This is a genomic window from Halococcus salifodinae DSM 8989 (assembly GCF_000336935.1).
In the GTDB taxonomy this organism is placed as follows: domain Archaea; phylum Halobacteriota; class Halobacteria; order Halobacteriales; family Halococcaceae; genus Halococcus; species Halococcus salifodinae.
In genome coordinates this window covers 1-53727 of the sequence record NZ_AOME01000053.1, presented here as the reverse complement: position 1 = coordinate 53727, position 53727 = coordinate 1, and the positions used below count along the sequence as shown (strand labels likewise).

Sequence of the window (53727 nt, the reverse complement as noted above, 5' to 3'; positions counted from 1 at the left end):
GCGCGCCGGGCCGTTCGAGGTCGGGCGGGCTCGCCATCTTCACCACGGCGGCGTCTCGCGCTTCGCAGACCCGTGGCATGTCGGGGTCGGCAAACCCGCAGACGTCGTTCACCATGTCGAATCCCGCATCGAGAGCGGCCGCGGCGACCTCGTGATAGCGGGTTTCGATCGAGAACACCGCGTCGTCGCGGGCGCGCTCGATCGTTTCGAGCGCGGTGTCGAGCCGGTCGCGTTCCTCATCGGCCGAAAGCACATCGAAGCGCTTGTTCGCGGATTCGAGGCCCACATCAATGATGTCCGCCCCTTCGGCGATGAGGTCGTCGACGTACTCGGCGGCCTGGTCGGGGTCGGCGAAGACGCTCGGATCGTAGGGTGACTCGTCGCTGACGTTGAGCACGCCCATGATCCGTGGCGGGTGATCGTCGCCGATCGGAAGGCCGGCGGCGTCGACGGTCATGTGGGTTGGACGGCTTCGTCGTACAAAGCCGGCCCGGTCTGTGGTTTTCGGAACGATGGATGTATTCCGTCGGCCGATGACCACCCGACGATGGAGTGGACGAACGACTGGATGCTCCGCGTTCGAATGGTCGTGGCCGTCGGGTCGCTCGCCGTCGTGGCAGCGGCGCTTGCCGGCGTGCTGTTCGTCGCGTTCTCGTGGCTGGCCGCCCTCGCCGCGCGGAACGGCTACCTTCCCGGTGGACTGACTGAGGTCGCCGGCGCGGGTGCGACGATCGTACTCGTCGTCGCCATCGTCGTCATCGAAGGGCGCTACGGCGACTCGCTCGTCCTCCGGGGCGTCGACGCGCGTGAGCCGTCCCCCGAGGAGTTCCCCGATCTCCACCGTCTCGTCAATCGCGTTGCCCGCCAGGCAGACCTCCCGGTTCCGACCGTACTGGTGGCCGAGACGACCGCGCCACGGGCCTTCACGACCGGTTACACCCGGGACGGGGCGACGCTCGTCGTCTCGACTGGGCTGCTCGACGTGCTCGACGGAGACGAGCTGTCGGCGGTCGTCGCTCACGAACTCGCCCACGTCAAGAACCGCGATGTCGCGGTGATGATGGCGATGGCGTTGCCGCTGGTCGTCGCACAGACGCTGATGGACTGGGCGAGCAGCGGCTGGGAGGACCCGAATCACGAGAGCAGCTCGGTCGGCGGCATCGTCGGAGCCGTCACCTTCGCCGTCGCGGGGCTGTTCTGGGTTGTCGGCCGGGTGATGTTCCGTCTGCTCTCGCGACACCGTGAACTCGCGGCCGACCGCGGCGCAGTCGCCATCGCCGGCTCGCCGGCCGCGCTCGCGAGCGCGCTGTCGACGCTCGACGAAGCGGCCACGGGAATCCCGACCACGGACGCCCGCGCGAGCGCAAGCATCGCCGCCTTCTCGATCGTTCCGCTCGAACCGGCCGAAGCCGAGTCCCGAGAGCCGATGATGCTCGGCCCGGAGGGCGATCGCGCGCCGTACCTCTACCGCGAAACACAGCCGCTCAGGGAGATCGCCGCACGAATCCTGCGAACCCACCCGGACACCGACGATCGGATCGCCCGGCTACAATCCCTCCAGCGGTCGTTGTAGCTGTCAGGCGGGTCCGCGACACGCGCGACTTTTAGGCGCGAGTCACTTTCTCGCGGTATGGGCAAGGTAAGTATCGGGCTGCGGGGCTGGCGGTTCGACGAGTCGGCGGTGTTCACCGACGACGGCGAGATCATGGCGATCGACGCGATGGACCCCGAGACCCGCCAGCGTGTGGCTCGGCTCCGAGAGGTGATCGGATCGCCGTGTCACGCCTGCTGGCTGCTTCATGGCGACGAGAACCTCGACGCGTGCAACGTGGCTGCGGCGGTCTACGGCGAACCCCTGAGCGAGGTCGTGGTCTGTGATGTCCACGAGCCCGACTTCCTCTACTGGTATCGTGAGGAGGGCGGCAGCGAGCGCCGCGGTGAACCCGAACTCCAGGACGCTTTCCACGAGTGGTTCCTCGACGGCGGCCGCGCGCCGGAGGACTACGCCGGCCTCGAACACGTCGACACCGATCCGACCGCGGTGCCACAGGTCTCGGGCACCACGTCGGCCGCCGAAGCCGAACGGGAGGCGAACACGGTCGACCTCGACAGTCTCGACATCGACTGATGGGCGAGGTAGTGGTCGCCGTCGTCGATCCCCAGACGCCAGGCAACGTCGGGACGATCGCGCGGGCGATGAAGAACTTCGGGTTCAGTGATCTGAAACTGGTCGATCCGCCCGAACTCGACCCCGACGGCGAGGCGTACGGCTTCGCCGGCCACGCACGCGAAGACGTCCTCCCGAATCACGACGTCGTGAGCTTCGAGTCGCTCGTCACCGATTTCTACACCATTGGCTTCACCGCAACCACGAACCGCGACGGGCGAAAACACGTCCGCTATCCGTTCAAAACCCCGGCCGAACTCCGCGACCATCTCGCCGGGGTCGAGAGCGACGTGGCGCTGGTGTTCGGCCGCGAGAGTACGGGATTATCGAACGAGGAGATCGTGCGGATCGACGAGGTGTGTTCGATCCCTGCGAGCCCCGAGTACCCGGTTCTCAATCTCGGCCAGGCCGCGACGGTCGCGCTCTACGAACTCCGTGATCTGCATCTCGACGGGAGCCAGCATCCCGGCAACCGACACGAACGCGCCGACGAGCGCGCGCTCGAAGGGCTCTACGACCAGTTCGACTCGTTCCTCGACGCGATCGACCACCCCGAGGAGAAGCACGCGAAGACCGGTCGCCTCATCCGGCGGTTGCTCGGTCGTGCTCATCCCACCGGCCGGGAGGTCACGACGTTTCGGGGTCTCTTCCGCCAGGCCGAAAGTCGGATCGAGCGCGCTCGAAACGAGGACTGAGGGCGTAGCGACTGTGGTGTGGCGGCGGTTGCGGCGGCGCTGTGGCCGCGATGCAAGTTGTAGTGCGGTTGCGGTGCGGGCCTGGTGGACCGAGGGCGAGGCCCGAACGAAGTGAGTGGCCGAGGGCTCGGGCGGTGCTGTGCGTTGGCGGCCGCGGATGATGTTTAGAAGTTCTACCGTGAGCGAGGCCGCAGGCCGAGCGAGCGGGTGTTTTTCATGAACGTTTTTGCAAGCCGAGCGGGACGGCTCCGCCGTCCCGCTGGCCGTGCGAACGGGCGGCTTCGCCGCCCGTGAGCAGACGGGGGTGGGCGACCGAGCGGAGCGAGGGAGCGCACCCCCCGCAGTAAAAAGGTTCAGCCGATGTACCGAAGGTTGTCGTCGGTGGCCTGCTGGCCGCCCTCCATCTGCTGGATCTTCTGGACGACCTCCTCCATCTCGTCGGCACGCTCTTCGAGCGAGTCGAACTCGACCTCGAAGCCGATGGCTGCTTCGAGGATTTCGAGCACGGCGCGTGCGCTCTTGGGATCGACGAGATAGCCGCTGGTCTCGCCCATCAGACAGGCTGCGTCGAGGTCACGGCGCGCACCGAGGCCGAGAAGTAGGCCGGAGACGCCGACGATGCCGCCGGCGGGCTGGTCCTCGCGAAACTCGACGCCCGCATCCTCGAGCTCGTCGATGACGCCGTCGTCGGTCGCGGCTCCGATGACGTCGTACTCGTCGATCAGTTCGCCCGTCGGAACGCCACCGAGCGCGAAGACCCGATCGACCCCGAGTTCGGTCGTCACGTCGAGAACGCGGTCGGTCAGGTGATAGTGGCCGGTGGATTCCTGGGGCTGGTGATCGCCGGTGAGCACGAGGAGGTCCTCGTTGCCCGCCTCCACTGCGTGGAGTTCGACGCAAGCGAGTTTCGCGCGGCCGTCCTCGACGTTGACCTGGGGTGGGAAGTGCTCGGAGTAGATCCGTCTAACCGGCTCGCTCTCGAACTCTTCGAGGAGATGTTCGGCCGCGAGCTTGCCGACGTGGCCGACACCCGGAAGCCCCTCGATCAACACCGGATCGGAGAGCGACGGCTCCGCGAGCGTTTCGACTTCGAATTCGTTCATGGGCTATTCGGACTCGCGGCGCTTAAGAGCACGTCGGTACTCACCGTGGGGGTCTTCGGGGTTGTAGGGGGCTGGCGCGCTGTTGACCGCCGGCCCGCCACACTCGGGGCAGGTCTCCGACAGCGTGTACACCGGGCGATCGTGGGTCGAGCGCCACGCCTCGCACACGAGAATAGCGGATTTCATGCGGTAGTGCGCCGCGTTACTCGTCGTCGCTGCGGCGTTCGCGGTGGAACTCCGCAGTGCCGCCGCGATCGGTGATGGCAGTCGACGCGCGTTCGGCGCTGGCTTCGAGCTGGCTCTCGGCGGTCTTGTAATCGGGAGCCTGCACCCGAATGCGGTACTCGGGTGCGCCGACGTAGGTCACCTCGAGCTCGACCTCCTCGGGCACACCGGAAGGCTCGCTTTGCTGGCCTTCCGAGCCCTCGTTCGTTCCGCTCACGAGGACCTCGCCGTTGCCTTCGGCCGCATCGAGTGCCTCCCGAACGAGATCGACGCCGGCGCTCTCGGCGCTGGTGAGATCGACGTAGCCGCTGACGGTCACGTACGGGACCGAGACGTTCTCGCGGGCGGTCTCGACGATCAAATCGATCTCCTCGTCGTCGAGATCGGTATCGTCGAGTGCCTCGGTCCCGTGGATGGCCGCCTCCTCGAAGCCCGCGTACAGCGAGCCGAACTCCGCGAGGAAGGCGTTCGCGACCGTGGCGTACTGCTCGTCGGCGATGTCCTCGCCGAACGCGATCGCCATCCAGTTGTCGGCCTTCCGTTCTGCCTTCCAGTCCTGGATCGTCTCCGAGCGCTGGTGGTCGTTGACGTCCTTGAGCGAGAGATCGATCTGCTGGGACGACTCGTCGACGTCCAAAACTTTCGCCACCACGGTCTGGTCGAGGCTCACGTGGTCGCGAACGTTCTTGATCCAGCCCGAGGCGACCTCCGAGACGTGGACGAGACCGCGTTTGTCCTCGTACTCCGAGAGGGTGACGAACACGCCGAAATCGGCGATCTCGTCGATCTTCCCGACGACCAGATCGCCCGGGTCGGGCCACCCGCTGTAGTTCATGTCCCAGTGTCCGCGAGCTCGCTGCCGGTGTCGCGGCGCTCGACGGTCTCGATCACCTCGCCTTCGAAGGTCGCGTCGCCGCCGGTCGATCGGGCGAGCGTCGTGCCACAGACAGCACACGCCACCGTGCTCGCGGCCTTGCCGAAGACGATCTGTTCGTTCTCACAGTCCGGACAGCGCACGGAGTAGAAGTTCCCCGCCATGATTACTCCTGGAACTCCACGCGGCCGGCGCGCCATCCCTCGCGGAGGTGGGCGGTGCCGCAGTCACTACACCGGTACTTGAGGTTGGTCTTCTTCGTGGGTTTGTCCCCACCAGGCACCTTCGAGAACTTCCCGGTGTTGCCGATGACCGCGGTGGCGCGCTCGCGCTGGCGGTCGGTCCACTTCATTCCAGTCTCGCGCCCGCTGCGGACCTTCTCGACCTCGTGTTCGTGGTGGGCGTTGCAGTGTGGGCAGTACGTGTTGAACCGACGTGGTATCTGCATGGTTACTGGATGGCGGTAGCGCATCGGAGGGTAAAACCCGTTCGGTGTCGCGGCGGGTCCGAAGCGCTTAGGTTCCCGTCGGGCAACCTCCCAGCATGAAGCGGCTCATCATCGAGGGCGACCCTGGCGTCCGGAAGGGCGGGATCATCGAGCACGACGGTGAGGAGCTGGTCTGTTTCGGCATCTCCCGTCAGGGCGAGTGGCACGGCCCCACCCAGGTTCAGCTGTGGTGTACGGTCGGCACCGAAGACGAGACCGAGGACTTCGAGCGCCGGAACTTCATCCCGATGCACCTCGACGTCGAAGCACTCGACGCCGACGACGTCACGGTCACACAGCGCAAAGGCGAACTCACTGTCTAAGCACCCACTTTTTTTACAGAGGGTCCTCCCTCGCGCCTGCGGGCGTCGTCAGAAATCGAAGATTTCTGACTGCCAATCAGAACGCTTCGCGTTCTGATGACGCTCGGTCGAACCCTCTCCAAAAACCTGTTCTCCAGAGCGAAGCGAAGGAGAGCTTGGAAGACGCGAAGCGTCTTCCGGTGGACTAAAAACACCCGCTCGCTCACTGCGTTCGCTCGCGGTAGGGCTACTGGCGCTTTCCGCGACCGCCCACACCGCAACCGCACCGCCGAAGCCCTCGGCGTGCGCTCACTCCGTTCGCTACTCACTCCCTTCGGTCGATCGCACCCCTCGCCCTTCATCCACCAGGAGAGCGTTGCTCTCCTGAGCCCTGACTCGCTTCGCTCGTCAGGACACCGGGGCCAGACAATTTACCAGCGTCCGCGCCGTACCCTGGACCGCTTATGAACGTACTCGTCGCTGGCGCGCACGGCAAGGTCGGCCAACACATCGTCGATGTCCTCGACCGAAGCGATCACGACGTCACGGCGATGGTCCGCACCGACTCCTACGCATCGGATATAGCGGAGTACGACGCCGAAACCGTCGTCGCGGACCTCACGGAGGACGTCTCCCACGCGGTCCAGGACCACGATGCGATCGTCTTCGCCGCGGGATCGAGCGGCGAGGACGTCGAAGGTGTCGACCGCGACGGCGCGATCCGGATGATCGAGGCGGCCGAGGAGCACGGCGTCGATCGGTTCGTGATGCTCAGCGCGATGAACGCCGACGATCCCGAATCGAGTCCCGACGCGCTCGAAGACTACCTGATCGCCAAGCAGGAAGCCGACGAACGGCTCCAGGCGAGCGAGCTGACGTACACGATCGTCAGGCCTGGCGCGCTGATCGACGAACCGGCCACCGGCGAAATCCGCGCGGCCGCAAAGCTCGGTCGGGGCGAGATCACTCGTGCGGATGTCGCCCGAACGCTGGTGGCGGCGCTCGACATCGAAGAGACGTACGGGAAGACCTTCGAGATTCTTGCCGGCGACGCGCCGATCGAGACGGCGCTCGAACACCCCACAGAGGAAGAATAGCGCGGTCTCGAACTCCCACCGGGATTCCCCCTATCAGCCGCCGAACTCTTCGTTCGTGATCCGGACCACGAGGGTGTCGTCGACCTCCGCGAGGTCGTACTCCGGGAGACCGTTCGTGCGGACGACGTACATCGGTTCGACGAGTTCGTCGTCGCTCACGCCGTAGATCTTACAGTTCTCCCCGGTCTCGTCGGGCGCGATCCGCTCGTCGCGCACCGCCGTCGCGAGATCGCGCGAGAGCCACTCCGTTTCGCTGATCGACGGTTCGAGCACGAGCGCGTCGCTCGCAAAGCGGACGAGATACCAGTTGAGATCGTTGAGCAGCGACACCGCCGCGCCGAGACTCACCGTATCGAGGGCGAGCGTGTTCGCGTAGGGTTCGTGCAGGTCGTACGTCGAGAGCGCCTCGCGGGCGGTCTCACGGGAGAGCAGTTCGTAGCGCACCGCCACGTCCGACGCGCCGACGATACAGACCTGGGTCACGCGAGAGCGCAGGCCCGGCCCGCCTAAAGCCGTTTCGTCGGCGGGTTCGCGGCGTGCCGGCCGTGCTCCGCCGATCGGGACGGCAGCCACACCCCGAATCACCGCTCGCCGAGGAATCGCTCGGCGGTGCGGCCGAACAGGTCGCGAAGCGTCGCCGTCGAGAGCTCCCGATCGAGCAACCCGGCGCGCTCGGCCGCGTAGGGGTAGGGAATGTTCGGATAGTCCGAGCCGTAGAAGATCGATTCGGAGAGTGTCTCGAACGCGTCGTCCTCGATCCCGACGGTAGAACCGACGTACTCGCTCGCTGCGGTAGAGGTGACGAACGACGTGTCGAGAAAGGCGTTCTCGTGATCGCGAGCGAGCGCGAGGAAGGCGTCGGTTTCGAACGCGCCCATATGCGCGCAGGCGGCGCGGACGTCGGGATAGGAGTCGAGGAACGTCTCGAACTGTTCGACCCCGACGTGTGGGCTATCCTCGAAGTGTGGGGCCGTCCCCGCGTGGAAGAGGATCGGGCGGTCGTACTTCGCGGCGAGTTCGAAGGCGGGATCGAGTCGCGGATCGGTAGGTCCACACTCCTGGACCGGACACTGGAACTTCAGCCCCCGCGCACCCGCCGCGAACGCCGCCTCGACCACGTCCGCCACGTCGTCGTCGCCGTGGACCGTCGCGAACGGCACCGCCATCTCCGACTCCGCCGCCCGCCCGAGCACCCACTCGTTGAGGTCGGCCGCCATGTCGGGCCGGTGGGCATACGGAAGTGCGAGATAGCGCTCGACGCCCGCGGCCGATAGCGCGGCCTCCATCGCCTCCTTGTCGGTCGGATGCACGAAGCTCCACCCCGCTTCTGCAGTGAGCGCGTCCCGGATCGCGCGCATGAGCCGGTCCGGCATGAGGTGGACGTGGCCGTCGATCGCCGGAGCGAACCGATCGTCGACCTCACTCTCCGATTCCATACCCTCGATCGGCCGCCGCTCGGGATGAACCCTCGGCCGGAATGATCGCTGCGACCACGAACTTCCGATCGATCTCCGGGAGCGCGAATGATGCCACGAGAGAACGGGAAGCCCCGCCCACGATCCGCTCGTCATCCGTCTATACTATTCTATAGTGACAGTAGTCTAGATATCTAGCCCGTTTTGTTACGTACCTTGGGCTCGTTGTGGTATCTACATGACCATCACAACGGACGTGGATCTGATCGAACAAAACGTATCGGCCATCTGTCGAGCGGTACTCGACGACGCGACGGAAACCGTTCTCGCGATGGGGTTCTCGGCCGACGGGGTCGAGGAACTCCTCGGCGTGCTCGGCGATCACGACGACCCACCGACCGTCCGGCTCCTCGTGACCGAATCGGTGCTCAAGACGGTCACGAGCGATTTCACCGTGGCAGGCACCGCAGCGGATCTCGTCACGGCGGACGTTCTCTCCCTTCGCACGACCGAGAGCCGGCTCGACGGACCGCTGTTGTGTACCGACGACGCGATCGTTTCGGTCGTCGCGGCCGACGGTCAAGCCGCCGGACTCATCACGCGCGACGAGGAGTTCGTCGCGACCGCGCGGAGCCAGTACACGGAGCGGTGGGAGGCAGCCGACACGTTCAGGCTCCGGACACCACCGCTCGACCGCGTCCGCGAGACGCTCGACGACGAGTTCGGCCCCGATCTCCGGGCTGACTTCGAACGGATGCGCACCACACTCGGTGAGGAACGCGGTACGAGCGATGTCGACGAAGTGGTGATCAGCCTGCTCGCCGCGGCGAGAAACGAACAGCTGCTCTACGACATCAGCACGTGGGGTGAGAACACCGGACTCGCCAGCCGGGCCACGTTCTCGCGCAAGAAGGCCACCCTCGAAGAGCACGGCCTGATCGACACCGAGAAGGTGCCGATCGACGTCGGACGGCCACGTCTGCGCCTCCTGCTCGGCGACGAACGCCTCCGCCAGGCCGACACCGACGAGCTCGTCGGCGTCGCCCAGAGCATGCTCTCGACGACCGGTTCGTAGTCCGCCTTTTCCTTCCCGAGCCGCTCCGATCGGGCGCACGAACCCCGAAGCCAGATGGCCGAACGCACCGCCACACCCGGAATCCGGTCGGTTCGAACCGGATCATTATACCTGCGGCGTGCCAAGCCGGGCTATGGCCAAATACTCGACCGGAGACGATTCAGGCGGCGGGGGGAGCTGTGAGCTCTGCGGCGCGACCGATTCGGACCTGACGACCGCGACCGTCGCGGGCGCAGAGCTCGATCTCTGTCCGAACTGTCTCGATCACGGCGAGACCGACGATCGCGGCGGATCGACACGCGATACCGGCTCCAGCGACGACCGCGACAGCGATCGCGACCGCCGGCAACGCGCGGCCCGGAACACGGCGAAGCTCGCCGATCGGAGCGGCGACTCCGCGCGATGGGAGCGCGAGGGGACCAACTACGACCGCGATCAGCTCCCCTATCTCGTCTCGGGATACGGCGAGCGCGTGGAGCAGGCCCGCGAAGATGCCGATCTGGATCGAGCGGAACTCGCCGACGATCTCGATGTCGCCACCGACGATCTCCAAGCAGTCGAGGAGGGCCGTGCGGCGCGGGCCGACGTCGGCGGGTCGCTCATCAGCGCGCTCGAAGACCGCCTCGACGTGACGCTCGTCGACGAGTGAGCCGGTAGCGGCGGAATCGACAAGCATCTTGTGTGGGGCGCTGGTAAGCAGCCACCACGGAGCGGGTAATTTTTGCCCCTCGCCGCCGTCCGGTGGGTATGAATCTCACCGACGAACAGCGCGCGATTCGGGATGTGGTTCGAGAGTTCGCCCGCGAGGAGATCAGGCCGGAAGCCGAGCGGGCCGACCGCGAGGAGGAGTTCCCAGAGGACGTCTGGGATGGGCTCGCCGACCTCGATATGACCGGGCTCACGGTGCCGGAGGAGTTCGGCGGCTTCGACGCCGACACCGTCACCTACAGTCTCGTGAACGAGGAGCTCGCGGGCGGGATGTTGGCGGTGGCGACCGCGCTCTCGGTCCACTGTCTCGCCACCTCTTGTATCGCGGAGTTCGGCGACGAAACCCAGCGCGAGCGGTGGCTGCCGGAGATGGTCGACGGCCGGCCCGTTGGCGCGTTCGCGCTTTCGGAACCCCACGCCGGCTCGAACCCCGCCGCGATGACGACCGAAGCCCGGCGCGAGGGCGACGAGTACGTCATCAACGGCACCAAGCAGTGGATCACCAACGGCGAGCGGTCGGGAGTGGTGATCCTGTTCGCGCGTACCGACCGCGACGACCGCGACTCGATCACCCAGTTCGTCGTCCCGAAAGATACTGATGGGCTCTCGGTCGGTCCCACGGAGGACAAGCTCGGGCTCCGCGCGAGCGACACCACCAGCCTCGAGTTCGACGACGTTCGGATCCCGGCGGAAAACCGACTGACTGAGGAAGGACGCGGCCTCTCGGCGGCGCTCTCGATTCTGACTGGCGGGCGGGTGGCGATCGCTTCTCAAGCTGTGGGCCTCGCCCAGCACGCTCTCGACGAGTCGCTGGCGTACGCCGACGAGCGCGAACAGTTCGGCAGCGCGATCGGCGAGATCCAGACGATCCAGCACAAACTCGCCGAGATGCGCACGAAGACCCAGGCCGCACGCCTCCTGACCCGTGACGCGGCGCGGCGGGCGAACGCGGGCGAGAACTACCGCGAGGCCGCGAGCATGGCGAAATACTTCGCTGGCGAGACCGCCGTCGAGGTGGCGAACGAGGCGATCCAGATCCACGGCGGCTACGGCTACACCACGGAGGGCGGCGTCGAGCGGCTCTACCGCGACGCCAAGATCACCACGATCTACGAGGGAACCTCCGAAATCCAGAAGAACGTGATCGCGCGCGAACTCCGCGACTGACCAGCCCCCGCGATCGAAGCCGACTTCTCTTGGCCCCCGTTTTTCAGGGTATGACTGTCACCATTCCCGACGACACCGAGGCCGTCGTCTACGACCTCGACGGGACGCTCGTGCGCCTCGCGGTCGACTGGGACGCGGCCGCGACGGACGCCGCCGCCGCGCTCGACGGCTGTGGCGTCGACACCGACGGGATGGACCTCTGGCGGATGCTCGAACGCGCCGACGAACTCGGCCATCGCGACGCGGTCGAGGAAGCGATCGCCGGCCACGAACGCGAAGGCGCACGTCGCTCGGAGCGGCTGGCGTTCGCCGACGAGCTGGTGACCGATCGCCCAGTGGGCGTCTGCTCGCTGAACTGTGAGGACGCCTGTCGGATCGCGCTCGATGTTCACGATCTCGCCGAGCACGTCGCGTGCGTCGTCGGTCGGGACACCGTCGCAACGTTCAAACCCGACCCCGAGTCGTTGCTCGCCGCGGTCGAACATCTCGATGCGACGCCCGAGCGGACGCTGTTTATCGGTGATTCCGAGGGCGACGCCGAAACTGCCGATCGGGCGGGAACGCGATTCTCGTACGTCGGCGACGGGCCGACGACCTACTGATCCGCTGGCTCCTCGGTCGTCCGGTGTGCGTAACCGTAGACCGCTACTGCGACGAGCACCCAGACCACCGCACCGACTCGGACCGCAAAAGAGAGGCGCGCGTTCCACGTGTCAAGCGGAGCGCCGAGCGAGAGGACGGCGACGATGGGCGCGCCCACCGCGATCGTGAGCACGAACGTGGTCTGCATGACCCAGCCGTAATCCACCCCCTCTGGATCGCTTGTCTCGACGAGCTCCGGCACGACTCGGGGTTGGCACGCGCAGCGATAAGCCTTTCTCGCCGGTTCGATGCATCGATGACGACGAACAGCGTGGATCGCTATCGTGGGGTGAGATCGAACGCGTCGGCGAGCAGCTCGTGTGATTCCAGGACGTTGTCGGGGTCGGCGATCTGGTTCTGGATCACGACCTCGTCGACACCGACCTGTGCCGTCATCTCGTTCAGTAGATCGCGGACCGTCGACGGACTCCCGGAAATCTGGCGGGGCCACTCGCCGGCTTCGATCGGGGTCGGTGTCGGCTCGGGCACCCTGCCGAGTTCCTCGATCGCCTCGTCGGCCGACCGGATCGGTGGCTTGTCGAGTTCGCCGCGCTGGAGGCGCTGTCGTGACGCCTCGGCGGTCGCGCGTCGCCGGGCCGCCTCCTCGTCGGTCTCGGCACAGGTGACGTTCACTGCGAGCGCTCCTTTCGGCTCCGCCGGTCCGGCCCCGTACGCGGAGGGTTCGAACCGGTCACGATAGGTCTCGAACGCCTGGACGGCTGGCCCGGGTCTGATGAACGACGCGAAACAGTACTGCAGCCCGAGCTCGCCCGCGATCGCGGCACTCGATGGGCTGGAGCCGAGCACCCATACGTCGGGAACGCTGTCGCGCGAGCGGGCAATCTTCAGGTCGTCGAACGGGTGGTCGTCGTCGAACCCGTCGTAGAGGTGGGCCGCGACCTCGTCGATCTTCTCGGCGTGGTCGTCGCTCCGGCACTGCTGGCTCCGATCTTCCTGGAGCGCGCGGTCGCTAACGGGGTTCCCCGTTGCCCGCCCGAGCCCCAGATCGATACGGTCGGGTGCGAGCGCATCGAGCACGCCGAACGATTCCGCCACCTTGTACGGGCTGTAGTGGTTGAGCAGCACCGTCCCGGAACCCACCCGGATCTCGTCGGTCTTCGCGGCGATGTGCGGGATGAGCACCTCGGGCGTGGTGCTCGCGAGTCGGTCGGTGAAGTCGTGGTGTTCGGCCACCCAGAAGCGCAAGTAGCCGAGTTTCTCGGCGTGCTGGGCGCGCTCGACGGTGTCTTCGAACGCCTCGGTTGCCGTGCCGTTCTCCGGGATCGGTGCGAGGTCGACGATCGAGAGGTCCATTCGTGGTGGTCACTCCGGTGTCGGACAGTCGGTTTCGTCACACGTTGCTGGAAGCGCGGCGACTGTGATCGACGGGCCGATCACAGGGCGTTCTCGACGCTCTCGTAGGTGTCGATCGTGACACCGTCGGCGGTGATCGTCGCGAGCGTGAGTCCGTTGCCGCTGGCGGTGTCGCGCTCGGTCGCGCTCTGGACGGCGCGGGCCGCGATGGTTTTGGCGTCCTCGACGCTCGTTCCCACGTCGTACTCCTGTTCGAGCACGCCGAGCGCGAACGGCGATCCCGATCCGCTCACGGCGTAGTCCTCCGCCATCACGCTCCCGCCGGGACCGATGCCGTAGACGTGGCTGCCGTCGTCGTCGACGCCGCCGAGCACCGGCTGAACGATCTGGAAGTTCCCGCTCCGCAGGAGGTTCGCGGTGAGGTTCGCGAGCGCTTCGAGGCTCATCCCCGTATCGCGACGAGTCTCGTAGAGGCGGACCTCCGCTTGCAGCGAGTTCACGAGCGACTGGGCCGCGCTCACGCTGCCCGAGATGGTGAGCGCCGCCGTCGGATGGACTTCGAGAACCTTCTGCGCGTCCTTGCTCGCCACCATGTTGCCGGCGCTCGCGCGCATGTCCGCAGCGAGAACGACGCCATCCTCGGTCGTCAGGCCGACGGTCGTCGTTCCCGTTTTGAGCTCCTCGCCGCCGGCTCCCTGTGACGAAACGTCGAACTCGGGGGCGGTGGCGTTCGCTTCGATATCGATTCCGCTCGTCGGATGAAGCTCGTCACTCATCGTCGTCCTCGAAATCGATCTCGTCGAGGTGTGCTTCGATCTCGCTATTGTCGAGCGTGCGGTACTGCTCCGTTTCGACGTCGATCGTCGAGATCACCACCTCGCTCGACTCGAACGCGTCTCGTTCCGACGCGAGCGCGTTGAGCGCGGTGTGGATGCCGCCGTCGAGGTCCGCATCCGGGCGGTAGTTCGTTTCGAGGCTGTCGAGGATCTCTTCGCGGTCGGCACCGACGGCGCTCGCCGCCCACTCGGTCGCGGTGCCGGACGGGTCGGTCTCGAAGAGTCGGGGCTGGCCGTCCTCGACGCCGGCGATGAGCAGCGCGACGCCGAACGGCCGCGCACCGCCGGTTTGGGTGTACTCCTGAATGTGATCGGTGACGGCCCCCGCGAGGGTCTCGACGCCGATCGGTTCGCCGTAGCGCAGGCGATCGACCTGTGCTTGCTGACGGGCGAAGTCGGTCAACTGTCTCGCGTCGGCGACGTGGCCCGCCGATCCGACGGCGACGTGATCGTCGACCTTGTGCAACTTCTCGATGCTCGACTGTTCCATCAGTGGCGATCGGACCCGTTGCTCGGCGACGAGCGCGACGCCGTCCTCGGTCCGGACGCCGAGGCTCGTACTCCCCCGCTCGACTGCCTCACGGGCGTACTCGACCTGGTACAGCCGGCCGTCCGGCGAAAAGATCGTGGTTCCGCGGTCGTAGGCTTGCTGCTGGTTTTGTCCTTGCATAACGTGATGGCGCTCCGCTCGAATTCACCAGAGGTTAGTGATTTTCGTATATAAATGCACCGGTAGAAGTGGTTCCGCCGACGCAGTCATCGACGACCGATGAAACGGCCGTTTAATGGTTTCTGAGACGCTGTCTGGATGGTTCGACTGTAGGCTCGCAACCAGCCACATAGCGGCTCGGCTACAGGCAAATACCGAGCGTGGTCCAACGGGTATCCGATCGGTCGTCGTAGCTGTGGGGGTGGAGTACACGACACTCGGCGATACGGGAATGACTGTGAGCAAGATCTGCCTTGGCTGTATGAGCTTCGGCGGGTCCGGGGGCGGCGAGGCGTTCGACTGGACCGTCGGCGAGGAGCAGGCGACCGAGGTCATCGACCGCGCGATCGAACTCGGGATCAACTTCTTCGACACGGCGAACGTCTACTCCGACGGGGAGTCCGAACGAATCCTCGGCAACGCCCTCGGCGAGTACGACCGCGACGAGCAGGTGGTCGCCACGAAGGTCTGGGGCCAGATGCGCGAGGACGACCCGAACTCGGGCGGGCTCTCGGGGAAGACGATCGATCAGGAACTCGAAAACAGCCTCGATAGGCTCGGGATGGACACGGTGGACCTCTATCAGATCCATCGGTGGGACCCCGAGACGCCGATCGAGGGGACTCTCGGGGCGCTCGACGATGCCGTTCGGCGGGGCAAAACCCGATATCTGGGCGCGAGTTCGATGTGGGCCCACCAGTTCGCGGACGCGCTCCACACGAGCGACCGCCTCGGCTTCGAGCGCTTCGCGACGATGCAGAACCACTACAACCTCGTCTACCGCGAGGAGGAGCGAGAGATGCTGCCGCTCTCCCGGAAGGAGAACGTCGGCGTGATTCCGTGGTCGCCGCTCGCGGGTGGCTATCTCGCCCGCCCGCACGAGGAAAGCGACGAGATGCGCGACATGACCGCGGATCGGTACGACACCCCGCAGAGTAGAGAAATCAACGAGCGCGTCCAGGAACTCGCCGACGAGCATGACGCCAGCATGAGCCAGATCGGTCTCGCGTGGCTGCTCCACAAGGATGGCGTGACCGCGCCGATCTACGGCACGTCGAGCGTCGAACATCTGGAAGACGCGGTCGAGGCGGTCGAACTCGATCTCTCGGATAGCGACGTCGAGTACCTCGAAGAGCCCTACGAGCCGATGGCCGTCCTCGGCCACGAGTAGCGGACCGCGTGGCGGCGCCCTCGATTGAGAAACTCCCCGAGAAACCCTGATTCCTACGGCTCGCGGTGTGGATTCGGAGTCGTTTACTCCCGTCGCGTGTGAGGATCGCTCATGCCGACGACTGTGCGGGAGTTCCGTTCGGGGACCGAGACGCCGCTCACGATGTTGACCGCTTACGACGCGCCGACGGCGGCGGCCTGCGAGGCTGCGGGCGTCGACGCGATCCTCGTCGGCGACAGCATGGGCAACGCCACCTTGGGGTACGACTCGACGCTGCCCGTCACCGTCGATGAGGTCGCGAGCCGGACCGGCGCGGTCGCGCGCGCCACCGACGAGCCGCTCGTGATCGCCGACATGCCCTTCCTCAGTTTCGGTGTCGACGAAGCAGAGAGCCTCAAAAACGCCGGTCGAATGTTGAAGGAGGAGGGCGCGCATGCGGTCAAGATCGAGAGCGGGTCGCATACTGTGGAACTGACCGAACGACTCGCCGATGTCGGGATTCCGGTGATGGCCCACCTCGGCCTCACCCCACAGAAGGTGAACCAACTGGGGTACAGCCGCCAGGGAACGTCTCAGGAGGCCGCGAACGAGATCGCCCGTCTCGCGCGCGAGCACGAGGACGCCGGTGCGTTCGCGCTCGTGCTCGAACACGTCCCGGCGAACCTCGCGGCGGGGATCACCGACGATCTCTCGATCCCCACCATCGGGATCGGTGCTGGCTCCGACTGCGATGGCCAGGTGCTCGTCGCCAACGACGTGCTCGGGCTCGGCGACCACCAGCCACCCTTCGCCGCAGCGTTCGGTGACGTCCGCGGCGAGATGGAGCGGGCGGTGTCGGGCTACGTCGAGGCCGTCGAAGACGGCGAGTTCCCGGCCGAGGAGCACAGCCACGTCGAGTCGGATCTCGACGACCTGTACTGAGGCGGCCAGCGGGGGCGGCCGCTGGGCGGTGCGGATGGCGGTCCTGGTGGATGAAGGGCAAACCCACGAACGCCGGAGCACGCTTCGCGCGTGGTTCGAGGGAGCGAAACTCCCTCGTCATCACGAAAGGCGCGAAGCGCCTTTCGAACGACTCCGAGCACCCGCTCGCCTTCGGCTCACGGGAACGGAGTAAGTGACTGAGGGCTTTGGTGGTGCTGTTGGAGTGCGGTGCAGTTCCTGGTGGATCGAGGGCGAGCGACTAAAAGGAGCGAGGGCTCGGGCGGTGCTGTGCGGTCGCGGTGGTCGACAGTAATTGTCCCGCGAGCGAACGTCGTGAGCGAGCGGGCCGAGGAACCCCCGAAGTTCTCGTGAGCGAAGCGAACGAGAGCACGGAAGAGCTTCGCTCTTCCGGAGGGGGTGACGAGGCTTTTGGTGGAGATTTTGCCAGCGAGGCCGCAGAGCGGCCGAGCGTAGCAAAAGGTCCTACATGTAGCCGAGGTCGCGCAGGCGCTCCATCAGGTCCTCTTTGTCCTGGGCGCGGCCCGCGCGCTCGGTCGTGCCTTCGAGGTCTTGCAGCCACGCGGGGTCCTCGTCGGCTTTCTCCGTACTCACTTCACTGCCGAGCGATCGGAAACCAGCGAAGTACTTCGGACTGATCGGGATATCCTCGTTGGTGATCCCTTCGGGCAGGTCGTCGGCGCTCTGGGGGACGTACCCCTCGTCGGGATACTCCGCGACGGTCTCGGGCACCGCGAAGTTCCAGAAGGCGTCCCAGACGTCGCGCTCGGCGAACTGGAGGATCGGCTGGATGCGGTCGTGGGGCGGGTAGATCTCGGGGTCGTGGCGTGGGCTGAAGAACGTCTCGTCGGCGCGGGCTTCCTGTTCGTCCCAGCGCACGCCCGAGATGACGCCGTCGACGCCGTACTCTTCGAGGGCGTCGTTGAGCGCCACGGTTTTCAGGAGGTGGTTGCCGACGTAGGTGTCGAGCAGGAAGTCGAAGGTGTCCTCCTCGTATTCGAGGATGTTCCGGACGTGGTGCTGGTTGTGCTCGGAGAGGTCCTCGATGGGGATGTCGTCACCGGGTTCGAGGCCGTGCTCGTCGACGTATTCGCCGACGTTCTCGTTGCGCGCGTAGCGCACCTCGAGGTCCCACTCGTCGGCCCACTTCTCGACGAAGTCGTGGATCTCGTCGAAGTGCTGGTAGTGGTCGATGAAGATCGCGGGCGGAACCTCCAGATCGAAGCGCTGGGCGACCTCCTTGATGAAATAGAGGGTGAGCGTCGAGTCCTTCCCGCCGGTCCACATCACTGCGGGGTTGTCGTACTGTTCGAGGCCGCGCTTGGTGACCTCGATCGCCTTTTCGAGCTTGTCCTCGATGCTCGGGTAATCCTCGGGGTCTTCGCCCTCGCCGTCGGTGTAGTCGACGTCGAGGTAGTCGGGGAACTCGTCGGACATTTCGTAATGAGATATAATTACCGGCGTAAAAGTCCTTGTGGCTTCGCTTCGGGCTGGTATGCGATCACACCACGATCGGCGGATCGGACGATTATCGCCCGCTCGTTCGGTGCTGGCCGTACTGGGTGCCGATGGCGAGGCAGAGCAGTCCGAAGACGACCATTGCGGGCAGGACCATCATCAACACGGTGCCGGTCGCCATCACGCCCGAGACGAGCAGGCCACCGACGCCGATCGCGATGAGGGCGACGAATGCGATGGCGGTCGTGGTCGAATCGAACTCCATGGTTGGCGTACGGCCCGGCGAAAATAATCGCTTTCGGAACCGGTACGGCCGAGGCTTACCAGGGAGCGAAGTCGGGATCGACCTTTCGGTCTTTCCTGTCGATCCCATCGATCGTTGCGACGTCCTCATCGTCGAGATCGACGCCGAGCGAGCCCCAGTTGTCCTCGATGTGGTCCTCGCCCGTGGCCTTCGGAATCGCGGTGACGCCCTTCTCGCGGAGCCACGCGAGGCTGATCTGGGCCGCGCTGGCGTCGTGTTTTGCGGCGATGTCGGTGAGTTCGTCGACCTCGAAGACGTCGCCGCGCGCGAGCGGCGAGTACGCCACGAGTTCGATGTCGTGGTCGTCGGCGTACGTGCGGAGCTCGTCCTGGGGAAGGAGGGGATGGCACTCGACCTGGTTCGCGAAGATCGGCCCGTCGAGTACCTCGCGTGCGGTGTCGAGATGCTCGGGCTCGAAGTTCGAGACGCCGATTCGGTCGATGTCGCCGCGGTCCTTCAGCTCGGCGAACGCCGGCAGGGTGTCCTCAGCGTCGTACTCCTCGGCCGGCCAGTGGGTGTAGAGGAGATCGACCGACTCGACGCCGAGTTTGTCGAGGCTCTCGGTCGTGGTGTGGATCACGTCGTCGTAGTTCAGGCTCGACTTCCAGACCTTCGTCGCGAGGAAGACGTCCTCGCGCGGGACGTCCGCCTGGTCGATCCCTTTGCCCACGGCCTCCTCGTTGCCGTACGCCTGGGCGGTGTCGATATGTCGATAGCCCATTTCCAGCGCCGTTCGGACGCTCTCGACGCACTGCTCGGGGTCTTCGTTCTGCCACGTGCCGAGGCCGAGCATCGGCATCTCGTTGGCGCGCGGGACGCTGTCGGGACTGCGTTGCTCTTGAGACATACACCGAGAGAAAGGACTGGCGACCGAAAAGCCGTTCGGGAACCGGCGAATCAGGCTGATTGGGAGTGGTTCACGAGTTGGTAGTGGTGGTAGTTGTGGGCCGGTTGCGGGGCGGGCCTGGCGGATGAAGGGCGAGCGACCGAACGGAGTGGGGGAGCGAGGGCTTCAGCGGTGCTGTGCGGTTGCAGTTGCGGTAGTCACAACGACTGTACCGCGAGCGACCGAAAGGAGTGAGCGGGTGTTTTTAGTCGAGGTTTTTGCAAGCCGAGCGGGACGGCTCCGCCGTCCCGCTGGCCGTGCGAACGGGCGCGAAGCGCCCGTGAGCAGACGGGGGTCGCCTGTGGCGACCCCCCGCAGTAAAAAAGTCGTTCAGAGGGAGCTCTTGATCTTCTCGAAGAACCCTTCGGCGACTTCGACTTCCTCGCCGCCGGCCTCGGCGAACGCTTCGAGCGCCTCGCGCTGCTCCTCGTTCATCTCCTCGGGCGTCACGACCTGGACCTTCACGAAGAGGTCGCCGTTGCCACGTCGGCGCAGCCGGGGCATCCCCTTGCCTTCGAGCCGGAACGTTTCTCCACTTTGAGTGGCGGATGGAATATCCATCTCGACCGACCCATCGAGCGTGGGCACCTCGACAGTGGTGCCGAAGGTGGCCTGCGGGAACGAGATCGCGGCGCGGTGGGCGAGATCGTCGCCGTCGCGGTCGAAGTCGGGATGTTTGCGAATGCTGATCTCGATCAGGAGGTCGCCGTTGGGTCCGCTGTTTTCGCCGGGCGCACCCTCGCGCTCCATCCGGAGGCTCTGGCCGTCCCGGATTCCGGGCGGGACCTCGACCGAGAGGGTCGCCTCGTTGCGGATCTGGCCGTCGCCGGTACACGTCGAACAGGTCTCGGAGTAGAGGGTCCCCTCACCCTCACACCGCCGACAGGTCTGGGTCTGCTGAACTCTTCCAAGAGGAGTCTGCTGGACCTGGGTGGTCTGGCCGCGACCCTCGCACTCCGGGCAGGTCTCGGCGTCGGCGCTGTCAGGGTGGCCCGAGCCACCACAGTCGGGACAGGTTTCGGGTCGCGCGACCGTGAACTGCTTTTCGACCCCTTCGTGGGCCTCTTCGAGTTCGATCGCGAGGTCGGTCCGGAGGTCGGGGCCCTGGCGCGGGCCGCTGCGTCCGCCGCCGCCGCCCGCACCGCCACCGAAGAACTGCTCGAAGATGTCGCCGAGACCGCCACCTCCGCCGCCCATGCCTCCCATCCCACCGGCACCGCCCATGCCACCCATGCCGCCCATGCCACCCATGCCGCCCATCCCTCCCATGCCGCCAGCGCCACCCGCACCGCCGCCGTCGAACCCGCCGCGTTTCTCGGCCTGCTCGAAGCGTTCGTGACCCATCTGATCGTAGGCCTGGCGCTTCTGGTCGTCGGTCAGCACCTCCTTTGCCTGCTTTGCCTGCTTGAACTTCTCGTCGGCGTTCGGGTCGTCGGAGACGTCGGGATGGTACTTGGCAGCTTTCTTCCGGTAGGCCTGCTGGATCTCGTCGTCGCTCGCGTCACGGGAGACGCCGAGCACCGAATAGAAGTCCTCGCTCATTGGGTTGGGAACGGGTAATGGATTGAGACACTTGAAAAGAACGGGTTCGGCCGGTGGCACGGACCGGACGGTCGAGCCACCCGAACAGCTATTGCAAGCCGTGTGTTTATAATCACTCAATGAGCACGATTTCCGAACTCTCGATCGGGGCGTCCGCGTTCGCGCTCGGCGAGACTCTCGAAGCGATCCCCGAGGCGACGTTCGACATCGAACGTGTCGTCGCCCACGAGACCGAGCGCGTCATGCCGTTCGTGTGGGCGACCGCCCCCGATCGTGACGCGCTCGAAGCTGCCTTCACCGACGATTCCAGCGTGGCCAACGTCGAGCGCCTCTCGGATCTCGACGACGAGTGGCTCTACCGGATGGAGTGGGTCTCCCAGGTCCAGTTCGTGGTCCACGCCATCACCGAGGAGGGCGCGACGATCCTGAACGCACAGTCGGAGGCCGGGCGCTGGCAGCTCCGTGTCCTGTTTCCCGACCGTGACGCGCTCTCGCGAAGCTACACCTTCTGCAAGGACCACGACCTCGACATCGACATCGAGACGATCTACGAGATGGACAACGAGCGCCACGGCCGGTTCGGGCTAACCGACGACCAGTCCGCGACGTTGACCGCGGCGTTCGAGCACGGGTTCTACGAGGTACCTCGAGGAATCTCGGTCGCTGATCTCGCCGACGAACTCGATATCTCCCACCAGGCGCTCTCCGAGCGGTTCCGCCGTGCGCACGGCACACTCATCGAGAACTCCCTCGTCATCGGTCGCGAGCGCGAGGACGAGTCGCGGGCTGTGCCCGAGATGTAGTCGTCGATCCGTTTCGTCACCACCGAGCCGCGCCGGCGATCGATAGCCCCGAGAGACGACCGTTTTTTATAATCCGACGGATAACGGAGGAGACAATGACAGCCGAACAGTACGACGTCGTGGTCGTCGGAGCCGGGACCGCCGGCGCGTTCGCCGCCGCGACCGCCGCACGAGAGGGGGTCTCGACCGTGATCGTCGAGCGCAAATCCGCGGACGATGTCGGCGACATCGCCTGCGGCGACGCGATCAAGGGGACCAGCACGTTCCCCGAAGTGATCGATCTCGACTATCTCCGCGAGGAGGCGTTCACCAACGACCACATCACGAAAGCCCGTTTCGAGAACCCACAGACCGACGAACACATCGACGTCCCGCTCCCGGGCAACGGCGCGGTCGTCGATCGGAAGCGCTACGGCGAGGTGATCATCGAGGAGACTCAACGCGCCGGCGCGGAGCTCCACTGCGACACCATTGTCAAGGACGTCATCCAGAAGAACGGCCGCGTGACCGGCGTCGAGACCGTCCACGAAGGCGACCCGACGACCTACGAGGCCGACGTGGTGATCGACGCCGCGGGCTCACTCTCCCTCCTCCAAGACAAAGTCGATTTCGAGGGAACGACGTTCGACACCAACGTCAACTACTCGCAGTTCTGTTCGGCCTACCGCGAGGTCGTCGAAGTCGACGAACCCGTCGACTGGGACGACTCGCTCGTGTTCAAACCCACCGAGGAGCTCGGCTATCTCTGGTACTTCCCCCGAACCAGCACCGAGATCAACGCCGGACTGGGATTCCAGATGAACAAATCGCCGATGGAGCTGGTCGAGGTGCTGAAAAACGACCTCCGACAGCGCCCGGAGTTCGAGAACGCGACGGTCAAGAGCAAGCTCGGGGCCGCCCTCCCCACCCGTCGGCCGTACGACTCGGCGGTCGCGCCGGGGTTCATGGCGGTCGGCGACGCCGCGGGTCACGTCAACCCCACCACCGGCGGCGGGATTCCAGGGGCGGCGAAGGCCGGCCACTGGGCCGCGAAGAAGGCCGTCGAGGCCGTCTCGTCGGGCGACGTGAGCGAACAGCAGCTCTGGGAGTACAACTACAAGGTGATGCGTGACTTCGGCAAGCGCTTCGCCGCGATGGACGTCTACAACATCTTCGGCGGCGCGAACGACGTCGACGACCTCGTGAGCATCCTGACTTCGATGCCGAGCCAGCAGATCATCGACGCACTCGGCAAGGAGGGCACCGCCTCGATGAGCCTCGGCCTCAAACTCAAGACGATCCTCAAGACCTACGGCCACTGGGAGACGCTCTACGATCTCTACAAGGCCCAGGGCAAGGCCGCCGAGGTCAAAGCGCTCTACGACGACTACCCCTCCTCGCCGACCGAGTTCGACACGTGGCAGGCAACCCGTGATTCGCTGATGGATGAGGTGTACGACCTCACTGGCGCGGATTCCAAGTACTAAGCACCGACTTTTTTACTTTGCTACGAGACGGCGAAGCCGTCTCGGCATGACGAGAGAGCTTCGCTCTCTCGAACCACGTCGGGTGTCCTCGCGCGCCTCCGGCGCGCTGCGGGCACCGCTCTCTGCTCGCGGACCGAAGGCCCGCTCGCACGGTACGAGGGACGCTCCGCGTCCCTCGCTACTCGCAAAAACCTCGACTAAAAACATCCGCTCACTCGCCTACGGCTCGTTCGCGGTAGGGCTGCTGGCGCTTCCCGCGACCGCTCCACACCGCAACCACACAGCACCGCCGAAGCCCTCGGCGCGCTCACTCCGTTCGCTACTCGCTCCCTGCGGTCGCTCACGCCTCGCCCTTCATCCGCCAGGTGCCGCACCGCAACCGCCACCGCCCCGCAACCGCCACCGCCCCGCAACCGCCACCGCCCCGCAACCGCCACCGCCCCGCAACCGCCACCGCCGCCGCACCGCAGCACTCGCCGGCGACAAGCAGACACAAGTACCGCCCGAAGCTACCGGGCGCATGACCGACACGGACGACGCCGTCGAGGCGTTCCTGAGCCAGGCTGACTCGGTGATCGAGGACTACGAGAACGGCTACGTCGACCCCGACGCCGCCCTCTCGACGCTCGAACACCACATCGAGATACTGCGCGAGGAAACCGACTGACCCGACAGGAAACACGAACAGTTATCGGACTCGCCGCCGCGCGTCGAACTATGACGGACTTTTCTGACCGGGTGGATCGGATCGCGATCAGCGGCATCCGCGAGGTGTTCGAGGCGGCGGGCGGCGACGCGATCAATCTCGGAATCGGCCAGCCCGACTTCCCGACGCCCGAGCACGTCCGGGGGGCCGCGGTCGACGCCATCGAGAGCGGCGCGACCGACGGTTACACCTCGAACGCGGGGATCGACGGGCTCTGCGAGGCGATCAGCGAGAAACACGCCCGCGACAACGCCTTCGACGTCGGCCCGGATCAGGTGATCGCGACCGCGGGCGGGAGCGAGGCGCTCCACCTCGCGATGGAAGCCCACGTGAGCGCGGGTGAGGAGGTCATCTTCCCCGACCCCGGCTTCGTCGCCTACGACGCCCTCACGCATCTCGCTGGCGGAGTCCCGAACCCGATCGAACTCCGCGAGGACCTCACGATGAGTCCCGCGGCCGTGGAGGAGGCCATCACCGACGACACTGCAGCGTTCGTCGTCAACAGCCCCGCCAACCCCACTGGAGCAGTCCAGTCGGAGGAGGACATGCGGGAGTTCGCGCGGATCGCCGACGAACACGACGTGCTCTGTATTGCCGACGAGGTGTACGAGCACATCGTCTTCGACGGCAACCACTACTCGCCGATGGACTTCGCCGAGTCGGACAACGTCGTGGTGGTGAACGCCTGCTCGAAAGCGTACTCGATGACGGGCTGGCGGCTCGGCTGGGTCGCGGGCTCCGACCGCCGAATCGACCGAATGCTCCGGGTCCATCAGTACGTTCAGGCCTGTGCGAGCGCGCCCGCCCAGTACGCCGCCGAGGCCGCCCTTTCTGGCCCCCAAGACCGGGTTCACGAGATGGTCGACGCCTTCGAGGAGCGCCGCGACGTGCTGCTCGACGGCCTCGCCGACGCCGGTCTCGACACCCCGACCCCGCAGGGCGCGTTCTACGCCATGCCTGAGGCCCCCGATGGCTGGGTCGACGAGTGCCTCGATCGCGGCGTCGTCGTCGTGCCCGGCGAGGCGTTCGGCGACGGCGGCGACGGCTACGCCCGGATCTCCTACGCCGCCGGTATCGAGGACCTGAAGGACGCACTCGAAATCATGAACGACGCCGCGAGCGCGGTTCGCTGACGTCGCTGACGCCCCTCTGACGAGCGTCGCCGCCCACGAAATATCGTGATCGATGGTGGTCGATACACCACAATATATTCCTTCGTATTCGAGTTATCGTCCGTGTGATTGTTGGTCGAGCGGACCGAACGGCGACGGACCGGAGCGACCGAAACCGACTGCGGGCGGAACGTATCGATCGAACAGCAGTTGCCTGTGGCGGTGACCGATGGGCATAGCCGATCGGCTGGTGAACGCCGAGCGCGAGCACAGCAGCTTCGTCTACGTCATGGCGGGGATCGCCGCGCTCAACGGGTTGCTGTTCGGGTTCGACGTCGGCGTCATTTCGGGGGCGCTGCTGTACATCGACCAGACGTTCACGCTGTCGCCGTTTCTGGAGGGAGTCGTCACCAGCAGCGTTCTCGTGGGGGCGATGATCGGCGCGGCGACCGGGGGGACGTTGGCCGATCGGTTCGGCCGTCGCCGGCTGACGCTCGCGGGCGCGATCGTGTTCTTCGTCGGCTCGTTCGGGATGGCGCTGTCGCCGACGATCGAGTGGCTCATTGCCTGGCGAGTCATCGAGGGTGTCGCTGTCGGCGTCGCGTCGATCGTTGGCCCGCTGTTGATTTCCGAAACCGCTCCCTCCGACATCCGTGGCGCGCTCGGCTTTCTCCAGCAGTTGATGATCACGATCGGGATCTTGCTGGCGTACGTCGTCAACTACGCCTTCGCGCCCGAGTTCCTCGGGATCGTCGGCTGGCGCTGGATGCTGTGGTTCGGGGCGGTGCCGGCGGCGATACTCGCGGCCGGGACGTACTTCCTGCCCGAGAGCCCGCGCTGGCTCATCGAAAACGACCGGATCGACGAGGCGAGAGCTGTACTCTCCCGCGTCCGCGGCACCGACGATATCGACGAGGAAATCGAGCACATCCGCGACGTCAGCGAAACCGAGGCGGAAGGCGATCTCTCGGATCTGCTCGAACCGTGGGTTCGCCCGGCGCTCATCGTCGGCGTCGGCCTCGCGGTTATCCAGCAGGTGAGCGGGATCAACACCATCATCTACTACGCACCGACGATCCTCAGCAACATCGGGTTCGGCGACATCGCCTCGATCGTCGGCACTGTCGGCGTCGGAACGGTCAACGTCCTGTTGACTGTTGTCGCCATCCTCCTCGTGGATCGCGTGGGTCGGCGACCGCTGTTGCTCGTGGGCACTGGCGGGATGACGGTGATGCTCGGGATACTGGGACTCGGCTTCTTCCTGCCGGGGCTGTCGGGCGTCGTCGGCTACGTGACGCTTGGGAGCATGATCGGCTACGTCGGCTTCTATGCGATCAGTCTCGGGCCGGTGTTCTGGCTGCTCATCTCGGAGATCTACCCGCTTCGCATCCGCGGGACCGCGGAGGGTGTCGCCAGCGTCTTCAACTGGGGAGCGAACTTCCTCGTCGCGCTGACCTTCCTCCCGCTGATCAACCGGCTCGGCGAGGGGCCCTCGTTCTGGCTGCTCGGTGGGTTCTGCCTCCTCGCGTTCGTGTTCATCTACTCGCGCGTTCCCGAGACGATGGGTCGCTCGCTCGAAGACATCGAGGCAGACCTCCGCGAGAACGCGATGGTTGGTCCCGATCAGGAACGATCGCCCGACCCCGCGTCCAACGACTGATACGCCGACAGGAGCGCGCTTGTCAGGAATCGACGCGTGTTCGACCACGACCGCTGTGGCGTCGAAACGCCACACTCCGACCGCACACCTATGTGATGGGGACCCGAACGTGGTTGTATGGCTATCGCACGCCACGAGCAGGGAACACGAGCCGATCTCGCCGCGCTCGCCTCGCAGGTCCACCCGGTTTTCATGCTCCCACCGCTCGCGGCGTCGTGGTTCGGCGCGGCACTCGCTCCCAGTATCTCGCCAGTCGCCAGTATCGTCCACATGACGGCGATGTTCTGTGCGGTCTACACCGCCCACGTCAAGGACGGCTACGTCGATTTCCACGTTCGAGGCGAGGACGACGACCACCCGCTCACGGTGGGGGGCTGTCGGCTGGGGCTCGCGCTCGCGACCGGCGGGTTCGCGGCGTGTCTCGGCTGGCTCTGGATCGTGATCGGGCCCGGTGCGGCGCTCGTCACGTTGCCAGCGTGGTTCGTCGGCTACCTTCACGCGCCCCAGCTCGACATGCATCCCGTGGGCGCGACCGCGGGCTACCCGGTCGGGATCGCGCTCTCGATCCTCGGTGGGTACTACGTGCAAGCGGGCGCGTTCTCGACGACGGCGCTCGCGTTTGCAGCCGTCTTCCTCGTGCTCCTCTCGGGGATCAAAGTCATCGACGACGCGAAGGACCGATCCTACGACCGTTCGATCGACAAACGGACCGTCGCCGTGGTGCTCGGCCGCGAGCGCGCGCGTCGTGTCGCCTACGGCCTCGTGGCGCTCGCGCTCGTGGGCGTGCTCGTGGGCGCAATCACTGGCGTGTTTCCGCCGAGCACCGGCCTCGCAGTCGTCGCGTTCGCCGTCGTCGCCGCGACGACTCGGCGGCTCGAACCGCGGCGCGCGACCGAGGTGCTGATGCGCGGTTCCTACGTGTTCCTCGGACTCCTCTTTTTCGCCGTGTGGTTCCAGCCGCTCGTGTGACGCACGAACGGTTGGCGAACACCACGCTGCCCGGCCAGCCGATTGCGGTGGCGCGCGGCTGCGCGCCGTTTATCGGCGCGCGACTCGCGTGCGAGGGATGACTGAGCCGAACGGGGTGAGGCGAAGGAATCGGTTGGGGAGGGAGTGGCCCGCGGTTTTCATTTGTCTCGTGCGAGTGTGGACCACTCTGCGATCGCTTTCAGAACCAGCGCAGAGGACCGATCCGAACTATGCAACCACAACACCGAAAGACGCCCCCCACGAACCGGGCGTGGATGACCGACGATCGCTCCAACGACGGTTCGACGGCCGACACGCGGACGACCGACGGTGGCACGGATGAAGCGGCTGAGACGCCGATTGAGGCCGATGTGGTCGATGACGTTGCCGAAGCCGAAAACGTTCCCCGCGAAGGGCTCGTCGGTGCGCTCGTGGTTCTCAACGCCTCGCTGCTCGGGTCGCACTCGACCTACGAACGCGAGTACGAGTACGTGACCGTCGACGGCGTTCGCGGCTACGTCGTCGATGCGGGGGCGTGGGAGACCCTTCGCGAGGAACACGACCTCGACTCGCGGCTCGCGACGGCCGCACAGCACGCCCACACCGAACAGACCGAGCGACTGCTCGCGGCGGCTGACGACGACCGCGCTACCGACGACATCGATGCGGGGATCGTCGTCGGGATCGACACGGCCGAAGTGATGAACTGACGGGCCGGTTCGGCCCACGGACCGGGCATCGTCGCGTCACTTCGCGGTGCTCACGATCTTCACCACGTCGCCCTCCGCGAGTTCGTGGTCGTCGCCGATCTCCCGGTTCGAGCGTGCGTCCACGGCGTGGAGATACCCCTCGCCGATGTCCGAGTGGACTGCGAAGGCGAGGTCGCGCGGCGTCGATCCGCGGGGGACGAGGAAGGCGTCGGGGAGGGTGTTCCCTTGGCCGTCGGTCCACTTCGACTCGTTCTGGACCGGGTAAACAGTAATGTGATCGAGCAGGTCGTACACCGCCTCGTTCAGCGCGCGCTGGATGCCGGTCCCGCCGTACGCCTCGATGACGTCCTCGACGGTTTCGAGTCCCGCACGCTGGCTCGCCGAGAGGCCGTCGCCGACCGCGAACTCGCTATCGCCGGGATCGTAGTCGATCACGCCCGCCTCGGCCCCGCGCCGGAGCGCGCGTTCGCCGTCCGCGGTCGCCGGGATCGCGCGCTCGGCGGCCGCGGCCAGCGAATCGAGGTTGCCCTCGGGCGCGACATCGGCTTTGTTCGCCACGACGACGAGGGGTTTGGTTCGCGCTCGAATCTCGCGGGCGAGCGCGAGGCGGTCGTCGTCGGTCCACTCGCGCGGGTCGTCAGGATAGTCGAGCGCGCGTAGCGTCGCCGCGATCGCCGGCTCGTTCGCGCCCACACCCGAGAGCAGCTCCGCGAGGTGGTCGTCGATCGCGAAGCCGGGCGAGCGCGACCCGCGCTCGACGGTCTCCCAGTTGCGCGCCACGATCCCCGCGAGCCATCGCTCGATCTCGCTCGCGACGAAATCCACGTCTTCGACGGGATCGTGATCGCCGACTTCGACCGGCTCGCCCTCGGCGTTCGTCCCGCCGGAGGCGTCGACCACGTTCAAAATAACGTCGGCGGTCGTGAGTTCGTCGAGGAACTGGTTGCCCAGCCCCCGTCCCTCGTGTGCGCCCGGGACGAGCCCCGCGACATCCAGGAGCTCGACAGAGACGTACCGCTTGCCGTCGCGGCAGTGTTCGTTGCCGCAGCGCTCCTCGCGGTCGAGACAGGGGCAGTCGGTACGCACGTACGAGACCCCGCGATTCGCGTCGATCGTCGTGAAGGGGTAGTTGGCGACGTCGACCTCGGTCATGGTCGCCGCCTCGAAAAAGGTAGATTTGCCGGCGTTCGGCTTGCCGGCGAGCGCGAGCGAGAGCATGGCGCGCCTACTCGGGCGGTGTGAAACTGCCTTTCGGTTCTTCGGATGCCTCCGGATCGCTCGTTCCCGATCCCTCGGAATCGTCCGCCGCCGGTTCCGCGGACTCGCTCGCCTCGGGTTCGGCCTCCCGAATCACCGGCTCCGATGGCTCCTCGTCGGCCGCGTTCGCTTCACCGTGGTCTGTCGCCGCCGATTCGTCTTCGTTCGACGGTTCCGATTCCTCCTCGTCGGCGGTGCGTTCCGTGCTCGCTGTGGGAGCGTCGATCGGTTCGATCGCCTGGATCAGGTCAGTTCGGTCCGCGCCATCAGTCGGCTCGGCCGGTTCGTCGGGCTCGCTCGCCTCCACCTCGGCGTCCGCACCCGGTTCGGTCGACGGCGATCGGTCCTCGGCGGCTTCGGAGGCTCCGGTAGCCGTCTCGGTGTCCGATTCGGGAGCGATTGCGAGCGGGTTTTCTTCGCGGACGATGGTCATCTCGCCGCGAGCGCGCATCGCGCCCTCGACCACCGCACCTTCGTGGAGACGGAGCTGTTCGCACGCGATATCGCCGCGGATCCGGGCGTCGGCGGCGACCTCGACTGCGCCACCACGGGTCGTGACGTCGCCGTGGACCGTCGTTTCGCTCTCGACCACGATCGACTCGCGCGCCCGGAGGCTGCCGAACACTTCACTACGCTCGTCGACCGTGATCGACGCCGCACGGAGGTTGCCGTGGAGGCGACAGTCGGCCCCGACCTCCGCCGGAGTCGAGACCCGCCACGCGTCGTCGGTCACGTCGGCGTTGCGCGGGATCACGAGCGGCTCTGCTTCCTCTTCGTCGAACACCTCCGCGACCACGTCTTCGGCCATGTCCTCCTCGCCGATGTGGAGGAGATGGGTGAGATAGGTGAAGAGGAAGACGAGCGTCGGGACCGGGTTGCGAATCACGATCCAGCCGTTGGCGTCGAACCCCTCCTCGATCGTGACGTCGTCGCCGATGTCGAGATCGCCGGCGACCACGAGCTGGCCGTCGATGGTGACGCGCTCGCCGATGTAGGCGTCCGCGCCCGCGAGCACGTTCCCCCCGATCTCACACCAGGTGTCGAGACGACAGTCAGCCTCGGCCTCGACGTCACCGGCGATCGTGACGCGCTCGCCGGCGATCACGTTCCGGCCGCGGACGCCGAGTGCGATCTCGCTTTGTGCGCCGACGATGACGTCCGTCTCGGTCACGATGGCGTGTTCCTCGACGGTGGTGCCATCGGGGACGACGAGCGCGGCGAGCGGGTCCGAGCGGAGCGACACACCGACGGTTCGGTGGGGGTGCGTAATAAATCCAATCCGTCTGCCGGCCACGGCCGGCCACCGCCCGTCGGGACGAGCGATTTTTACCGGCGAGCGACGAACCTCGGTCATGACTGTTCTATCGTTCGACGATGAGGGTGTCGACGTGAGCTACGAGGGAACGGAGTTCCGGCTCGATCGCGCGCTCGTCGAGGACGCCGTCGACAAACCCTATCCCGAGATCACCGACCACGAAGTGCTCCAGATCGTCGAACCCGACCCGGCGCTGTCGGGGGAACCCCGACGCATCGACGACATCACCGCGTGAGCACCAACTGGCTCTACGTGTCGTTCGTTCGAGGGACGAACCCCCTCACAGCGAGGAGGCAGAGACGTCCTCCGACGATCGCGCTTCGAGCCGGTGGTCAGTCCTCGTCGTCGGTGGTCGAGAGCCCCTCGTCACCACGGTCGAGTGCGCGGGGAGCGTCGACGCGTGCGGAGTAGCCGTCGAACCAGCGGGCGATCCGCTCGATCCGGTCGACGACGTGGGCGGGTTCGCCCGAGCGCGACAGTTCGTGGCCCTCGCGCGGGTAGCGCACCAGCCGGGTGTCGACGCCGTTTTTCTTGAGGAAGAGGTAGAACATCTCGCCGTTGTTGACTGGAACCCGATAATCGTCCTCGGCGTGGATCAGAAGCGTCGGGGTGTCGACCGCATCGACGTGGGCGACGGGCGAGTGCTCCCAGAGGAACGCGGGCTCTTCCCACGGCGTGGTGTCGAAATCCCACTCGACCAGCTTGAACGCGTCCGTCGATCCGTAAAACGAGAGCAGGTCGTACACGCCGCGCTGAGCGACCGCGGCCCGGAATCGATCGGTGTGGCCCACGATCCAACCGGTCATGAACCCGCCGAACGAGCCGCCGGTGACGTAACACTCCTCGCCGTCGATGTCCGCGCGATCCGTGACCTGCTCCACACCGGCGAGAACGTCCGCCATCGTCACTGCCCCCCAGTCGCGCTCGATCGCGGCGGTGAACGCCTGTCCGTACCCCGTCGATCCTCGCGGGTTCGACCAGAACACGGCGTACCCGCGGGCGGCGAGCGTCTGGAACTCGTGCCACATCGTCCCCGCCGCCGTCCACATCGCGTGTGGCCCGCCGTGAATCTGGGTTATCAAGGGATACGGTTCGTCGGCGTCGGACGATCGGTCGGCCTTCTGGTCGGCGATATCGGGCGGTGTCAGCACCCACCCCTCGATCGTCGGCCCGTCGTCGGCCTTGAACCGGACCGGCTCGGGTTCGCCGATGGCGTGATCCGCGAGATACGCCTCGTTCACCCGCGTCAGCCGGGTCGTGTCCGATCCCTCGTGAACGAACACGTCGCCGGGGTGGTCCCATTCGCTCCGGACGAACGCGACCCGCCCACCGCCCGCCGTCACGCCCGTGACGTGACCGTCCGTGACGACCGTTTCGACGTCACCGCTGCCGTCGCCGTTCGCGCGGCGGACGGCGAACGCGCCCTCGTCGGGCGTGACGAAGTAGACGGACTCTGCCTCGCGGCCCCACGTGATCGTCGGCGTCTCGACCGTGCGATCGAGGTTCTCGGTGAGCGTCGCCGTCGTCTCGCTTGCGCGGTCGTACACCAGCAGGTCGGTCTGGCCCATTGCCCCCATTTCGGCCGGCGTGTGGGTGTAGGCGATCCGGTCGTCGTCGGTGACGGCGATGGTCGGCATCCACTCGTTGGTCTGGAACACCGTCTCGACCTCGTCCGTGGCGAGGTCGTGGGCCAACACGTCCACGATCGTGTTGTCGTCGGGATCGTCCGTTCGCTTCGCGGTGACGTAGAGCGTTTCGTCGCTCCACGCCGGCGAACCGTAGTCGTACTCCCCGTCGGTGACGCGTTCGACGTTCCCCTCGAGATCGGCGACGTAGACGTGACTCCGGGTCCCGTCGAAGTAGCGCTCGTCGGCCCGGTACACCAGTCGGTCGAGCACTTTCGGGTCCGGGACGGTGCGTTCGTCGCCGTGCAGGTCACGCTCCTCCTCGCGCTCGTCGACGGTCACCGACTGGACGAACGCGATCCGCTCGCCGTCGCGGTCCCACGAGAGGGCGGAAACGCTACCGGGGACGTCGGTCACCTGTCGGGCCTCGCCGCCGTCCACGGGGACGACCCAGAGCTGTGGCCGGTCGCTGTCGCCTCGTGTCGAGACGAACGCGAGGCGATCGCCCGACGGCGACCAGCGTGGTTCGGCGTCGACGCCGTCCGTGAGGGTGAACTGTCGCGGATCGCCTCCGCCGTCGGCGGGAACGACGTGGATCGTGGCCGCGACGGACTCCTCGTCCTTCGGTACCCGCCGAACGAACGCGACCCGTTCGCCGTCCGGCGAGAGTCGTGGCTCGCTCACTCGCACGATGTCGTGATGGTCGCTTCCCTCGATCGGCTCCATGTCCGCTTCTCGATAGCGACTCTCATGCACGTATCGATTGCCGTCGACCGCTCGACCGGGGCGGATCGCTTGCGACGGGGGGCCGCCCCGTTGCCGAGGTCGACGATAACCGAGCGGAGTCGGTCGGCTGACGGCAGCCCCTGAGCAACGCAGGAACAGGAACGGACAGCGAAACGATCCCCATCGTCGTTTCGCAATGCCGGTCGCCGGAAGAGTGTACTACGGGCGGGTCGATCCCCTCATATGGAGATCAACGGCGATCGACTCCGATCGGACATCGAGACCAACGCCGCGTTCGGCGCGATCGACGCCGAAACGGGCCGCGGACGGACCGTTCTCACCGGGACGCCGCCCAACCGTCGCGGGCGCGAGTACCTCGTCGACCGTCTCGAAGCGGCCGGCCTCGCGGTTTGGGTCGATGCTGTCGGCAACGTCGCCGGGCGGTGGGTTCCCGACGACGTAGCCCCCGACACGCCGGCGGTCGCGACGGGGAGCCACCTCGATTCGGTGCCGCGGGGTGGGATCTTCGACGGACCGCTCGGCGTCTACGCGGCGCTCGAAGCCGTTCGCGCGGTACAGGAGTCCGGTATCGAACCCGCTCGTCCGATCGAGGTCGTCTGCTTCACCGAGGAGGAAGGCCAGCGCTTCGCCGAGGGGCTGCTGGGATCGTCGGTCGCCGCCGGCGAGCGGTCGGTCGAGGCAGCACTGGGCCTTGCCGACGACGACGGCACCACCCTCGATGCGGCCCTGACAGAGATCGGGTTCCGTGGGGAGGGACGCCTCGACGCGCGGGAGTGGGACGCGTGGCTCGAACTCCACGTCGAGCAGAACGATCGGCTCGAAGCGGCGGGCGTTCCGGTCGGGATCGTCACCACCATCACCGGTATCACCCACTGCGAGGTGGTCGTCGAGGGCGAGGCCGACCACGCGGGCGCGACCTCGATGGCCGACCGCGACGACGCCCTCGCAGCGGCCAGCGAATTCGTCCTCGACGTCGAGTCGGCCGCCCGGGAAGCGACGACGGAGGACGACACCGCGGTCGGAACGGTGGGAGGCTTCACGGTCGAGCCGAACGCGACCAACGTCGTTCCCGGCCGAGTCGAGATGGGCCTCGACGTCCGGAGCACCGAGTACGCCACGATGAACGCGATCGTTGAACGTGCTCGGGCGAACCTCGACCGCATCACTCGCGACCGCGACGTTACGACGGAGTTCGAGCGCAGCTTCGATCTCCGCCCCACGCCGATGAGCGAACGGTATCGGGAGGCTACCCACGCAGGGTGCGAGAAGGCGGACATCGAGTCGCTGGCGATGCACTCCGGGGCTGCCCACGACACGATGCACGTCGCGTCCGTGACCGACGCCGGCCTCCTGTTCGCGCCCTCGCGGGATGGAGCCTCACACAGTCCGCGCGAGTGGACCGACTGGGCCGACTGCACGGCGGCGACCCGGGCACTCGCCGAAACCGTGGCCGCCCTCGCCACGTGAACCGCGATTCGAGCGCCGGTTTCGGTTCACCCCGATCGACTATCCCTCCCAGTCGGGATCGTCCCGCGGCGGGCTGAAGACGTCGAGGCCGATCGCCCGGTCCGTGCCGTGGTTCTCCGCACGGTGGGGTTCGTCGCCAGCGAGAACGTACGAGTCGCCCGCGCCGACGATACGCTCCTCGCCGTCGACGGTGAACGTCAGCTCCCCTTCGATCACGTAGCCGACCTGCTCGTGTGGGTGGCTGTGCTCCGGGACGACGGCCCCGGGATCGATCACGAACCGCTGGACGTTCGCCTTCTCGCCACCGGCCAGGCGCTGCAGGTGAGCGCCCTCGACCGCTTCGGTGCTTTCGATATCGGCCGCCGAACGGATCTCCATGGCGTTCTCACCGTAGCCAAGCAGATAAAAGCGCCACCCTCCCAGTAGTCGTTCATGAGGCCCCACGAACGATCACCTTCAGGTATCGCTAGCGGAACATACACCGAACGGAGCGACGGAATTACGATGGAAGGATAGGGCTGCCTGGGTCGGTCTCGGCACGGTCGCTGCGGGCCTCCACTCCTACCGAACCGAGAACCGCAGACCGACGATGACGGTGGCCATCACCGTTACCAGCCTGGTTCTCGTCATCGCTATCGGTGGGTTCGTGGAGACCTCGGACGGCTCGTTGATCGCGCGTGGCTCGGGGCTGCGATCTCTGCGGTCAACGTCGCGCTCGCGGTGACGAACCGGTTCCTGGAAGAGCAGCGCCGAACGAGACCCGTCGATCGCGCGTCCCGCGCGTGATCGAGATTCCGACGGCTGTGGGATTTAAGCCCCAGCAGGCACTCCATCGGATATGAACCAGTATCTCCCCGGTGGGGTCGACCATCCCTCGTGGCGGACCGTTCTCGGGACGTTCGTCGGCTACGGTGCCATCCTCCTCGTGATGACAGTCCTGCTGTTCGCCGTGCCGTATCTCGTCTTCACCGCGATCTAATGGGCTACATCCCCATGTCGGCAGCGGGATCGGGCACCGGAAGATCGTTCGGCGATGCCCCCAGAAGTTCGGCGGCGTGGTCGAGCGCCATGTCGAACCCGTAGTACCGTTCGAGTTCGTCGCTTTCGACTGTCGGTCGCACCTTGAGCATCGCGTATCCTTCGCGGTTCTGGGCGATCGCTGCAGTCTGCCCCTCGGACTCGAACGCGAGCACGCGCTCGGTCTCGGTTTCGGTGTAGCGGGCGGTGATACCGTTCGCCTCGGCGGTCCCGTCGGTCATCGATTCGTGTTCGTCGGGCCACAGCAAAAGCACGTGGGTCCCCGGTCGACGACCGCGGTTCACAAAGCGGTTATCCACGGTGCGATCGTGCGATCTCACGATGACCGTCATCGCACGAGGGGACGATCGTGGCTGACACCGACACGTCGAGGGAGCGAGCCGCGACGGACCGGGACTCGACGAACGAGACGACCCCGCGATCGACGCCTTCGAGCGAGAGAGGGGACGTCACGTTCACGCTCGCGGGCGTCCGTGAGGGGTTCGTCACCGGGTTCCCGGTCGCGATCGGCGTCGCGGGCTACGGCGTCGTCTTCGGCGTGCTCGCCGGCCGTGCCGGGCTGAGCGTCGCGGAGGCCGGGCTGATGAGCGCGACTGTGCTTGCGGGGGCCGCACAGCTCATCGCGGTCGAGCTCTGGGCAGATTCAGTCCCAGCGATCACCGTCGTCGCCACGGTCGGGATCGTCAACCTCCGGTATCTCCTGCTCGGGGCCGCGCTCCGGCCGTGGTTTCGCCACCTCTCGCCGCGTGCAGCCTACGGCAGCGTCTTCTTCACCGCCGACGAGAACTGGGCGCTCACGATCGCGACGCTCCGGGCGGGCAGCCGACGGGGTGCGTTCCTCCTCGGTAGCGGACTGATTCTCTGGGGACTGTGGATCGTCGCGACCGTCGTCGGCGTGACTGCTGGCGATCTCGTTGGCGACCCCGCACAGTACGGGCTCGACTTCGTCGTGATCGCGCTCTTCCTCACGCTCGCCGCCGGACTCTGGGAGGGTCGCGAGTCCGTCCGACCGTGGCTTGCTGCCGCTGGCGTCGCGCTCGCCACGAACGCCGTCCTTCCCGGCGAGTGGTACGTCATCGTCGGTGCGCTCGCCGGTGCTGGGATCGAGATGGTGACTCACGATGGGTAGCGCACTCGCACTCGATCCGGCAGTGCTCACCCTCGTCGCCGGGATGGCGCTCGTCACGTACGCCACCAAGGCCGGCGGGCTCTGGCTGGTGGGTCGCGTCGACCTCTCCGAACGGGCCGAAGCCGGACTCGACGTCCTTCCGGGTGCGGTCGTCGTCGCCTTCGTCGCGCCTGCGCTCGCCAAGGGCGGCGTTCCCGAGTGGATCGCCGCAGCCACCACTGTCGCGGTCGCCCGCAAAACCGGGAACCTGTTGCTGTCGCTCGCGGTCGGCGTCGGGACCGTGCTGGCGGTCAGGCAGGTCGTGTAGCGAGATCCCCAGCGGCGTTTCGGCCGTCAGTCGAGCAGTTGCTGGGCGATCGTGTTTCTGAGCACCTCGCTCGTGCCCTCGTAGATCTCGTTGAGCTTGGCGTCCCGGTAGAAGCGCTCGGCGGGGAAGTCCTTGGTGTAGCCGTAGCCGCCGTGGATCTGGATGCCCTCGTTCGCGACTTCTCTGCTGATCTCGCTGGCGTAGAGCTTCGCCTGGGAGGCTTCCTTTCTGTAGTCCTCGCCACGGATCTTCAGGTCGGCCGCCTGGTGCATCAACAGCCGGGCGGCCTGGAGCTTGGTGTCCATATCCGCGAGCTTGTGCTGGATGGTCTGGAAGTCGCTGATGGGCTGGTCGAACTGTTCGCGGTCCTGCGAATACTGGAGCGCCTCGTCGAGGGCGGCCTGGGCGATCCCCACCCCGCGGGCGGCGATCGTGATCCGACCGCCATTGAGGGTCTTGAGCGCGTGGACGAACCCGCGGCCTTCCTCGCCGAGTCGCCGTTCCTCGGGGATGCGCATTCCGTCGAAGCGCAGCTCCGCGGTCGGACAGCCCTTGTCGCCGAGCTTGTCCTCGGTCCCCTCGACGTGAAAGCCGTCGTCCTCGTCGGGACGGACGACGAACGAGGAGATCCCCTTGTTACCCGCGTCGGGATCGGTTTTCGCGAACAGGGTGACGGTGTCGGCGACCGAGCCATTGGAAATCCAGAGCTTGCCGCCGTCGACCACGTACTCGTCGCCGTCTTTCTCTGCCGTGGTCTCCATCGCGGGCACGTCGCTGCCCGCGCCCGCCTCCGAGAGCGCGAACGCGCCGATGTCTTCCCCTTCCGCGAGCGGCGTCAGGTACTCCTCTTTCTGGGATTCGGAACCGAACTCGTAGAGCATGTTGCCCGCGAGGCTGATGTGGGCGGCGACCACGGTACCGAGCCCGCCCGAACCCCGTGCGATCTCCGAGAGTCCGATCGCATAGGAGTGATAGTCGAGTCCCGCGCCGCCGTACTCCTCGGGGAACGGCATTCCCATGAGTCCCAGCTCCGCCATCTCGTCGACGAGATCGTGCGGGAACTCGTCCTCGTGGTCGATTTCGGCTGCACGGGGTTTGATCTCCTCGTCGACGAACTCCGCGACCATCTCCGCGATCTGTTTCTGCTCGGCCGACCGGCTGAAGTCCATGAACGTTCGTTCGGGCCGTGTTTCTTTACTGTTCCGCCACGGCCGCCGCTTCCCGAACAGTCGTTCGATCCACGGTATCGAGGCAAAACGGACCCACATACCGACCGCTTATCCGCCGTCGTCTCCTTGAGTCGGACACGCATGCTCTCGTTCCTCGACCGAATCCGGGAGGACGTCCGGACGGCGTTCACCAAGGACCCTGCGGCGAAGGACACGATCGAGGTGCTCCTCGCGTATCCGGGGCTCCACGCCATCTGGGCCTACCGGATCGCCAACGCGCTCTGGAAGCGCGACCACCGCCTCGCTGGACGACTCCTCTCCCATATCGCTCGCTTTCTCACCGGCGTCGAGATCCACCCAGGGGCCGAGATCGGCGATCGATTCTTCATCGATCACGGCGCGGGCATCGTGATCGGCGAGACAGCAGAGATCGGTGACGACGCCATGCTCTATCAGGGTGTGACTCTCGGTGGCGACTCGCTGGAGGACAAAAAGCGCCACCCGACCCTCGAAGACGGCGCGACCGTCGGCTCGAATGCGACGGTGTTGGGGCCCATCACCATCGGCGAGGGCGCGAGCGTCGGGGCCGGATCCGTCGTGTTGGAGTCGGTGCCGCCGAACTGCACCGTCGTCGGCAACCCCGCGAAGCTCGTCGGCGAGTGCCAAGAGGACGAATCGATCGAGCTCGGTAGCGGCTTTCCCGACTGAACGCGGCGACGATCGATCACCGGTCGTCCGTCAGGTGACGAGAGGACTACCGGGAGCGCGCCGGCGACCGATCGAGGGTCCCGGACGTGACGCCACCGGCGATCCAGCCTTCGACGGCGAACAGGCAGACCACGAACACGAGTAGTGGCACGAACAGCGTGTTCCCGGTGTAGAGCCACGGGAACCGCTCGATCCCGATCGTGTTGGCCGCGATCACGTCGTTGATCGCCCAGAACGTGCTGTCTGCGACGCGCGGCACGGCTCTGCTCATGCTCGCCCAGAGGACGGCCGCGAGCACGGCACCACCGAGTGCTCCTGCGAGACTGCCGGTACGTGCCCGCGCCCGCCAGCGACCGCCCGACCGGCGGCCGGCGACGTAGCCACAGCCGAACCCGGTAGCGAGCACCGCACCGATCGCGATCGGCCACACCGCTTCGGGCAACGCGACCGTAAGGCCGACCACGACCGCTGCGAGCACCACGCCGATGCCGGACGCGACCGCCGACCACTCGACCATGCGACGTGTAGCGTCGGCTCGCTTTTCAACTCGGCTATCGAATCTCTGCTACCGCAAAGAAAACCGCGTTGCGAATGACGACGACCGTTCAGTCTTCGAGTGCGTCGGCGATCCGTTCGAGCGTCCGGCGGACGTCGTGGACTTCGTCGCGGAGCTGGCGGAGTTCGCGGACCATCTCCTCGTTGCCGCCCTCCTCGCTGGGACCGCCAGGCCCCGCACCGGGACCGCCGCCCATCCCGCCCATGCCGCCGCCGGGACCGCCACCGCCGCCCATCATGCCGCCCATCATCTGGGCGAACGGGTTGCCGCCGCCACCCATGCCGCCGCCGGGACCGCCACCGCCGCCCATCATCTCCTCCATGCGCTCCTCGCGGCTCCGATCGTCGTCACCCTCGCGCTCGCCTTCCTCGGCGCGCTGCTCGCGGATCTCCTCGACGCGATCGCGGAAGGACTGCTCGTCCTCGCTCGCGTCGGGCTCGGTGTCCGTCTCCGTGGTGTCGACGCTTTCGTCGTCAGGTTCGTCGTTCGCCATGCGCCCGAGTTCGCCGGCCCGTCGGAAAAGCGTTCGGTGACCGGTCGCCCCCTCACTGAAACCCGGTGAGGCTGGCCTGGAGCGTCCGGTCGGTCGCGCCGGTCGTGAGTTCGTGGCCAACCAAACTCCGGAGATCGACTGCATAGGTCGTCCCGGCGTGATCGAGCACCAGCACACGACCCTTGACGCCACGCACGGTTCCGGTGAGAAGCGTCTCCGCGACTGGACGCTCGGCGAGATCGAGTTCGTCCTCGAAGGCGAACTCGTCGCGGACCTCGAACGTCGAAAGCAGTTCGTCCCAGGCCTCCACATCCACGATGTCGGCGAGTCCCCGAATTTTGGTCGGCACTCGCACCCGCTCGGTAACACCGTGGTCGTCGGCGATCGCAGTCTCGCGCTTGCGCGCGATCCGGCCGTCCGGGGCGATCTCGACGTGTGCGGCACGGTCGGCCCCCTGCTCGCGCAGCCTCGTGTCGAGTCGCTCTGATCGGGTGACGCCCACCTTGAACACCCGGGGTGCGAACGCCGCGAGGTAGATCGCGTGCTCGTCGTCGGAATCGCGGTTGTTCGCCACGGCCCACGGCACGGTGTGGAGTTCACAGTACGGCGCACGCTCGCGGTCGCACGCGATGTGCGTCTCGCCGTCGATCGTGCCTGCACAGTGACGCTCACCGAGCGTGTAGGTGAGTTTCGTCCCGGGGGCCAGCGCCTCACGGCGCACGTCGCCCGCCACGGCGATCAGGAGGGCTGGCTCGTCCGGCCGGGAATCGTAGCCGACGACCTGCACGCCGTGCGATAGGCAAGCGGTCGGCAAATCACTGCCGTTCCATCTCCGTCACTCCCGTTCCGCACTACCCGCTGCCGTCCGCCCATACGGTTTTGTCGCTCCACACCGAACCCCTGCGCCATGACGCTCACCGGAACGCTCGACACCCGGACGGACGAGGATCGAGTCGCGTTCGTCTTCACCGTCGAAAACGAGGGTAGCGAGCCCGCGACGCTCTCCTTTCGTGACTCCTGCACCGCGGACTTCGCGGTACTCGACGGCGACGACGAGCGCTGGCGGTGGTCACAGGGACGGATGTTCACCCAGGCGCTCCAATCCCAAGAGCTCGCACCCGGTGAGACCGTCACCTACGAGGGCGAATGGGGGAGTCCAGACACGGGCACCCACACCGTCGTAGCGACCCTCGAAGCCGAGAATCACGACTGCGAAGCACGAACCGAGCTTACGATCTGAGTCGATCGGCTCGGCGGCGCGTTTGGGCCCGTTCTATGGCGTTCAGGTCAGCTCCGCGATGAGCTCGCGCGCACCGCGCCGGACCGCTTCGTCGCTCGACAGTTCGGGCGACCACCCGAGCGCGGCGAGCTTCTCGACCGAGAGACGCATCCGGGGAACGTCCCCGGTCCAGCCGCGGTCGCCGCCGGTGTAGGCGTACTCTGGATCGAGCCCCATCTCGTCGGCGACGATGTCCGCGATCCGGGTGACCGAGGTCGTGGTCCGCGTTCCGAGGTTGTAGGTGTTCATCGACTGGTCGGCGTGTTCGACAACGTGCTGGATGGCCTCGACGCAGTCCGTGACGTGGAGGTAGGACTTCTCCTGGCGGCCGTCGCCGAGGATCTCCAACTCACTGGGATCGTCGTCGAGCTTCTCGATGAAATCCGGCACGACGTTGCCGCGCTGGTGTGGCCCGACGATGTTCGCAAAGCGGAACAGCCACACCGTGAAGTCGTGGGAGTGAGCGTACGTCGAGAGGATGCCCTCGTCGGCGAGTTTGCTCGCGCCGTAGATGCTGATGGGTTCGAGCGGGGCGTAATCCTCGGGCGTCGGCATCGGCGCTTCGCCGTACACCGTCGACGAGGAGGTGAAGGCGATGTTCGAGACCCCGACCTCGTGCATGCGTTCGAGGACGTTGTACGTCATCGCGCCGTTCTCCTCGAACAGCTGGCGGGGGTTCGCGTAGTTGGTGTCGGTGTACGCCGCGAAGTGGAACACGCCGTCGAGATCGTCGGTGACGACCCGTGCCACGTCGTCGGGATCGGTCATGTCGGCTTCGACGAATTCGGTCCCATCGGGAACCCGCTCACGATCGCCTTTCGAGAGGTCGTCCGCGACGATCACCTCGTTGTCATCGGCGAGTCGTGCCGCGAGATGCGAGCCCACGAGACCCGCCCCGCCGGTCACGAGCAGCCGTTTGCCGGAACAATCCATATCCCGGATGCCGAGCCACCGAGTATGTGTCTTCCGATCCCGCGAGCGTTCGCCTCGCGACGGTGTCGCGGGATTTATGGCCGCTGCGGTGAAAGAACGACCAATGGAACCATCCCGAGGATCGGTCGCAGATTCTTCGAACGGGACTCGGCCGCCGTCGATGAATCGCCGCCGAGCGCTGCTCGGGGTCGCCGGCCTCGCCACGACCGCGCTCGCCGGCTGTCTCGGTGGCGGTGCGTCGGGAGGCTCCGGGAGTTCGGGCAACGCGAGCGGCCAGAGCGGCGATGCGCTCCCGGCCCCGGTCAAGGGCGACGCCGAGGCGAGCGTGACCGTCGCGGTCTTCGAGGACTTCGCGTGTTCGCACTGCCGGACGTACAACGTCGATGTCCTGCCACAGATCCAGTCCGAGTACATCGACTCCGGCACGATCCGGTACGAACACTGGGACATGCCCGTCGTCAACGACCAGTCGAACTACGCGGCGAACGCCGCCCGCGCGGTGCAGGACCGTACCGACGACGCGGCGTTCTGGCGGTACGCCGGTCTGCTCTTCGAGAATCAGTCGTCACTCGGCGAGGAGCTCTACGGCTCGCTGGCGAACCAGCTCGATCTCGAAGCCGAGCCCGTCCGCACCGCCGCGATGAACCAGTCGTACGAATCGACGGTCATGGGGAATCGCGACCAGGGCGAGCAGCGCGGCGTGACCGGGACGCCGACGGTCTTCGTCAACGATACCGCCGTCTCCGGGTACTCCTTCGACGCGATCAGCTCGGCCATCGAGTCGGCACGATAGCACGCCATGCAGGACGAACCCCCGGTCTGGGTGCTCCGGCTCGGCCATCGACCGGGCCGCGACGAACGGATGAGCACCCACGTCGGTCTGACTGCGCGCGCACTCGGGGCTGATCGGGTGATCTTCGCCGGCAGCGCCGACGGACCAAAAGAGACGGTCTCCGACATCACCGAGCGCTTCGGCGGCCCGTTCGACGTCGAGATACGCGACTCGTACCGACCGTTGCTCCGCGAGTGGGACGGACAGATGGTTCATCTCACGATGTACGGTCTCCCGATCGAGGACTGTGCGCCCGACATCCGGACCGCCCACCGCTCCGCACCGCTACTCGTGGTCGTCGGTGCGGAGAAAGTCGCTGGAGAGGTGTACGACGCCGCCGACTGGAACGTCGGGGTCACCAACCAGCCCCACTCCGAGGTCGCCTCGCTCGCCGTCTTCCTCGATCGACTGTTCGAGGGCCGCGAGCTCGATCGGGAGTGGGAGGACGCCGAGCGAACGGTCGTCCCGCAGGAGCGTGGCAAACGTGTCGTGAATCCGGACGACTCGTCGACCGCCGAGCGGACGGAGCGATCGGAGTAACGCGACGGCTGACCACACTCGAAGAGCGTGATCGTACCGTAATGCGACGCTCAGCTCCCTCGAAGAAGTCGTTCGAAAACGGCGTCTCGACCGTTCGCCACTCCGGCTCACGGCGGTTCCGAAACCGCATATACGGATCGGTGGACGGGAGGGTAGTGTTCAGATACGCAGATTCCATGCGACGGCGAACGATCGTAACCACTCGTCGGCAGTTGCTGCGCCGGCATGACTGAAACAGTTCGAGAACGAGGAGATGCGTCGTTTTNATGCGACGGCGAACGATCGTAACCACTCGTCGGCAGTTGCTGCGCCGGCATGACTGAAACAGTTCGAGAACGAGGAGATGCGTCGTTTTCCCTCGCGGAAGACACGTTCGACGGCGTTACGATTTCCGTGTCGTTCGGAGCGGAAGTCGAGGCCGTCGGCGGCGGCAGGCTTCGTGTAGCGGTGTCGCGCCGTCGACGAGAAACGTGGCGTCGTCGACGTGGTGTTTCTCACGAAGTTCGGCGAAGAAGCCATGAGCGAGAGCGTGCTTGCCGACGGCCTCCAGAACCGAGCAGACGCGATGTTCCTCGATCACACCAGTGGCGACGATGCCGACTCCGACGGGAACACCGACGACGATTCAGAGCGTGGGCCGGTCAAAAGCGTCCTCCGGGTGGTCATTTTCGGCCCACTACTCGTCCTCGGAGTCGTGCTTTTACCTGTTGTAATCGTCTTGACCGTGATCGCAGGTCCTCCAAATCAGATCATTGGCATGGCGCTCTCGGTGATCGCCGTTTTCATGAAGTACCTCAGCCGGTTTGCGGTCTCGATCCTCTCACGGGCTCGGGAGTCCGTCACCGACCGCACTGCTGCAACGGTCATCGGTTCACCGATGGCGCTGGCCAGCGCGCTTCGCACCCTTGACGACCGGATCGCCGAAACGCCTTCCGAAGACCTCCGTGAGTCCTCAAGTCTCTCGACGCTTTCGATTCTTCCGCTTGAGCCTGTTGAAGCGACCGTGTTCGTCCCTTCGGAAGTGGATGGGATCAAACAATCGATAAACACGGTACGCTCATCCCGATACATCGTAACACAGCAGTTTCTCGAACCAGTCGTCCGGTGAGTTGAGTTTCAGTCCGCGGAAGCCGAGGTGTTTCTGGAGGTGATGTTTCGAGACACCTCGGTACTTCGCCAACCACTGGCGAAGGAAGCTGTGGCGGTTCTCACACGTGTTTGTGTGGGCGTCACCGATCACGTAGGTGTCGGAGTGGGTGACGGCCAGATNGGCGAAGGAAGCTGTGGCGGTTCTCACACGTGTTTGTGTGGGCGTCACCGATCACGTAGGTGTCGGAGTGGGTGACGGCCAGATGGCCGTCCACTCCCTCTTGTCTTCGATGTCATCGTAGATCGTGTAGCCGTCAGTGCAGAGAATGACGCTTCCGTCGCCGTATTCGGAGATATTCTCATCGGCGTCTTGTAGATCCTTACACACCAGAAATCGAACTCGTCCGTCATCCCGACGGACGAGTGTCAGGACAGGTAGTTTGTCTGACGTGAAGGTTCCGCGCCCCTTTTTGAGAGTCCGCGCGAGCGCGGACTCCCTTCCTCGTCTTCGATTCCTTTCTCTCCAGCAGTCACGTAGACCTCGTCGGCTTCACACACGTCGTAGAGGTCGAATTCGTCGATTTCACCGCTCACATCCTGGACTTTGTGAACGAAGTTGAGGATGGCCTCGTAGTCTCGATCGAGGTCCCGGGCGATCTGAGCGGTCGGCTCAGATCGCATCTCCTTGACGATGTCGAACATCTCTTCGAGGCCGAACCGATGCTGGCCGAAGAGCGTGTGCGTGAGGTCGTTGAAATAGGTCTCGCACGCCTTACACCAGTATTGCTGGGCGTCTTTGCCGGTCGTCCCCCGCTTGACAACAGCATCTTTCTCGCAGTGGACGCACGTCACCGTCTCGCCGAACCGGGCGAGACGGAGACGCTCGAAGCATCGCTCACGCGGTGGGAGGAAGACCCAAGCTGACTCCTCGTCCATCGTTGATCGCCATGTGATTCGCCAGTAGGATCGATGTTACGGTCTGTCGAGATGAGCGTACAACGTTTGGCGGTTGGTGGACCTGCTGGTGAAGATTGCCATCGACGGTGAGAACCGCACGTACGCACCGCGGGTGGATGCCAACCAGTTTCTGACCGTGGCGAAGCAGTACCACGGGCTCGATCCGCCTGACTGAGGCTCGGCCGTCCCCTGTGACCGCCCGTTCGTGAGCGGCAGCTCTATTGGACGCTTATTTGTTTCACGCTTTGAGACACTGATCCTGAAATCACGACCCGATTCCGCTCGGGGCTCATTTTCCACAGCAAGAAACCGGCTGCAACGAACATCCATTCCGTGCATTCAGCACCAACCTAGCCGACATCAGCCTCGAAGGAATCCTCGCTGACGAACCGCTGGTCGCTTCAACCGAGTTCGATCCCGACAGCTACGAGCCCCGAATCCTCCGCGTCCTGTGTGAGGAGAGTCGGTATCCACCGACGGTCGAAACCGCTCGACTGGATATTCGCTGGTTTGCGAGTGGCGACTTCTCGATACACTACGTCGAAACGACGGCCGCAGACCACTGGGAATGTCGATGGAATCGTCACCTGAACCCTCACAATGCACGCCTCCACTTTCATCAACCGCCAGCAGGAGACGAGATCATCGATCTCACATGGACCTCGTTGCATCCGATCGATGTCGTGTCGACAGTTGTTGCTGCAATTGAACAGCGGATCGAACAACACTGGTCAGTAGACTGATCGTGACTTTGTCTACTCTGGACTATCTTCTCCATCATGCCATCGGTATCCCGTGCGTGATTTGTGGGAACTGACGAAATAACAGTGGCACAGGGCCACCAGACGTTACTCTCGTTCGTACTCAACGAGTTCGATCCGCTGTTCGAGGTTTCCGTTCTCGTCATAGAAGGCGACATAGGGTGCGCTGCTGAACGCCTGTTGGGTGCAGGTCTCCTGGGTAAGCGTCTCGTTCACCCGCGACTCGATGACGTAGCAGTCAACGCCGGCATACGAGTCGGTCCCAGTGACCTCAATATGCATCGATCCCTCAGCCGATTGCTGTGAGAACTCGTTGCCGACCTGGAGGTCTTCGCCGCCGCTGAGCATCCCAGCAGTCACCCCTCCGAGTCGGATCGCAGTGAGGTACGCGTAGGCGGGCGAGGTGGCAATCTGTGGTTCGACCTCACCGACCGGTCCGGTGACGGTCGACTCGAAGGATTCCTCGCCAAGGTCGTACTGGAAGCTCACCGTCGCCTGTCCGTTCGAGACCTCTGTGGTTTCAAAGCTCATGCTCCCAGTACCCTCCTCGGCCGACTCGATCTCGAAGACATACCGCCCCGGCTTCGAGAGGTTGAACCACTCTTCTTTACCATCCAGCGCAGTGCTGGCTGAGGAACTGTCCGCACCGCTACTCTTGGAAGGGGTGTCGTCGGCTGCACTGTCATTTGACGAGATAGCATCGGACGACTGGTCGCCTCCATCGTTAGCCTCACTGTCGCCACCATTGGCTGTAGCGGTCATGTCGTCACCTTCGGCATCGTCGTCAGCCCCATCCCCGCTCGGAGTGTTGGCCTCAGCGACGCCATCGCCCGCATTGTCGTTCCCGCTGTCGCCGCCGAGACCGCTGATGCCGGCACAGCCCGCAAGGACCACCGCGAAGGCCAGTACTAGGGTCGTAAGCACCCGTGCATTCCGGGGTGTTCGTCCGTCAATCCCCTGTCCGTTTGCTTTGTCGTGTTGCATTGTCGTCTATCCGTAGTTAGACCGCTCCGAGGGCGAACGACTCGATGATCCGCACGGCGACCGCTTCGAGCCGATCGTCGTCGTTCCAGTCCACCCCGAGGGTGTAGCCAGTCGTGCCGTCGAGAACGAAGAGATACGCGAGCTGCCAGCGCTGGTCGCACATCCCGTTCCGATAGGCGTACTCGACCGCCCGGCCGGTTTCGCCGCTTTCGAGCGCGATGTCCCGACGGTCAAGTGCCTCGACAGCCCGGACGTGTTCGTCGGCCGCGAGACCGTCGATAAAAGCTGCGACGTACTCCCCGAGCGTGAGATCGAGTCCCTCATCGACGTATACTACTGCTCCCGCCGAGCCAACTCGGGCACCGAACGACGCCCCGCCTGGTGCCTCCGGCTCGACCGTCCAGTCTACGGGATGAGTGACCTGATAGCCGTACTCGTCGTCGGTGTACGTCTTGAACGTTAGTTCCCCGTCCGATCCGTCTTCGTCCGCACCGCCGTCACTGTCGATTCCATCTCCGCTGTTGTCGGATCGACCGTTGCCGGAACGTTGAGCGGCGTTCGCGCGCATCGCTCTCGTGGCGATGGTCCGACGCGCTCGCCCGTTGTATGGTCGTTCGGTTGTATCCGTCATTTCTCCTCCTGGTTCGTGGTCGTTCATCTCTTCTCAGACCAACTTATCGGCGATGCCCGCCGCCACCGGAAGGCGGGGTGTCTCACCCTGGTAGGCCTTGACCAGCAGGTAGACCCACGCGGCGAACCCACCGACGGCAACAACGAGCCACACAAGTCCGAGGATCAGCGAGAACAGACTCCCGACGAGGAACATGCCCGAACTGCTGCCGAACGATGCTACCGATACAACCGTCCCAAAGAAGGTGAGGGCGATGTACGTCACAATGAGCAGACCGTTGAACGCCATGCTCTGAGCGGCGTGCCACCGCACGAATCGGTCATCCTTCTCGATCAGGAAGAAGATCAGTCCCGACACGATGCCGAACAGGTATGATAGTGCCCCCGCGACGTTGCTGTCTAGTCCCGATTCGCTCTCCGCAGCCGGTGCCGCGGGCTCTTGTTCGATGTCGATATCTTGTGTGCTGCTTGCCATTGGTTTTCTCCGTGTTTCGTTTGCTGTCTTTCGTTCGTCCGCACAAACGGCGGCGGGTTCGTCCGCTCACAACTATGGAAAGGAGTGACACCAGATTATAGTCACCGAGTAGATTTGTCTCAACACCTGAAACCGTCTCACGGCCTGAGACAGTTTTGTTTGGTGAGTTTCCCTCGCTGCTCTCGTGACTCGTGCTGGAGCCGTCTACGGCAAGCAATAGTAGCGCTCGAAGAATCGGCCCATCGACGATTTGGTCTGATTCGTGAGTTTAGAGAATCGATGAACGGTCGGGCCCGATCTCGCATCATACAGGAACTAGTAGCTTTCACTTGTATCACACAGTCATCCAGTAGTTATAGGTAGTTAGACACACGAGTATGGTAGAAGGATTCAGTGCGATGAGAACCGATTCAGTACAGTCCGGCTAGGAGACGGGAGCCCCTGATGACTCTTTTAGCGGTTGTGTATGTTGCGCTGCTCGCCCTCTCAGCTGCGATCACTGGCGGGCTAGCGGTCTACGCGTGGCGTCGCCAGGACGAACCCGGAGCAGTCCCGTTTGCCGGGTTGATGGCAGCTACGTCCGTCTGGACGGTCTGTGCGGCCGCGACACTACTGACGCGCGACCCAGAGGTACATCTACTCATCGAGCAAGGACAGTGGGCCGCGACCGTATTTGTCCCGGTCTTCTGGGTGCTGTTTGCCCTGACGTACACCGGTCACGACGAACTCGTCTCGGGACGAACTGTGCTATTGCTATCGATAGTTCCGGTGGTGTCACTCGCACTGGGACTGACGAACCCGTTACACGGTCTCGTCTGGACGGACACCCGCGTCTACGTCGCCAGTGGCGTCGCAATCGCTACCAGACTGCCCGGTGATTGGTACTGGGTATTTGTGGTCTACGCTTACGCACTCATAGGGACCGGAACATTGCTGATACTCAGATTGGTGTTTGTCTCCGATTACCTCTTTACTGATCAGGCAGTCCTACTGGTCGTTGGTACGATCGTTCCGCTGGTCGGCAACGCGGTATCTGTGACCGAAGTGACGCCGTTGCCGGGAATCGATGTCACACCGTTTGCGTTCACCGTCACAGGTATCACGTTTGGATACGCACTGTTTCGTCGGCGGTTGTTCGAGTTGGTGCCTGCGACCCGCCGGTTGGGACGCGATACCGCCATCGCCACCCTCGACGACAGTATACTCATTCTCGACAGCAACTATCACGTCATCTATGTCAATCCCGAAGCCGCCGATGTCCTCGACTGCAATCCCCGAGAAGTACTCAGTGCACCAGCAGCAAACCTCATCGACACTTCCGTCATCGAGTTCGATGTACCGGACGCGCTCGCTGAACTCCACATCGATGGGCGATTCTACGAGGCGCGGTCATCTACGATCACGGACCGACGTGACCGCGAAATCGGACATACACTCGTCCTCCACGACATCACCGTGCGCAAGCGCCGCGAGCACCGCCTTCGACAACAGCGTGACGAGCTCGCACAGCTCGATCACCTCAACGAGGCCATCCATGACAGTACTCAAGCATTCGTGAGCGCTACCAGCAGGAACGCCATTGAGACCGTCGTTTGTGACCGGCTGACTGCCTCTGACCTGTACACCGAAGCGAGTATCGTCGTCGACCCAACCGACGAAATCGTTGCCAGTGATGGCGGTGAGAAAATCGAGGGCGCTGACACACCGATAGTGATTCCCACAATGGGATCTACTGAAGAGGCGGTTTCGTCGGTTTCCGAGACACTGCCCGACGTTCTCGATACCGAACACGGCTCGTGGGCGGTTGTCCCATTGAGATACGGCCAATCGATCTACGGTACGCTCGTTCTCTACACGACGCGCTCCGACGCGTTCGAGTCACGAGAGCTCACGGTTCTCGGCCAGTTCGGCGATACGATTAGTCAAGCCATCAATGCCGTCGAGAACCAACGGCTGCTGCTCGCCGACACTGTGACCGAACTCACGTTTCGGTGCCCCGACGCCGCGCTCGCGGAAGTCACGAGGAAAGCCGGCTGTCGTCTCTCTCTCAAAGGACTCGTGCCCACGAGTGATAGTGAAATGCTCCTCTACTACCACGCCATGGATGGCTCCGCACAACACGCTGTGGACACCGCGTCAGGGATCGACGGAATCGACGGTACCCGGGTAGTCGATGACGCAGACGACATGGTCGAGTTCACACTGACGGATCGGTCGGCACTACTGGCACTCTCGGAAGGCGGAGCGAACGTCCGTACTGCGGAGGCCGACGAGGGAGAGTATCGGGTGGTCGCCGAGGTCGCTCCAAAGAAGGATATTCGGGCACTCACGGAGCACATCCGCGAATACTGTCCGAGAGCGACGCTGGCCGCAAAACGTGACCTCGACCGCCCGGTAGAGACGGATCAACAGGATGCGCTCCCTGACGATACTCTTGACGAACTCACCGACCGTCAGCGAGAAGTGCTGGAGGCTGCCTATCGCGCTGGATACTTCCGGTGGCCCCGCGATCGGACTGCGGAGGAAGTCGCCGAATCGATCACTGTTAGTTCACCGACTCTCCACAAACATCTCCGGCGCGCAGAAGAACAGCTACTGGATAGCCTGTTCGACCAGAACGACGACACCGATCGACCACGAAAACGGGAGAGTGAGTGAACGCAATCGCCGACTCGCCCGTTGGGCAGATACGCTCCGTGGGCATATATGATACTGAAACGCGAGACGTGGCTTCTTCCGAGAAAAGCACGGTCAGGAACCCTCTATCGACGTCGGTTTATGATACCTAGCCTCCGGCTATACCCTCCGGAGTGCGCTCCAATCGCATGGAGAACGATACCATGGCAACAACCGAAAGAACAGTGTTACAAACGAATACTGAATCGGCAGAAGAGAAAGCAGCCCAAAATTCTTCACGCACCACCTCACGGGCGTCCCATAACACGATGGCGGAGAATTCAGTGATGGACACAACTGCGTTCATCACGCTCGTCAGGCGCGCGCCAGCGCTCGCCGCGCTGCGCGAGCAGCCACTGGATCGTCGTGACCTCGAAACGTGCCTCGACGTGTCGAAACCGACCGTCCACCGGCTCACGCGGACACTGAGTGAAATGGGTCTCGTCGAGAGATCGAACGGAGTGTTCGCGCTCACGGGATTGGGCAAAGCGGTCGCCGACATGGTCGCCGAATTCACGCGGAACGTCGAGACGGCCTACCGGCTCACTCCCCTCCTGGAGACCATCCAAGACCGATACCCCGCCTTCGATGTCGCAGCATTCGCAGACGCGACTGTGACAACTGCCGAGCCGAGCGACCCCTATCGTCCAGTGCAGCGGTACTACTCACTCATCGAGGAAACGAGGGTCCTGCGTGGATTCGACACCACGACACTCTCACCACAGCACATCGATGCGGTACACAGGCGGGTTTGTGACGGTATGGAGACGGAACTCGTCTATCCACCGGCCGTCGCCGCTCATCTTCTATCGGCACATCCAGAACAGATGGCAGAGATGGTCGAGAGCGGTTCTCTCGATGTTCGCGTTCATGCTGACATCTCGCACGGACTTGCCCTCTTCGATGAACGGGTCGGGATCGGGAGTTACTGTCAGACTACTGGCGCGCTACAGGCATTTATCGACACCGACGAGCCCGCCGCGTACGAGTGGGCCGAAACGATATACGACGCCTATTGGACAGAGGCCGAACGGTTCGAGATGCACCCCAGTCCTTCTCTGCGGCCCGTCTAAATCGCTCGACTGCATGGGATACGCTATGGAGAACACACACGATGAACGAGATCGAACAGATGGAGACGGCCAATGGCGGTGTGGAAGCGACGGCGAAGATGGGTTGGAGGGTTGACAGCGGTGAGAACTCGGCTCCCGAGGGAAGAGATATTTCCGACAGCAATGTGAGATACAGGAGCCAAACGGCCACAATAGTGCCGAGCACGGAACAGTCGTCGGTCGACGAATCCACTCACGAAAGCGATACAGAACGGATAGCAGCGACTGTCACCAATCACCATCTCTGGACAGGAATGACGCCCTACGAGAACGTGGATGGAAAGTTTGTATTCACGTTTGATCGCCCCATGACCTGGCACGTCACAACTGTCATCAACGACACGAGCGTTGTGACAGTCGAGTTAGCCCCGTCAACAGAGGGAGTGGGCACACACTCACACGTACTGCGGATCAGACAAACACTCCAGCCGATAGAGGCCGAGAGGCTCGAACGATACCAGCATGACACGTATCGAAATCAGCCGAAAGGAAAGACGATCGACCCACTCCAGTTCAGCGGACGAACGGTGGCCGTCAGTGTCGACACCGGGGAGCAGTCCCACCAGTGGACGGTCGTCCTCCCCACCGATAGTGGCTCCTACCTGGTCCAGCTCACCACGAGCCACACTGACGACACTACGGATCAGATTGACGACGAATCTCTCGGCTGTATCGGGGAGTTGCGGAAACTCGGGATACAGGTCCTGTACAGCTTCCGGCCGAAGGGTGCCGAAATAGTGGTCCAATAGACGAATAGCGCACCGGTAACCGGCAGTACAGCGTCAGTCAGACCGACTAAATGTGGCCTCCAGCCGGCCGATAGCGGTTTCGCTTAGTGGAGGGCCAGGATCTGCCAGCGGCGATTCCCACTACATAGAGGGATACGTATCTCCGTCCGTCCATACGAACGTGACGAATCACAGCCACCACGCTAGCGGGATCAGAGGAAATCGCTGACGCTGACCCCCTGGCCGGTACTGGCACTTTCGCCGCCCCCGCCACTCTGATCGGGATTGATCGGCTCTGTTGAATCGCCGTAAGGCGGTGGAATTCACTGTGTGACGGAGCGTTTGATGTTGTAGACGACACACATCAGGGTGATCTCT

Annotated in this window: 60 protein-coding genes and 2 pseudogenes (1 of these 62 only partly in view); 31 read left to right on the top strand and 31 right to left on the bottom strand. The window is 65.0% G+C overall.

All coding sequences use genetic code 11. The features are described 5' to 3' along the window. A protein-coding gene (folP, locus tag C450_RS09585; RefSeq protein ID WP_005043078.1) for a dihydropteroate synthase crosses the window boundary here: on the bottom strand, positions 1–457 show its 5' portion. It extends 371 nt beyond the left edge of the window; only the first 457 of its 828 coding nucleotides appear in the window; its start codon is at positions 455–457; its stop codon lies beyond the left edge, outside the window. Between the two features lie 90 nt (positions 458–547). Between folP and C450_RS09580 the strand changes: the two genes are divergently transcribed. The 3 genes from C450_RS09580 to C450_RS09570 are packed head-to-tail and all read left to right on the top strand — an operon-like array spanning position 548 to position 2862. Continuing rightward, the gene (locus C450_RS09580; protein WP_241430328.1) at positions 548–1573 is read left to right on the top strand and encodes a M48 family metalloprotease; all 1026 of its coding nucleotides are present in this window, start codon (positions 548–550) and stop codon (positions 1571–1573) included. A 57-nt stretch (positions 1574–1630) separates the two neighbouring features. After that, positions 1631–2128, top strand: coding sequence for a hypothetical protein (locus tag C450_RS09575; RefSeq protein ID WP_005043076.1), 498 nt, complete (start codon positions 1631–1633; stop codon positions 2126–2128). Then, positions 2128–2862: an RNA methyltransferase gene (locus tag C450_RS09570; RefSeq protein ID WP_005043075.1), complete on the top strand. Its 735-nt coding sequence runs from the start codon at positions 2128–2130 to the stop codon at positions 2860–2862. Before C450_RS09575 ends, C450_RS09570 begins: the two co-directional genes overlap by 1 nt. Positions 2863–3215: 353 nt before the next feature. Here C450_RS09570 and C450_RS09565 read toward each other — a convergent pair whose 3' ends face one another. The 5 genes from C450_RS09565 to C450_RS09550 are packed head-to-tail and all read right to left on the bottom strand — an operon-like array spanning position 3216 to position 5512. Then, complete coding sequence (locus tag C450_RS09565) at positions 3216–3965, bottom strand: proteasome assembly chaperone family protein (RefSeq protein ID WP_005043074.1); 750 nt, start codon at positions 3963–3965, stop codon at positions 3216–3218. Positions 3966–3968: 3 nt separating this feature from the next. Next, on the bottom strand, positions 3969–4151 hold the full coding sequence (locus C450_RS20815) for an RNA-protein complex protein Nop10 (RefSeq protein ID WP_005043072.1): 183 nt from the start codon (positions 4149–4151) through the stop codon (positions 3969–3971). 16 nt (positions 4152–4167) lie between these two features. Next, a complete protein-coding gene (locus C450_RS09560; protein ID WP_005043071.1) occupies positions 4168–5025 on the bottom strand; it encodes a translation initiation factor IF-2 subunit alpha in 858 nt (285 codons plus the stop codon). Then, positions 5022–5228: a 30S ribosomal protein S27e gene (locus C450_RS09555; protein ID WP_005043069.1), complete on the bottom strand. Its 207-nt coding sequence runs from the start codon at positions 5226–5228 to the stop codon at positions 5022–5024. Before C450_RS09555 ends, C450_RS09560 begins: the two co-directional genes overlap by 4 nt. Before the next feature lie 2 nt (positions 5229–5230). After that, on the bottom strand, positions 5231–5512 hold the full coding sequence (locus C450_RS09550) for a 50S ribosomal protein L44e (RefSeq protein WP_005043068.1): 282 nt from the start codon (positions 5510–5512) through the stop codon (positions 5231–5233). A gap of 95 nt (positions 5513–5607) precedes the next feature. Between C450_RS09550 and C450_RS09545 the strand changes: the two genes are divergently transcribed. Then, positions 5608–5874: an HAH_0734 family protein gene (locus C450_RS09545; protein WP_005043067.1), complete on the top strand. Its 267-nt coding sequence runs from the start codon at positions 5608–5610 to the stop codon at positions 5872–5874. A 443-nt stretch (positions 5875–6317) separates the two neighbouring features. After that, positions 6318–6950, top strand: coding sequence for an SDR family oxidoreductase (locus C450_RS09540; protein WP_005043066.1), 633 nt, complete (start codon positions 6318–6320; stop codon positions 6948–6950). A 33-nt stretch (positions 6951–6983) separates the two neighbouring features. Here C450_RS09540 and C450_RS09535 read toward each other — a convergent pair whose 3' ends face one another. Further along, the gene (locus C450_RS09535) at positions 6984–7433 is read right to left on the bottom strand and encodes a DUF5804 family protein (protein ID WP_049910044.1); all 450 of its coding nucleotides are present in this window, start codon (positions 7431–7433) and stop codon (positions 6984–6986) included. A gap of 98 nt (positions 7434–7531) precedes the next feature. Further along, positions 7532–8386 carry an amidohydrolase family protein gene (locus tag C450_RS09530; RefSeq protein WP_005043063.1) on the bottom strand — a complete coding sequence of 285 codons (855 nt, stop codon included), beginning with the start codon at positions 8384–8386 and terminating at the stop codon, positions 7532–7534. 217 nt (positions 8387–8603) lie between these two features. On the opposite strand from C450_RS09530, the gene tbsP reads away from it, so the two are divergent. The 4 genes from tbsP (at position 8604) to C450_RS09510 (ending at position 11917) form a co-directional block, all read left to right on the top strand. Continuing rightward, positions 8604–9440 carry a transcriptional regulator TbsP gene (gene tbsP, locus C450_RS09525; protein WP_005043062.1) on the top strand — a complete coding sequence of 279 codons (837 nt, stop codon included), beginning with the start codon at positions 8604–8606 and terminating at the stop codon, positions 9438–9440. 133 nt (positions 9441–9573) lie between these two features. Next, a complete protein-coding gene (locus tag C450_RS09520; protein ID WP_005043060.1) occupies positions 9574–10089 on the top strand; it encodes a helix-turn-helix domain-containing protein in 516 nt (171 codons plus the stop codon). Positions 10090–10187: 98 nt separating this feature from the next. Further along, positions 10188–11315 carry an acyl-CoA dehydrogenase family protein gene (locus C450_RS09515; protein ID WP_005043059.1) on the top strand — a complete coding sequence of 376 codons (1128 nt, stop codon included), beginning with the start codon at positions 10188–10190 and terminating at the stop codon, positions 11313–11315. A 50-nt stretch (positions 11316–11365) separates the two neighbouring features. Beyond that, on the top strand, positions 11366–11917 hold the full coding sequence (locus C450_RS09510) for an HAD family hydrolase (RefSeq protein ID WP_005043057.1): 552 nt from the start codon (positions 11366–11368) through the stop codon (positions 11915–11917). On the opposite strand, the gene C450_RS09505 is transcribed toward C450_RS09510, so the two are convergent. The 4 genes from C450_RS09505 to psmA all read right to left on the bottom strand — a co-directional run bounded on the left by C450_RS09505 (position 11911) and on the right by psmA (position 14777). After that, positions 11911–12159, bottom strand: a complete 249-nt coding sequence (locus C450_RS09505) for a DUF5822 domain-containing protein (protein ID WP_005043055.1) — start codon at positions 12157–12159, stop codon at positions 11911–11913. The genes C450_RS09510 and C450_RS09505 overlap by 7 nt on opposite strands. Before the next feature lie 77 nt (positions 12160–12236). Further along, positions 12237–13271, bottom strand: coding sequence for an LLM class flavin-dependent oxidoreductase (locus tag C450_RS09500; RefSeq protein WP_005043054.1), 1035 nt, complete (start codon positions 13269–13271; stop codon positions 12237–12239). 80 nt (positions 13272–13351) lie between these two features. Beyond that, positions 13352–14047, bottom strand: a complete 696-nt coding sequence (gene psmB / locus C450_RS09495) for an archaeal proteasome endopeptidase complex subunit beta (protein ID WP_005043052.1) — start codon at positions 14045–14047, stop codon at positions 13352–13354. After that, positions 14040–14777, bottom strand: a complete 738-nt coding sequence (gene psmA / locus C450_RS09490) for an archaeal proteasome endopeptidase complex subunit alpha (protein WP_005043051.1) — start codon at positions 14775–14777, stop codon at positions 14040–14042. The genes psmB and psmA overlap by 8 nt, the downstream gene beginning before the upstream one ends. Before the next feature lie 241 nt (positions 14778–15018). On the opposite strand from psmA, the gene C450_RS09485 reads away from it, so the two are divergent. Beyond that, entirely contained in the window at positions 15019–15987 is a 969-nt protein-coding gene (locus C450_RS09485; RefSeq protein ID WP_005043050.1) for an aldo/keto reductase, read from the top strand. 111 nt (positions 15988–16098) lie between these two features. Further along, positions 16099–16908, top strand: a complete 810-nt coding sequence (panB, locus tag C450_RS09480; protein WP_005043049.1) for a 3-methyl-2-oxobutanoate hydroxymethyltransferase — start codon at positions 16099–16101, stop codon at positions 16906–16908. A 483-nt stretch (positions 16909–17391) separates the two neighbouring features. On the opposite strand, the gene C450_RS09475 is transcribed toward panB, so the two are convergent. The 4 genes from C450_RS09475 to dnaJ all read right to left on the bottom strand — a co-directional run bounded on the left by C450_RS09475 (position 17392) and on the right by dnaJ (position 21116). Further along, positions 17392–18363: a phosphoadenosine phosphosulfate reductase family protein gene (locus C450_RS09475; protein ID WP_005043048.1), complete on the bottom strand. Its 972-nt coding sequence runs from the start codon at positions 18361–18363 to the stop codon at positions 17392–17394. Positions 18364–18454: 91 nt separating this feature from the next. Next, on the bottom strand, positions 18455–18649 hold the full coding sequence (locus tag C450_RS09470; RefSeq protein ID WP_005043047.1) for a DUF7333 family protein: 195 nt from the start codon (positions 18647–18649) through the stop codon (positions 18455–18457). Positions 18650–18704: 55 nt separating this feature from the next. After that, positions 18705–19535: an aldo/keto reductase gene (locus tag C450_RS09465; protein ID WP_049910042.1), complete on the bottom strand. Its 831-nt coding sequence runs from the start codon at positions 19533–19535 to the stop codon at positions 18705–18707. A gap of 369 nt (positions 19536–19904) precedes the next feature. Next, complete coding sequence (gene dnaJ, locus C450_RS09460) at positions 19905–21116, bottom strand: molecular chaperone DnaJ (protein WP_005043044.1); 1212 nt, start codon at positions 21114–21116, stop codon at positions 19905–19907. 119 nt (positions 21117–21235) lie between these two features. Here dnaJ and C450_RS09455 point away from each other — a divergent pair, with 119 nt between their 5' ends. The 7 genes from C450_RS09455 to C450_RS09430 all read left to right on the top strand — a co-directional run bounded on the left by C450_RS09455 (position 21236) and on the right by C450_RS09430 (position 28542). Further along, positions 21236–21919, top strand: a complete 684-nt coding sequence (locus C450_RS09455; RefSeq protein ID WP_005043042.1) for a bacterio-opsin activator domain-containing protein — start codon at positions 21236–21238, stop codon at positions 21917–21919. Positions 21920–22014: 95 nt separating this feature from the next. After that, a complete protein-coding gene (locus C450_RS09450) occupies positions 22015–23385 on the top strand; it encodes a geranylgeranyl reductase family protein (RefSeq protein WP_005043041.1) in 1371 nt (456 codons plus the stop codon). Positions 23386–23905: 520 nt separating this feature from the next. After that, complete coding sequence (locus C450_RS22385) at positions 23906–24052, top strand: hypothetical protein (RefSeq protein WP_005043040.1); 147 nt, start codon at positions 23906–23908, stop codon at positions 24050–24052. Between the two features lie 50 nt (positions 24053–24102). Beyond that, positions 24103–25224 (top strand): pyridoxal phosphate-dependent aminotransferase, encoded by a 1122-nt coding sequence (locus C450_RS09445; protein WP_005043039.1) that lies wholly within the window; start codon positions 24103–24105, stop codon positions 25222–25224. 208 nt (positions 25225–25432) lie between these two features. Beyond that, positions 25433–26863: a sugar porter family MFS transporter gene (locus tag C450_RS09440; protein ID WP_005043038.1), complete on the top strand. Its 1431-nt coding sequence runs from the start codon at positions 25433–25435 to the stop codon at positions 26861–26863. Between the two features lie 117 nt (positions 26864–26980). Beyond that, on the top strand, positions 26981–27832 hold the full coding sequence (locus C450_RS09435) for a UbiA family prenyltransferase (protein WP_005043037.1): 852 nt from the start codon (positions 26981–26983) through the stop codon (positions 27830–27832). A 275-nt stretch (positions 27833–28107) separates the two neighbouring features. Next, complete coding sequence (locus C450_RS09430; protein WP_005043036.1) at positions 28108–28542, top strand: hypothetical protein; 435 nt, start codon at positions 28108–28110, stop codon at positions 28540–28542. Positions 28543–28578: 36 nt separating this feature from the next. Here the strand turns inward: C450_RS09430 and C450_RS09425 are convergent, their stop codons facing one another. Both C450_RS09425 and C450_RS09420 read right to left on the bottom strand, forming a co-directional pair. Then, positions 28579–29760, bottom strand: coding sequence for a redox-regulated ATPase YchF (locus tag C450_RS09425; protein WP_005043034.1), 1182 nt, complete (start codon positions 29758–29760; stop codon positions 28579–28581). Positions 29761–29767: 7 nt separating this feature from the next. Next, the gene (locus C450_RS09420; RefSeq protein ID WP_005043030.1) at positions 29768–31042 is read right to left on the bottom strand and encodes a polymer-forming cytoskeletal protein; all 1275 of its coding nucleotides are present in this window, start codon (positions 31040–31042) and stop codon (positions 29768–29770) included. Positions 31043–31151: 109 nt separating this feature from the next. Between C450_RS09420 and C450_RS09415 the strand changes: the two genes are divergently transcribed. After that, positions 31152–31349 (top strand): DUF5800 family protein, encoded by a 198-nt coding sequence (locus tag C450_RS09415; protein ID WP_005043027.1) that lies wholly within the window; start codon positions 31152–31154, stop codon positions 31347–31349. Positions 31350–31446: 97 nt separating this feature from the next. On the opposite strand, the gene C450_RS09410 is transcribed toward C450_RS09415, so the two are convergent. Then, entirely contained in the window at positions 31447–33465 is a 2019-nt protein-coding gene (locus C450_RS09410; RefSeq protein WP_005043025.1) for a S9 family peptidase, read from the bottom strand. Positions 33466–33708: 243 nt separating this feature from the next. On the opposite strand from C450_RS09410, the gene C450_RS09405 reads away from it, so the two are divergent. Then, positions 33709–34953 (top strand): Zn-dependent hydrolase, encoded by a 1245-nt coding sequence (locus C450_RS09405; protein WP_005043022.1) that lies wholly within the window; start codon positions 33709–33711, stop codon positions 34951–34953. A 39-nt stretch (positions 34954–34992) separates the two neighbouring features. On the opposite strand, the gene C450_RS09400 is transcribed toward C450_RS09405, so the two are convergent. Continuing rightward, entirely contained in the window at positions 34993–35331 is a 339-nt protein-coding gene (locus C450_RS09400; protein ID WP_005043021.1) for a cupin domain-containing protein, read from the bottom strand. A gap of 460 nt (positions 35332–35791) precedes the next feature. Between C450_RS09400 and C450_RS22380 the strand changes: the two genes are divergently transcribed. Then, positions 35792–35932, top strand: a complete 141-nt coding sequence (locus tag C450_RS22380) for a hypothetical protein (RefSeq protein WP_005043019.1) — start codon at positions 35792–35794, stop codon at positions 35930–35932. A gap of 4 nt (positions 35933–35936) precedes the next feature. Here C450_RS22380 and C450_RS09395 read toward each other — a convergent pair whose 3' ends face one another. After that, positions 35937–36212 (bottom strand): DUF7111 family protein, encoded by a 276-nt coding sequence (locus C450_RS09395; protein ID WP_005043016.1) that lies wholly within the window; start codon positions 36210–36212, stop codon positions 35937–35939. Between the two features lie 128 nt (positions 36213–36340). On the opposite strand from C450_RS09395, the gene C450_RS09390 reads away from it, so the two are divergent. Next, positions 36341–37120 carry an AzlC family ABC transporter permease gene (locus C450_RS09390; protein WP_005043012.1) on the top strand — a complete coding sequence of 260 codons (780 nt, stop codon included), beginning with the start codon at positions 36341–36343 and terminating at the stop codon, positions 37118–37120. Then, complete coding sequence (locus tag C450_RS09385; RefSeq protein ID WP_005043011.1) at positions 37113–37427, top strand: AzlD family protein; 315 nt, start codon at positions 37113–37115, stop codon at positions 37425–37427. The genes C450_RS09390 and C450_RS09385 overlap by 8 nt, the downstream gene beginning before the upstream one ends. A gap of 26 nt (positions 37428–37453) precedes the next feature. Here C450_RS09385 and C450_RS09380 read toward each other — a convergent pair whose 3' ends face one another. Next, positions 37454–38596, bottom strand: a complete 1143-nt coding sequence (locus C450_RS09380) for an acyl-CoA dehydrogenase (RefSeq protein ID WP_005043008.1) — start codon at positions 38594–38596, stop codon at positions 37454–37456. 141 nt (positions 38597–38737) lie between these two features. Here C450_RS09380 and cysE point away from each other — a divergent pair, with 141 nt between their 5' ends. Further along, positions 38738–39304 (top strand): serine O-acetyltransferase, encoded by a 567-nt coding sequence (cysE, locus tag C450_RS09375; protein WP_005043006.1) that lies wholly within the window; start codon positions 38738–38740, stop codon positions 39302–39304. 46 nt (positions 39305–39350) lie between these two features. Here the strand turns inward: cysE and C450_RS09370 are convergent, their stop codons facing one another. From C450_RS09370 to C450_RS09360, 3 genes are all read right to left on the bottom strand, one after another. Beyond that, a complete protein-coding gene (locus tag C450_RS09370) occupies positions 39351–39821 on the bottom strand; it encodes a hypothetical protein (RefSeq protein ID WP_005043004.1) in 471 nt (156 codons plus the stop codon). An 88-nt stretch (positions 39822–39909) separates the two neighbouring features. Then, a complete protein-coding gene (locus tag C450_RS09365) occupies positions 39910–40353 on the bottom strand; it encodes a hypothetical protein (RefSeq protein WP_005043003.1) in 444 nt (147 codons plus the stop codon). Positions 40354–40405: 52 nt separating this feature from the next. Then, a complete protein-coding gene (locus C450_RS09360; protein WP_005043000.1) occupies positions 40406–41140 on the bottom strand; it encodes a DUF2797 domain-containing protein in 735 nt (244 codons plus the stop codon). Between the two features lie 120 nt (positions 41141–41260). On the opposite strand from C450_RS09360, the gene C450_RS09355 reads away from it, so the two are divergent. Beyond that, complete coding sequence (locus C450_RS09355; RefSeq protein ID WP_005042998.1) at positions 41261–41593, top strand: BsuPI-related putative proteinase inhibitor; 333 nt, start codon at positions 41261–41263, stop codon at positions 41591–41593. A gap of 42 nt (positions 41594–41635) precedes the next feature. Here C450_RS09355 and C450_RS09350 read toward each other — a convergent pair whose 3' ends face one another. Then, on the bottom strand, positions 41636–42565 hold the full coding sequence (locus tag C450_RS09350; RefSeq protein WP_005042996.1) for an NAD-dependent epimerase/dehydratase family protein: 930 nt from the start codon (positions 42563–42565) through the stop codon (positions 41636–41638). Between the two features lie 160 nt (positions 42566–42725). On the opposite strand from C450_RS09350, the gene C450_RS09345 reads away from it, so the two are divergent. Together C450_RS09345 and C450_RS09340 are read left to right on the top strand one after the other, a co-directional pair. Further along, the gene (locus C450_RS09345) at positions 42726–43358 is read left to right on the top strand and encodes a DsbA family protein (protein ID WP_005042994.1); all 633 of its coding nucleotides are present in this window, start codon (positions 42726–42728) and stop codon (positions 43356–43358) included. A gap of 6 nt (positions 43359–43364) precedes the next feature. Next, a complete protein-coding gene (locus tag C450_RS09340) occupies positions 43365–43937 on the top strand; it encodes a tRNA (cytidine(56)-2'-O)-methyltransferase (protein ID WP_005042993.1) in 573 nt (190 codons plus the stop codon). 252 nt (positions 43938–44189) lie between these two features. Here the strand turns inward: C450_RS09340 and C450_RS09335 are convergent. Continuing rightward, positions 44190–44463: pseudogene (locus tag C450_RS09335) on the bottom strand (IS6 family transposase); the annotation flags it as partial. On the opposite strand from C450_RS09335, the gene C450_RS21595 reads away from it, so the two are divergent. After that, a complete protein-coding gene (locus tag C450_RS21595) occupies positions 44455–45045 on the top strand; it encodes a hypothetical protein (protein WP_005042987.1) in 591 nt (196 codons plus the stop codon). The pseudogene C450_RS09335 and the gene C450_RS21595 sit on opposite strands and share 9 nt — an antisense overlap. On the opposite strand, the pseudogene C450_RS20810 reads toward C450_RS21595, so the two are convergent. From C450_RS20810 to C450_RS09310, 4 genes and pseudogenes are all read right to left on the bottom strand, one after another. After that, positions 44995–45962 (bottom strand): annotated as a pseudogene (locus tag C450_RS20810) (IS1595 family transposase). The gene C450_RS21595 and the pseudogene C450_RS20810 overlap by 51 nt on opposite strands. Before the next feature lie 869 nt (positions 45963–46831). Then, positions 46832–47728 (bottom strand): hypothetical protein, encoded by an 897-nt coding sequence (locus tag C450_RS09320; protein WP_193790513.1) that lies wholly within the window; start codon positions 47726–47728, stop codon positions 46832–46834. A gap of 16 nt (positions 47729–47744) precedes the next feature. Next, positions 47745–48359: a hypothetical protein gene (locus C450_RS09315; RefSeq protein WP_241430323.1), complete on the bottom strand. Its 615-nt coding sequence runs from the start codon at positions 48357–48359 to the stop codon at positions 47745–47747. A 33-nt stretch (positions 48360–48392) separates the two neighbouring features. Further along, positions 48393–48833, bottom strand: coding sequence for a DUF4870 domain-containing protein (locus C450_RS09310; protein ID WP_005042978.1), 441 nt, complete (start codon positions 48831–48833; stop codon positions 48393–48395). A gap of 444 nt (positions 48834–49277) precedes the next feature. On the opposite strand from C450_RS09310, the gene C450_RS09305 reads away from it, so the two are divergent. The 3 genes from C450_RS09305 (at position 49278) to C450_RS09295 (ending at position 53370) form a co-directional block, all read left to right on the top strand. Beyond that, the gene (locus C450_RS09305; protein WP_080510290.1) at positions 49278–51491 is read left to right on the top strand and encodes a histidine kinase N-terminal 7TM domain-containing protein; all 2214 of its coding nucleotides are present in this window, start codon (positions 49278–49280) and stop codon (positions 51489–51491) included. A gap of 305 nt (positions 51492–51796) precedes the next feature. Next, positions 51797–52582 carry a helix-turn-helix transcriptional regulator gene (locus C450_RS09300; protein ID WP_005042973.1) on the top strand — a complete coding sequence of 262 codons (786 nt, stop codon included), beginning with the start codon at positions 51797–51799 and terminating at the stop codon, positions 52580–52582. 41 nt (positions 52583–52623) lie between these two features. Next, the gene (locus C450_RS09295; protein WP_005042970.1) at positions 52624–53370 is read left to right on the top strand and encodes a hypothetical protein; all 747 of its coding nucleotides are present in this window, start codon (positions 52624–52626) and stop codon (positions 53368–53370) included. Positions 53371–53727: the final 357 nt, after the last annotated feature.

What these genes read in the sequence shown, in the direction of transcription:
- C450_RS09405 (WP_005043022.1), top strand. Translation starts at nt 33,709, where the DNA reads ATGGAGATCAACGGCGATCGACTCCGATCGGACATCGAGACCAACGCC.
- C450_RS09365 (WP_005043003.1), bottom strand. Translation starts at nt 40,353, where the DNA reads ATGGCGAACGACGAACCTGACGACGAAAGCGTCGACACCACGGAGACG.
- C450_RS09300 (WP_005042973.1), top strand. Translation starts at nt 51,797, where the DNA reads ATGGACACAACTGCGTTCATCACGCTCGTCAGGCGCGCGCCAGCGCTC.
- C450_RS22380 (WP_005043019.1), top strand. Translation starts at nt 35,792, where the DNA reads ATGAACCAGTATCTCCCCGGTGGGGTCGACCATCCCTCGTGGCGGACC.
- C450_RS09370 (WP_005043004.1), bottom strand. Translation starts at nt 39,821, where the DNA reads ATGGTCGAGTGGTCGGCGGTCGCGTCCGGCATCGGCGTGGTGCTCGCA.
- C450_RS09425 (WP_005043034.1), bottom strand. Translation starts at nt 29,760, where the DNA reads ATGCTCTCGCTCGCGCTCGCCGGCAAGCCGAACGCCGGCAAATCTACC.
- C450_RS09445 (WP_005043039.1), top strand. Translation starts at nt 24,103, where the DNA reads ATGACGGACTTTTCTGACCGGGTGGATCGGATCGCGATCAGCGGCATC.
- C450_RS09355 (WP_005042998.1), top strand. Translation starts at nt 41,261, where the DNA reads ATGACGCTCACCGGAACGCTCGACACCCGGACGGACGAGGATCGAGTC.
- C450_RS21595 (WP_005042987.1), top strand. Translation starts at nt 44,455, where the DNA reads ATGAGCGAGAGCGTGCTTGCCGACGGCCTCCAGAACCGAGCAGACGCG.
- C450_RS09345 (WP_005042994.1), top strand. Translation starts at nt 42,726, where the DNA reads ATGAATCGCCGCCGAGCGCTGCTCGGGGTCGCCGGCCTCGCCACGACC.
- C450_RS09475 (WP_005043048.1), bottom strand. Translation starts at nt 18,363, where the DNA reads ATGTCCGACGAGTTCCCCGACTACCTCGACGTCGACTACACCGACGGC.
- C450_RS09295 (WP_005042970.1), top strand. Translation starts at nt 52,624, where the DNA reads ATGAACGAGATCGAACAGATGGAGACGGCCAATGGCGGTGTGGAAGCG.
- C450_RS09395 (WP_005043016.1), bottom strand. Translation starts at nt 36,212, where the DNA reads ATGACCGACGGGACCGCCGAGGCGAACGGTATCACCGCCCGCTACACC.
- C450_RS09305 (WP_080510290.1), top strand. Translation starts at nt 49,278, where the DNA reads ATGACTCTTTTAGCGGTTGTGTATGTTGCGCTGCTCGCCCTCTCAGCT.
- C450_RS09410 (WP_005043025.1), bottom strand. Translation starts at nt 33,465, where the DNA reads ATGGAGCCGATCGAGGGAAGCGACCATCACGACATCGTGCGAGTGAGC.
- C450_RS09430 (WP_005043036.1), top strand. Translation starts at nt 28,108, where the DNA reads ATGACCGACGATCGCTCCAACGACGGTTCGACGGCCGACACGCGGACG.
- C450_RS09500 (WP_005043054.1), bottom strand. Translation starts at nt 13,271, where the DNA reads ATGGACCTCTCGATCGTCGACCTCGCACCGATCCCGGAGAACGGCACG.
- C450_RS09570 (WP_005043075.1), top strand. Translation starts at nt 2,128, where the DNA reads ATGGGCGAGGTAGTGGTCGCCGTCGTCGATCCCCAGACGCCAGGCAAC.
- C450_RS20815 (WP_005043072.1), bottom strand. Translation starts at nt 4,151, where the DNA reads ATGAAATCCGCTATTCTCGTGTGCGAGGCGTGGCGCTCGACCCACGAT.
- panB (WP_005043049.1), top strand. Translation starts at nt 16,099, where the DNA reads ATGCCGACGACTGTGCGGGAGTTCCGTTCGGGGACCGAGACGCCGCTC.
- C450_RS09310 (WP_005042978.1), bottom strand. Translation starts at nt 48,833, where the DNA reads ATGGCAAGCAGCACACAAGATATCGACATCGAACAAGAGCCCGCGGCA.
- C450_RS09340 (WP_005042993.1), top strand. Translation starts at nt 43,365, where the DNA reads ATGCAGGACGAACCCCCGGTCTGGGTGCTCCGGCTCGGCCATCGACCG.
- cysE (WP_005043006.1), top strand. Translation starts at nt 38,738, where the DNA reads ATGCTCTCGTTCCTCGACCGAATCCGGGAGGACGTCCGGACGGCGTTC.
- C450_RS09385 (WP_005043011.1), top strand. Translation starts at nt 37,113, where the DNA reads ATGGGTAGCGCACTCGCACTCGATCCGGCAGTGCTCACCCTCGTCGCC.
- C450_RS09520 (WP_005043060.1), top strand. Translation starts at nt 9,574, where the DNA reads ATGGCCAAATACTCGACCGGAGACGATTCAGGCGGCGGGGGGAGCTGT.
- psmA (WP_005043051.1), bottom strand. Translation starts at nt 14,777, where the DNA reads ATGCAAGGACAAAACCAGCAGCAAGCCTACGACCGCGGAACCACGATC.
- C450_RS09320 (WP_193790513.1), bottom strand. Translation starts at nt 47,728, where the DNA reads ATGCAACACGACAAAGCAAACGGACAGGGGATTGACGGACGAACACCC.
- dnaJ (WP_005043044.1), bottom strand. Translation starts at nt 21,116, where the DNA reads ATGAGCGAGGACTTCTATTCGGTGCTCGGCGTCTCCCGTGACGCGAGC.
- C450_RS09580 (WP_241430328.1), top strand. Translation starts at nt 548, where the DNA reads ATGGAGTGGACGAACGACTGGATGCTCCGCGTTCGAATGGTCGTGGCC.
- C450_RS09315 (WP_241430323.1), bottom strand. Translation starts at nt 48,359, where the DNA reads ATGACGGATACAACCGAACGACCATACAACGGGCGAGCGCGTCGGACC.
- tbsP (WP_005043062.1), top strand. Translation starts at nt 8,604, where the DNA reads ATGACCATCACAACGGACGTGGATCTGATCGAACAAAACGTATCGGCC.
- psmB (WP_005043052.1), bottom strand. Translation starts at nt 14,047, where the DNA reads ATGAGTGACGAGCTTCATCCGACGAGCGGAATCGATATCGAAGCGAAC.
- C450_RS09470 (WP_005043047.1), bottom strand. Translation starts at nt 18,649, where the DNA reads ATGGAGTTCGATTCGACCACGACCGCCATCGCATTCGTCGCCCTCATC.
- C450_RS09550 (WP_005043068.1), bottom strand. Translation starts at nt 5,512, where the DNA reads ATGCAGATACCACGTCGGTTCAACACGTACTGCCCACACTGCAACGCC.
- C450_RS09555 (WP_005043069.1), bottom strand. Translation starts at nt 5,228, where the DNA reads ATGGCGGGGAACTTCTACTCCGTGCGCTGTCCGGACTGTGAGAACGAA.
- C450_RS09540 (WP_005043066.1), top strand. Translation starts at nt 6,318, where the DNA reads ATGAACGTACTCGTCGCTGGCGCGCACGGCAAGGTCGGCCAACACATC.
- C450_RS09455 (WP_005043042.1), top strand. Translation starts at nt 21,236, where the DNA reads ATGAGCACGATTTCCGAACTCTCGATCGGGGCGTCCGCGTTCGCGCTC.
- C450_RS09400 (WP_005043021.1), bottom strand. Translation starts at nt 35,331, where the DNA reads ATGGAGATCCGTTCGGCGGCCGATATCGAAAGCACCGAAGCGGTCGAG.
- C450_RS09530 (WP_005043063.1), bottom strand. Translation starts at nt 8,386, where the DNA reads ATGGAATCGGAGAGTGAGGTCGACGATCGGTTCGCTCCGGCGATCGAC.
- C450_RS09435 (WP_005043037.1), top strand. Translation starts at nt 26,981, where the DNA reads ATGGCTATCGCACGCCACGAGCAGGGAACACGAGCCGATCTCGCCGCG.
- C450_RS22385 (WP_005043040.1), top strand. Translation starts at nt 23,906, where the DNA reads ATGACCGACACGGACGACGCCGTCGAGGCGTTCCTGAGCCAGGCTGAC.
- C450_RS09350 (WP_005042996.1), bottom strand. Translation starts at nt 42,565, where the DNA reads ATGGATTGTTCCGGCAAACGGCTGCTCGTGACCGGCGGGGCGGGTCTC.
- C450_RS09450 (WP_005043041.1), top strand. Translation starts at nt 22,015, where the DNA reads ATGACAGCCGAACAGTACGACGTCGTGGTCGTCGGAGCCGGGACCGCC.
- C450_RS09560 (WP_005043071.1), bottom strand. Translation starts at nt 5,025, where the DNA reads ATGAACTACAGCGGGTGGCCCGACCCGGGCGATCTGGTCGTCGGGAAG.
- C450_RS09515 (WP_005043059.1), top strand. Translation starts at nt 10,188, where the DNA reads ATGAATCTCACCGACGAACAGCGCGCGATTCGGGATGTGGTTCGAGAG.
- C450_RS09415 (WP_005043027.1), top strand. Translation starts at nt 31,152, where the DNA reads ATGACTGTTCTATCGTTCGACGATGAGGGTGTCGACGTGAGCTACGAG.
- C450_RS09575 (WP_005043076.1), top strand. Translation starts at nt 1,631, where the DNA reads ATGGGCAAGGTAAGTATCGGGCTGCGGGGCTGGCGGTTCGACGAGTCG.
- C450_RS09465 (WP_049910042.1), bottom strand. Translation starts at nt 19,535, where the DNA reads ATGTCTCAAGAGCAACGCAGTCCCGACAGCGTCCCGCGCGCCAACGAG.
- C450_RS09440 (WP_005043038.1), top strand. Translation starts at nt 25,433, where the DNA reads ATGGGCATAGCCGATCGGCTGGTGAACGCCGAGCGCGAGCACAGCAGC.
- C450_RS09510 (WP_005043057.1), top strand. Translation starts at nt 11,366, where the DNA reads ATGACTGTCACCATTCCCGACGACACCGAGGCCGTCGTCTACGACCTC.
- C450_RS09380 (WP_005043008.1), bottom strand. Translation starts at nt 38,596, where the DNA reads ATGGACTTCAGCCGGTCGGCCGAGCAGAAACAGATCGCGGAGATGGTC.
- C450_RS09545 (WP_005043067.1), top strand. Translation starts at nt 5,608, where the DNA reads ATGAAGCGGCTCATCATCGAGGGCGACCCTGGCGTCCGGAAGGGCGGG.
- C450_RS09565 (WP_005043074.1), bottom strand. Translation starts at nt 3,965, where the DNA reads ATGAACGAATTCGAAGTCGAAACGCTCGCGGAGCCGTCGCTCTCCGAT.